Raw genomic sequence first — 56,861 nt, 5'->3', positions numbered from 1 at the left:
GCCCGAGCGTGGTGACCGCGCCGGCCGCGCGGGACCGGGCGCGGCAGTGGAAGGCCAGCTCGCAGGCGGACAGGCACTCCGGCGCGTAGGTCGCCGGGACCGCCTCGACGGCCGCCGCCAGCTCCTCGGCCGGCCGGTCGGGGGCGAAGCAGGTGCCCTCGGGCAGCGCGTCGGCGATCTCCTCGATACGGGTGAGCCGGTCGAGCTGGCGCCGGGTGACCGCGCGCTGCTTGCGCACGTCCACGGCGGACGCGGTGGGCAGGTTGGAGAAGTCCCTGGGGCAGACCAGCAGCACCCGGTCGCGCACCCGGGGCGCGGGGCTCAGCCGGGCTGCGACCTCCTCCAGCGCCAGCACGTACACCGCGGCCTGCCGGGCGGCGGCGCCGACCTTCGCCGGGTCCGCGGCGCCGTCCAGCATCGGGAAGGACTTGATCTCCACGACCGTCCAGCTCCCGTCCGGGTGCACCACCACCGCGTCCGGCTCCAGGAAGGCGGGCGAGCCGGCCACGTCCAGGGCGAGCATCGGATGGTCCAGCAGGGTCCAGGCGGCGGCCCCGGTCGCCTCGCGCAGCGCCAGCGCGGTCCGGGCCGCCCGCCCCTCGGGGCCGATGGCCGCGAGGTCGGGCACGGGCGCCTCGGCCGGGGGCTCGGCGCCCGGGTCGAGCCGGTCGTGCACCAGGCGCAGCAGCTCGGTGCCGCCGTCGCCCTTCACCCGGGCCTCGAACGCGTTGCCCCGCATGAACGCGAACTGGGACTGCCCGAAGGCCGACGGGGCGCCCAGCGCACCGGCCAGCGCCGTCTTGTCCACCCCGGCGCCGTCCAGGATCGCGCGCCGTCTGCACCCCGGGTTGGCGGCCAGCGCGGCCAGGGCGCGGGCGTCCAGCGCCTTCGCCGGTACCTCGGGACCGCGCAGCTCAGCGAGCCGGTGCCGGAGCCCCGTCGCCCGCGTCCGCGGGGGAGGCGTCCGGTCCGGCCGGGGCGGGGGACCGCTCTTCGCGCTGCCGTGGAAATCGCTCACCCGGGGAAGTCTGGCATCCCCCACTGACAACGGGGGCGCCCGCGCCGCCCGGGGCCCGCGTGACGGGTGCGGTCCGGGTGGCGAACCATGCCGCCACGGCCGTCCGTCCCCGGTCCGCGGCGCGCAGCACGTACGGCGTCAGCAGCAGCCCCGTACCCATCACCGCCGCGCCCGCCACCGCGTCCAGGAAGTAGTGGTTGGCGGTGCCCATCACCACGATGGTGGTCACCAGCGGGTAGAGCACGCCCGCCGCCTTCGCCGTACGCGTGCGGCCGTAGCGCCAGAGCAGCACCCCGCACCACAGCGACCAGCCCACGTGCAGGCTGGGCATCGCCGCGTACTGGTTGGTCATCCCGCCCAGGCCGCGCGGCGCGCTCGCCTCGCCGCCCCACCAGCCGTACGCGCTGTAGTACGCCATGGTGTCGACGAAGCCGTGGCCCGCGTCGAGCAGGCGCGGCGGGCAGGTCGGCAGCAGCGTGAAGCCGATCAGGCCGATGAACGTGGACGTCATCAGCCAGGTGCGGGCGGCCCGGTAGTGCACCGCCCGGGACCGGAAGATCCAGATCAGCACCAGGGGGGTGACCAGGTAGTGCAGCGAGGCGTACCAGAAGTCGGCGGGCACGCCGAGCCACGCCTCGCGGGTGAAGAGGCGGTTGAGCGGGTGCTCGGCGTTCAGGTGCAGCGCCTTCTCGACGCGCAGGATCGCCAGGCCGTGGCCGACGGCGTCGGTGACGTCGCCGCGCACCAGCAGCCGGCCGACGGAGTAGCAGGCGTACACCAGGACGATCAGCGGCAGCTCCGTCCACCAGCGCAACCGGGTACGCGGGGCCGCCCCGGTGCCTGGTGTCTCGGTGTGCGGCATCCGATCGCCCTCCCCCTTCGTCGCTCGCGTACCCCGCCGGTGCCGGGCGAGTCACTCTACGTCGTGCGCGGGCCCGGGGCGGGGAACGCCCCCGGCCCGGATAGACGTCGGTTCCGCCCCCCGGGTTGCCCGCGCGGGCGGTGCGCGATGATGGAGAGGTCAGCCGACATTCCTCCCGGAAAGGCCCCTCCATGGCACCGCGCATCCTGCTGGCCCGGCACGGACAGACGGAGTGGTCGCTGTCCGGCAGACACACCGGCAGGACCGATGTGCCGCTCCTGGAGGAGGGCCGGCGCGGCGCCAAGCTGCTGGGCGAGCGGCTGCACCGGCCGCCGTTCGACGGCGTGCCCGGCGTCGAGGTGCGCACCAGCCCGCTGGTCCGGGCGCGCGAGACCTGCGAACTGGCCGGGTTCGGCGACCGCGCCCGCACCTGGGACACGCTCATGGAGTGGGACTACGGGGCGTACGAGGGCCTGACGCCGGCGGAGATACAGGAGCTGCGGCCGGGCTGGCTGATCTGGCGCGACGGCGTCCCCGGCGGCGAGGGCGTCGCGGAGGTCACCGCACGCGCGGACGAGGTGGTCGCCTGGGCCCGCGAGGCCGACCGGGACGTGCTGATCTTCGCCCACGGCCACATCCTGCGCTCCATCGGCGCCCGCTGGCTCGGCCTCCCGCTGGACTTCGCCGCCCGCGTCCGCCTCAACCCGACCTCCCTGTCGGTCCTCGGCTGGGCCTACGGCGAACCGGCGATCGAACACTGGAACGACACCGGCCACCTGGCGGGCTGACGCCCGGGCGGGTCACGCCGCCTGGCCGTCCGGGAAGACCGCCGTCCCGGCCGGGTCACGCGGGCGGTCCGGAGCGGCGTGGCGGTCCGGGGCATTCGTGAAGTGCCATCCTTTGCGGCGCATTTATGCGTAGCCGTTGACGCTCCGGCGCGTTGAACCCTGTGGACCGGGAGGCCCGACTCCCGGCCGTTCGCCCGAGGAGGGGTTGCGTGGTGGAGGCCGAGGAGGAGACCAGCCGGTGCGGCGGGCCTCAGAGCGGCGGTGACGCCTGCGAGGTCGTCACCGTGCCGGCCCGGCAGGGACTGGAGGCCGTCGACATCCTCAGACGGGGGGCCGCCGGCGAGGCGGTGATGGGCCCCGTCCTGCACGACGACGACTGCGACACCCTGGGGTTCCTGGTGCCCCCGGGCACCGCCGCCGCCTGGGACGTGCCGGGCAGCACCTGTACGGAGACCGACGGCCGGGGCGTCGTCCTCGCCCCCCGCCCTCCGGTGGAGGGCGCCGAGTGGCTGCTGCCGCCCGAGGAGGCCGACCCGGCCACCGACCCGGCCGTGCTGCGGGCCGCGCTCGGCGAGGCGGCCCGGCTGATCGAGGCCGCGGACAACTGCCGCTGAGCCCGTCCCGGCGGGCGCCGGGATAATGACCGGATGGGAAAGTCCAGGAAGGACCGGCGCGGACGCGGCAGCGCCGGCACCGTGGCCGAGCGGGTCGACGGCGGGCTCGCCGAGCTGGTCCCCGACCGGGACCGGCCGCGCGCCCGGACCCTGCTGATCGACGGCGCCCCGCAGTCCCACGTCGACCTCGACGACCCGGCCCGGCTCACCTTCGAGTACCAGCGCCGCTTCGGCCACGTCGTGGACCTGGCCGCGCCGCCGGGCCGGCCGCTGCGGGCCGTGCACCTGGGCGGCGGCGCGTTCACCCTCGCCCGCTACGTGGCCGCCACCCGGCCCCGCTCCACCCAGCAGGTGGTGGAACGGGACGCCGCCCTGGTGGAACTGGTCCGCCGGGAACTGCCGCTCGACCCCGGCGCCCGGATCCGGGTCCGCTCCACCGACGCCCGCGCGGGGCTCGCCAAGGTGCCCGGCGAGTGGGCCGGACTGATCGTCGCCGATGTGTTCAGCGGGGCCCGTACCCCGGCCCACCTGACCTCGGTGGAGTTCCTGGACGAGGTCCGCCGGGCCCTCGCGCCGGGCGGCGTCTACACGGCCAACCTCGCCGACGGGCCGCCCCTGGCGCATCTGCGCGGCCAGATCGCCACCGCCGCCCACCGCTTCGCCCACCTCGCGCTGATCGCCGACCCGGCCGTGCTGCGCGGCAGACGCTTCGGCAACGCCGTCCTGGTCGCCTCCGACGCGCCCCTGCCGCTCGCCGAGCTGACCCGCCGCGCCGCCTCCGACCCGCACCCCGCGCGCGTGGCGCACGGCCGGGCGCTGACCGACTTCACCGGCGGGGCGGCCCCGGTCACCGACGCCGACGCGGTGGCCTCCCCCGCGCCCCCGGACTCGGTGTTCCGGTGAGCGGTCAGTAGGTGCCGACGTCCACCCGGGGCGGCCCGTCGTGCCAGGTGCAGAAGACCGACACCCGGTCCGCGCCCGAGGCGAACTCCACCCGGATCCACTTCTCCGTCTTCCACACCTGCATCGACCAGCCCGCGGCCGGCGTCGCCGACACCAGCGACGCCGAGGCCCCGCCCAGGTCGAACACCGCGCGACCGCCCTCGGTGTCGTACCCGCGCACCCCGTCCGAGGGGCCGGGGGAGGAGGGGGCCGGGGAGCGCGAGGGGGTCGCCGCGGCGCTGCGGGACGCGGTGGGGTCCGGGCCGCGGGACGGCACGGAGGGCGTCGGCGCCGGGCGGGGCGGCGGCGCCGGGCGGCTGGTCGAGGACGCCGCCGGCGTCGACTGCCGCGCGCTCGCCTCCACCGCCGTGACGGGCAGCGCGCGGGGCGGGTCGTACGCCGTGCCCGCCATGACCGTGTGCACGCCCCACCACGACAGCGTGACCGCCGCGCCGGTGGCGAGCAGCCAGGCCAGTACGTGTACGAGTCCTCTGCGCATCGCCGCCATCCTGCCGCACCCGTCGCACAGGTGTCGCCCACCGGGAGTTATCCACAGGCCAACACCCGCTCCCCGGCATGGCGTACGGTGCCGCCCATGGCAAGTGTGCTCGTGGTCGAGGACGACCAGTTCGTACGCTCCGCGCTCATCCGGCACCTGACCGACGCCACGCACACCGTGCGCAGTGTCGGCACCGCGCTGGAGGCGCTGCGCGAGGTCGCCCACTTCCGGTTCGACGTGGTGATCCTGGACCTCGGACTGCCCGATCTCGACGGGTCCGAGGCGCTGAAGATGCTGCGCGGCATCACCGACGTCCCGGTGATCGTCGCCACCGCCCGCGACGACGAGACGGAGATCGTCCGCCTGCTCAACGCGGGCGCGGACGACTACCTCACCAAGCCCTTCTCCGTGGCGCACCTCTCCGCGCGGATGGCCGCCGTGCTGCGCCGCGCCCGGTCCGGCTCCGCCGAGGCACCGCCGTCCACCGTGCTCCGGGTCGGCGGCCTCACCGTCGACCCGCTGCGCCGCCAGGCCGAGCTGGACGGCGTCCGACTCGACCTGACCCGCCGCGAGTTCGACCTGCTGGCCTTCCTCGCCGGACGGCCGGGCGTGGTCGTCCCCCGCAAGGAACTGCTCGCCGAGGTCTGGCAGCAGTCCTACGGCGACGACCAGACCATCGACGTCCACCTCTCCTGGCTGCGGCGCAAGCTCGGCGAGACCGCCGCCCGGCCGCGCTACCTGCACACCCTGCGCGGCGTCGGCGTGAAGCTGGAGCCGCCCGGCGGGGAGCCGCCGCGATGAGGTGGGCCCTGGTCAAGGTGTCGCTGGCGGTGACCGCGATGGTCGTGGTCGCCTTCGCGGTGCCGCTCGGCCTGGTCGTGCGCGAACTGGCCCGGGACCGGGCCTTCCAGGGCGCCGAGCGGGAGGCCGCGGCCGTCGCCCCGGCGCTGTCCATCACCACCGACCGGGCCCAGTTGGAGCGCGTGGTCGCCGCGGCCGGCTCCGACGACGCCGCGATGGCCGTGCACATCCCGGCCTCCGGTACCGCGCCGGACGGCGTCGACATCGGCCGCAGCCGGGCCGCCGACGAGGACATCGCCGCCGTACGGAAGCTGGGCCGCGCCTCCACCACCGAGGTGCCCGGCGGGTCCACGCTGCTCCAGCCCGTCGCGGTCGGCTCCGGCGAGATCGCCGTCGTCGAGGTCTACGTCCCCGAGTCCGAGGTGAGCAACGGCGTGGGCACGGCCTGGGCGGTGCTCGCCGCGGTCGGCGCCGCGCTGATCGTGGGCTCCGTCGCGGTCGCCGACCGGCTGGGCGTGCGGATGGTCGGGCCCGCGCGGCGCCTGGTCGAGGGGGCGCGCGAACTGGGCGAGGGCAAGCTGGGCGCCCGGGTGCCCGAGGAGGGCCCGACCGAACTGAAGCTGGCGGCGGTCGCGTTCAACTCCATGGCCGACCAGGTCGTCGGACTCCTCGCCAACGAGCGGGAGCTGGCCGCCGACCTCTCGCACCGGCTGCGCACCCCGCTCACCGTGCTCCGGCTCAACGCCGCCTCGCTCGGCGACGGCCCGGCCGCCGAGCAGACCCGGGCCGCGGTCGAGCAACTGGAGCGCGAGGTCGACACCATCATCCGCACGGCCCGCGAGGCCAAGCCGCGCACCGCCCCGGCCGGGCCCGGCGCCGGGTGCGACGCCGCCGAGGTGGTCCGCGAACGCATGCGGTTCTGGTCGGCGCTCGCCGAGGACGAGGGCCGCGCCTGGCGGGTGGCCGGCGCCGACCGGCCGGTGCGGATACCCGTGGCCCGCGCCGACCTGGCCGCCGCCCTCGACGCCCTGCTCGGCAACGTCTTCCGGCACACCCCGGAGGGCACCGCCTTCGCGGTCGACGTGCATCACGCCGAGGACGCGGTGATCGTCCTGGTCTCGGACGCGGGGCCCGGCATACCCGACCCCGGGGCCGCGATGGCGCGCGGCCGGGGCTCGGGCACCGACGGGTCGACCGGCCTCGGCCTGGACATCGCGCGCCGGCTCGCGGAGTCGACCGGCGGGGACGTGCGGATCGGCTCCTCGGTGCTCGGCGGCACCGAGGTGCGGCTCTGGCTCCAGCTCGACGGCCGCGCGGCCCCGGTCCGGCGCGGCCACCGCGAGGACGTGCGCCGCCGTAGGCAGCTCCGCCGGACCGGCACCTTTAACCGCTCCCGATCCCTTCCTTAAGCGCACCCTAAGATCGCCGATCACCGCCCGGATCAGGCCGTTTGCCCGTTTCCCCGTCGCTAGCGTGCTGCCGCACTCCCCCCTCGGGACCACCCGTGAACAGCGAAGGCAGGCACGCGATGAGTACGCACCGGCGCAGGATCAGTGGCAGGAACAAGGCGATCGGCGGCCTGCTGGCGGCGGCCGTCGCCGGCGGCGGCGCACTCCTGTTCACCAGCACGGCCCAGGCCGCGGGCGTCGGCGCCGCCTACACCAGAACCAGCACCTGGGAGACCGGGTACACCGCGCAGTACGTCGTCACCAACGGCGGCGGGCAGCCGAAGGCCGACTGGAAGCTGGAGTTCGACCTGCCCTCGGGGACCAAGCTCGGGTCCCTGTGGAACGGCGTGTCCGCGGTGAACGGGCAGCACGTCACCGTGACCGCGCCGAAGTGGGACACCGACGGCCTCGCGGCCGGCGAGTCGGTCACCGTCGGCTTCGTCGTCGACGGCACCGGCGACCCCGTCGGCTGCCGCGTCGACGGCGCCGCCTGCGGCACCGGCCAGGGCGCCACCCCCGAACCCACCGGCCGCCCCACCGACGACCCCGCCCCGACGGACACCCCGTCCAGCCCCCCCACCGCCACCGACAGCCCCGGCACCGGCACCACCGAGGGCGCCCGCTTCGCCCCGTACGTCGACACCTCCCTGTACCCCGCCTTCGACCTGGTCGCCCACGCCGAGGCGACCGGCGTACGGGAGTACCACCTCGCCTTCGTCACCGACGGCGGCGGCTGCACGCCCAAGTGGGGCGGCGTGACCGACCTCGCGAGCGACGCGGTGGCCGCCCAGATCGGCGCGCTGCGCGCCAAGGGCGGTGACGTCCGGGTCTCCTTCGGCGGCGCGGCCGGCTCCGAGCTGGCCACCACCTGCGGCTCGGCCGACGCGCTGGCGGCGGCGTACGAGAAGGTGGTGACCGCCTACCGGCTGACCAAGGTCGACTTCGACGTGGAGGGCGGCGCGCTGCCCGACACGGCCGCCAACGCCCGCCGCGCCCAGGCGATCGCCGCGCTCCAGAAGAAGCACCCCGGCCTCGACGTCTCCTTCACCCTCCCGGTGATGCCCGAGGGCCTCACCCAGCCCGGCGTGGACCTGCTCGCCGACGCCAGGAAGAACGGCGTCGGCATCGCGGCCGTCAACATCATGGCGATGGACTACGGCCCCGCCTACAGCGGCGACATGGGCACCTACGCCGAACAGGCCGCCACCGCCACCCAGGCCCAGATCAAGGGCGTCCTCGGGCTCTCCGACAGCCAGGCGTGGCGGACGGTCGCCGTCACCCCGATGATCGGCGTCAACGACGTCACCAGCGAGGTGTTCACGGTCCAGGACGCCACCCAGTTGGTCGACTTCGCCCGGCGCAAGGGCCTCGGCCGGCTCGCCATGTGGTCCGCCACCCGCGACAAGGCGTGCCCCGGCGGCCCCAAGCAGCAGGCCGACGCCACGTGCAGCTCCATCGACCAGGACAAGGACGCCTTCGCGCGGGCCTTCGCCGCCTACAAGTGACGAGCGCGGGGCGCGGCACCCCCGTCGGATGCCGCGCCCCGTTCCCCCGCTCCCCCGTTCCCCCCGGGTGAGATGGCTCTACTCGGCCGCGTCGTCCACCGGCGGAAGCGTTCCCGTCCGGGCGGCGCGGCTGTACCACAGGGCGCTGGACTTCGGGGTGCGCTCCATGGAGGCGTAGTCGACGTAGACCGCGCCGAACCGCTTCTCGTAGCCGTACGCCCACTCGAAGTTGTCCATCAGGGACCACAGGTAGTAGCCCCGCACGTCCGCGCCGTCGGCGATGGCCCGGCGGACCGCCGCCAGGTGCCCGCGCAGGTAGGAGACGCGCTCGGGGTCGTGGACCTGGCCGTCGGAGTCGGGCTTGTCGTTGTAGGCGGCGCCGTTCTCGGTGATGTAGAGCGGCAGTCCGGGCGCCTCCCGGGTGTAGCGCATGATCAGCTCGTGCAGACCGGTCGGGTCGACCGTCCAGCCCATCTCGGTCTGCTCGCCCGGCGTCTGGTGGAACGCCACGTCCTCCGCGGCCGGCCACGGCGAGAAGGCGCTGTCCCCGTGGCCGTCGGAACGCGGCCCGCGGGCGTCCGCGTCGGCCGCCGACACCAGGGTCGGGGTGTAGTAGTTCAGGCCGAGCGCGTCCAGCGGCTGGTTGATCGTGGCCAGGTCGCCGTCGTGCACGTACGACCAGTCGGTGACCGACGCCGTCGCCGAGAACAGGTGCTCCGGGTAGGCGCCGTGCAGGATCGGGCCGTGGAAGATCCCGCCGGACAGGTCGTCGATCTTGCGGGCGGCCGCCAGGTCCTCCGGGCGCCGCGACAGCGGCCGGACCACGGAGGTGTTCAGGCTCAGCGCCACCGAGTTGCGGGTCGGCATCGCCGAGCGCAGCGCGACCGTACCCAGCCCGTGCGCCAGGTTGAGGTGGTGGGCGGCGCGCAGCGCGGCGGCGTGGTCGGTGCGGCCCGGGGCGTGCACACCGGAGCCGTAGCCGAGGAAGGCGCTGCACCAGGGCTCGTTGAGCGTGATCCACTGCTCCACGCGGTCCCCGAGCGCCTCGCCGACGATCCGCGCGTACTCGGCGAAGCGGTACGCCGTGTCCCGCTCGGGCCAGCCGCCGGCGTCCTCCAGCTCCTGCGGCAGGTCCCAGTGGTACAGGGTGATGGCGGGCTTGATGCCCTTGGCCAGCAGCTCGTCGACCAGCTTGCGGTAGAAGTCCAGGCCGCGCTGGACGGCGGGGCCGCGTCCGGTGGGCTGCACCCGGGACCAGGAGACGGAGAAGCGGTAGGCGTTCAGCCCCAGGTCCGCCATGAGCGCCACGTCGTCGCGGTAGCGGTGGTAGTGGTCGACAGCGATGTCACCGGTGTCGCCGCCGGCCGTCTTGCCCGGCGTGTGGCTGAAGGTGTCCCAGATCGACGGGGTGCGGCCGTCCTCGCGCACCGCCCCCTCGATCTGGTACGCGGAGGTCGCGGCGCCCCAGAGGAAGGCGGGCGGGAAGGTCACCGGGGTGTCCGGCGTGGCGGAATCAGGCATGGAAGCGCTCCCATGAGAGGTCGTTGAAGACCGGCGAATTACAGAGGGGGGAGGGGAGGGAGAGAGGGGAGGGGGAAGTGGGGAAGGGAGGGAAGGGGCCGGGGCGACACTGGCCCGGCCCCGCGCGGCGGGCGTCAGCCCTTGACCGCGCCCTGCATGATGCCGCCCACGATCTGCTTGCCGAAGATCGCGAAGACGAGCAGCAGCGGCAGCGTACCGAGCAGCGCGCCGGCCATGATCAGGGACTGGTCGGGCGTGTAGCCGCGGCCGAGGCCGGCCACCGCGACCTGCACGGTCGGGTTGCCGTTCTGGGTGAGCACCAGGAACGGCCAGAGGAAGTCGTTCCAGGTCTGGACGAACATCAGCATGCCCAGCACGGCCATCGCGGGCCGCGCCGCCGGGAACACCACGTGCCAGACCACGCGCCAACTGCTCGCGCCGTCCACCCGGGCGGCCTCGATGATCTCGTCTGGCAGCGCCTGGAGCAGGTACTGCCGCATGAAGAACACGCCGAACGCGCTCACCAGCGACGGCAGGATCACCGCCTGGAGCTGGTCGGTCCAGTCCAGCTTGGCGACCATCATGTACAGCGGGATGATGCTGAGCTGCGGCGGCACCATCATCGTGCCGATCACGATCAGCATCAGCGCGTTGCGGCCCTTGAACCGCAGCTTGGCGAAGGCGAACCCGGCGATCGTCGACAGGAACACGATGGTGACCGCCGAGACGCCGGCCACGATCGTGGTGTTGAGGAACGCCTCGCCCAGGTTGGCGTCGGTCCAGGCCATCTCCAGCTTGTCGAACAGGTTCGCGCCGAACCAGAGCGGCGGCGGGGTCTGCGCGAGGCGCTGGTTGTCCCGGGAGGCGGCGATCGCCGTCCACACCAGCGGGGCCAGCGAGCCGAAGGTGAACAGCGCCAGGATGACGTAGGCGAGCGGACCGGCGTGCATCTGCCCGCCCGCGCGCGCCGCCTTGGAGCGCCGGCCGCGCTTCGGCGGCGGGGGCGGGGCCGGATCGGCCGGGGGTTTGGTCAGGGTCGTCGTCACGGCCGGTTCTCCTTAACTACTGGCGCGCAGCCGGCGCGAGATGACGGAGTTGATGACCCCGATCACGATCAGGATCAGGAACATCGTCCAGGCGATCGCGGAGGCGCGGCCCAGGTGCTGGTTGACCCAGCCCTGCTCGTACAGGTAGAGCCCGAGCGTCTGGAACTGGTGCTGGGAGCCGCCCGAGGCGCCCTTGTTGGCGTCGAACAGCAGCGGCTCGCCGAAGAGCTGGGAGGCGCCGATGGTCGAGACGATCACCGTGAACAGGATCGTCGGACGCAGCGAGGGCAGCGTCACGTGCAGGAACTGCCGCCACCGGCTGGCACCGTCCAGCGCCGCCGACTCGTACAGATCCTGCGGGATCGCCTGCATCGCGGCCAGGTAGATCAGCGCGTTGTAGCCGGTCCAGCGCCAGATGACGATGGAGGAGACGGCGAGCTGGGAGGCCCAGTGGTCGTTCTGCCAGTCGATGTTGTCGATGCCGACCAGGCCCAGCACCCAGTTGATCATGCCGTAGTCACGGCCGAACAGCAGCACGAACACCAGCGAGGCGGCGGCGATCGACGTCGCGTACGGGGCCAGCATGACCACGCGGTAGAACGTCGAGGCGCGCAGCTTGTAGTTGAGGATGTGGGCCAGGCCCATCGCCATCAGCAACTGCGGCACCGTGGAGATGATGCCGATGGTCAGCGTGTTCTTCGCCGCGTTCCAGAAGAAGTCGTCGTCGAAGATCCGGGTGTAGTTCTTCATGCCGACCCAGGTCATGTCGGTCGGCGCGGTCAGCTCCACCTGGTGCAGCGAGGCCCAGCCCGTGTAGATCAGCGGGAACAGACCGAAGGCCATGAACAGCAGGAAGAACGGCGAGACGAACGCGTACGGGCTCCAGCGCATGTCGCGCTGCCACCGGCGGGAGAGCCGGGCCCGCTTCTTCGCCGCCTCGGCACTCGCCCCGGCCGGGGGGCGGCCCGGGGCCGCGCCCCCCTTGACGGGGGGCGCGGCGGTGTCGTGCTCGGTCGTCATTCCGGTCACTGGTCCAGGTTGTTGTCGATGGTCTTCGTGGCCGTCTCCCAGGCGTCCTTGGCGGACTTGCCCTGGGTGACCAGGACGACGCCGTTGTCCGTCAGACCCTGCTGGATGATCTGGTCCTTCGGGCCGATCACCTGGGCCGGGATGTCCGCGGCGGCCTTGGCGAAGATGTCACCGATCGGCGCGTCACCCGTCATGCTGTTCTTGGCGCCCGTGACCTCCGGCAGCTTGTAGGCGCCCGGGGCGCTCGGGAAGCTGCCCTGCACCGCGAAGAGCTTGGCCTGCTGCTCCGGCGCGGTCAGCCAGGCGACCAGCTTCTGCGCCTCCTCGACGTGCTTGCCGCTCTTCGGCACGCCCAGGAAGGTGCCGCCCCAGTTGCCGGACTTCGGCGCCGCGGCCACGTCCCACTTGCCGGCGGCGTCCGGCTGGGACTTGCCCTTGAGGTAGCCGAGCATCCACGGCGGGCAGACGACGCTGGCGAACTTGCTGTTCGCGATCGTCTGGTCCCAGGCCGGCTGGAACTGGGTCTGGGACTGGACCAGGCCCTCCTCGGCGGCCTTCGCGGTCAGGTCGAACGCACCCTTGACGGCCGGGTTGTCCTTGTAGATGACCTTGCCGGAGGCGTCGTAGAACTTCTCCGACTCACTGCTGAGGATGGCGTTGAGCAGACCGCCGGGGGAGTCCATGAAGGTGGTGCCCGACGGGGCCTTCTTCTTGTAGTCCTCGCCCGCGTCGACCAGCTTCGACCAGTCGCCCGCCCAGAGCTTGCCGACTTCCTCGCGGTCGGTCGGCAGACCCGCCTTCTCGAAGAGGTCCTTGCGGTAACAGATGGCCATCGGGCCGATGTCGGTGCCCAGACCGACGGCCTGCCCGTCCTTGGTGGCGCCCTGCTGCCACTTCCAGTCGAGCCAGTTCTCCTTCTTCACACCCTCGACCTTGGACATGTCCACGAACTTGTCCGCCTGGGTGTTCACCACCTCGGCGATGTTGCCGACCTCGATGGCCTGCACGTCCTGCAGGCCGCTGTTGGTGGTGAGGTGGTTGACAAGAGCGGGGTAGTAGTTCTCGTTCCGCTCGGTGACGTTCTCTTCGATCTTGATATCGGGGTTGAGCTTCTCGTACTCCTTGTACAGGCCGGCTTCCTTGAAGCCCTGGGTGCCGAACAGGCCGAGGGTGATGGTCGTCTTGCCGCTGCTGTCACCGGACGACGAGCTGGAGTCGTCGCCGCCGTCGTCGGCACAGCCGGCCAGCAGCCCGGCGCCCAACGACGCGACGGCCGCGATGGCCAGCGCCCGGCGGGCGGTTGTCGTGCGTGCTGCTCGCATTGCGTCCTCCTGTTGCCCTGACGTGCCGACCCCCCGGCCAACTGCATTGTTGGGCCCGTTTGTTCATCGTCGTTCTTCGCTGCGGCTCGGGCGGGGAACGTGCGGGATGTGTATGTGCCAGGTACTGTGGGAGCGCTCCCACAAGTGATGTGTTGAAGAGTCGCGGGTCCGAGCGGGGGTGTCAAGGGAGTGGACGCGAGGAAGTGCGTTCAGTTATCGGCCTGTTAACTGGACGGTGATGTCCGTGTGCGATGACCGGCCCGGGTCGCCGACCCGGTCATCACACCGGACCGGCCTGTTAAATTCCAGGCCAGCCGCAGAGTGTGCGGGGTGTCGACGGGAGGCGGAGCCGATGGCAGGCCACGGGGCGCGTGGGCGGAGCGGTGGCCGGCCCACCCTCGAAGAAGTGGCGGCACGGGCCGGGGTCGGCCGGGGTACCGTCTCGCGGGTGATCAATGGCTCCCCCCGGGTGAGTGACGCGACGCGTGCGGCGGTGGAGGCGGCGGTCGCGGAACTCGGTTACGTTCCGAACACCGCGGCGCGTGCCCTCGCCGCCAACCGTACCGACGCCATCGCCCTGGTGGTCCCCGAGCCGGAGACCCGGTTCTTCGCCGAGCCCTACTTCTCGGACATCCTGCGGGGCGTCGGGGCGGAGCTGTCCGACACCGAGATGCAGTTGCTGCTGATCTTCGCGGGCAGCGACCGGGAGCGGCAGCGGCTCGCCCAGTACCTGGCCGCCCACCGGGTGGACGGGGTGCTGCTGGTCTCGGTGCACGCCGACGACCCGCTGCCGGACCTGCTGGCCCAACTGGAGATACCGGCGGTGATCAGCGGCCCCCGCTCGGCGGCGGAGCGGCTGGCCTCGGTCGACTCCGACAACTACGGCGGCGCCCGCTCGGCCGTCGAGCACCTGCTCTCCCGGGGCCGGCGCCGGATCGCCCACATCACCGGCCGCCTCGACGTGTACGGTGCCCAGCGCCGCGTGGACGGCTACCGGGACGCCCTGCTGGACGCGGGGCACGCCCCGGACGAGGGGCTGATCGAGGCGGGCGACTTCACCGAGGAGTCCGGCCGCAGCGCGATGGCGGCGCTGCTGGAGCGCCGTCCGGACCTGGACGCGGTGTTCGCCGCGTCGGACGTGACGGCGGCCGGCGCCCGCCAGGTGCTGCGCGAGGCGGGCCGGCGCATCCCGGAGGACGTGGCGCTGGTCGGCTACGACGACTCGGCGATCGCCCGGCACATGGAGCCGCCGCTGACCAGCGTGCGGCAGCCGATCGTGGAGATGGGCCGCGCGATGATCGACCTCCTCCTGACAGAGATCGCCGACCGCCGCCCGGCGGCCTCCCGGGGCCTGGAGCGGCAGCAGGTGGTACTGGCGACACAACTGATGGAACGGGCGTCGTCCTGAGGGGACGCCTCCGGCGGGGGAGCGGGTGCCTGAAGGGCTGGTGAGGGGGCGGGGGAGCGGAACCGGGTGGTGTGGGGTGGGCGCGTAGAGCGGCCAGGTGTGGGCGCGGGGACGAGCCCCGCCGGTCGGTGGTGAGCGCGTGCCGGGCCAGCGGTGAGCGTGTGGGACGGCCAGGGGCGGGCGCGTACGACAGCCTGCGGTGGGCGTGTGGGACGGTCGGTCGGGGACGGGCGCGCGGAAACGGCCGGATAGGGACGGGTACGCGAAACGGCCGGTGGTCTTCTTGCGAAGGCCACCGGCCGTTTCCTCAGGGTGAGTGACGGGACTTGAACCCGCGACTTCCTGGACCACAACCAGGTGCTCTACCAGCTGAGCTACACCCACCATGACCGGTACCGGGACTCCGTGGTGGTTTCCCCTACCGGCCGAGAAAAAGTGTACAGGGTCCGAAGGGGTGCTCGCGCCCGCCTTCCGGTGGGGGGCTACCGGGCGGGCAGGACGTGCTTGGCCGCGATGGCCTTGGCGGTCTCGGAGTCGGGGCCGGGCTGGGGGACGAAGACGGCCTCGCGGTAGTAGCGCAGCTCGGCGATGGACTCGCGGATGTCGGCGAGCGCGCGGTGGTTGCCGTTCTTCTCCGGACTGTTGAAGTACGCCCTCGGGTACCAGCGGCGGGCCAGTTCCTTGATCGAGGACACGTCGACGATCCGGTAGTGCAGGTAGTCCTCCAGGGTCGGCATGTCCCGCAGCAGGAAGCCGCGGTCGGTGCCGACGGAGTTGCCGCACAGCGGGGCCTTGCCGGGCTCCTTCACGTGCTCCCGCACATAGGCGAGGACGCGCTCCTCGGCGTCGGCCAGGGTGGTGCCGTGCTCCAGCTCGGCGAGGAGACCGGAGGCGGTGTGCATCTGGCGCACCACGTCCGGCATGGTCTCCAGGGCCTGGTCCGGCGGGCGGATGACGATGTCGACGCCCTCGCCGAGGATGTTCAGCTCGGAGTCGGTGACGAGGGCGGCCACCTCGATGAGCGCGTCGTCGGACAGCGAGAGGCCGGTCATCTCGCAGTCGATCCACACCATGCGATCGTTCATGCGAACACCCTACGGCCGGTGTTCCCCTTTCCGGTCCCCGGCGGTCGCGCGGGCCCCGACCCCGGGCCGCGGACGCCGGACGGGTCGGTCGGTCCCCGTCCGGCGTCCGGCGGACTCACGTCGCGCTGCGCTGCCCCGGCAGGCTGGGGCGGCTGCCCGCGTACGCCTCGCGGCCGGTGTCGGCGGAGGCCGCGGCCGGGAGGGCGGACGGGTGGCGGCGGGCCTGGAACGGCACCGCGTTCTCCGGGTGCAGCGCGGCGGGCTGCTGCCCGGCCGGCTCCGGCGGCGCCGGGGCGCGGCCGGAGCCCTCGCCCTGTTCCGCCGGGCGGTCGCCCTGCGGGCGGCGGGCCCGGTACGCGGCCCGGTACGCCGCCGGGGACGAGCCGAGCTGGCGGCGGAAGTGCCCGCGCAGCGCCACCGGCGAACGGAAGCCGCAGCGGCCGGCGACCTCGTCCACCGAGTAGTCGGACGTCTCCAGCAGCCGCTGCGCCTGGAGCACCCGCTGGGTGATCAGCCACTGCAGCGGGGCGCTCCCGGTCAGCGAGCGGAACCGGCGGTCGAACGTACGGCGGCTCATGTAGGCGCGCGCGGCGAGCGTCTCCACGTCGAACTGCTCGTGGAGGTGCTCCAGCGCCCAGGCGACGACCTCGGCGAGCGGGTCGGCGCCGATCTCCTCGGGTAAAGACCTGTCGAGGTAGCGCTCCTGTCCGCCGGACCGGCGCGGGGGGACCACCAGGCGCCGGGCGAGCGCGCCGGCCGCCTCGTTGCCGTGGTCCGTGCGCACGATGTGCAGACAGAGGTCGATCCCGGCCGCCGTGCCCGCCGAGGTGAGCACGTCGCCGTCGTCGACGAACAGCTCCCGCGGGTCGACGTGCACCGACGGGTAGCGCTTGGCCAGCGTCGGCGCGTACATCCAGTGCGTGGTGGCGGGGCGGCCGTCCAGCAGCCCGGCGGCGGCCAGCACGAAGGCGCCGGTGCACAGCCCGACGATGCGGGCCCCCTCCTCGTGCGCGCGGCGCAGCGCGTCGAGCGCCTCCTCCGGCGGCGGCGAGGTGATCGACCGCCACGCCGGCACCACCACGGTCCCGGCCCGGGAGATCGCCTCCAGGCCGTGCGGCGCGGTCAGTTCCAGGCCCCCCGTGGTCCGCAGCGGGCCCTCCTCGCCGGCCGCCACCAGCAGCCGGTAGCGCGGCACGCCGGCGTCCTGGCGGTCGATGCCGAACACCGACAGCGGTATGGAACTCTCGAAGATGGGGCCGCCGCTGAACAGCAGCACCGCGACGATCTCCTTGCGGCGTCGCCCGGAGAGCTTCCGGGCCGCGGCTTCCGGCGCGGCAGTGGAGTCGTGGCTCATCCTGCTAAGCCCCCCTCGGTGGTCGCGGCGCCCTGGTCCCTTCGGGTCTGTCGCTCCAACACGTTTCCCCTCGGTCCTGCACGAGTCCCCCGCCGTAGACAGTCAAGATCGAATCTACTGTGTCCCGTGGCGCCGAAGTGGCCGGTTCGGCACTTGGGACATTGTCGACATGGCAACTTGGCGTGAAGCATTCGATCACGAAGCGTTGCACTCCCGGGCGCCGCAGGGAAGTGCGCCTTGTGTCAGTGGCCAATCCCCGTAGGGCGCACAGTGCCTCGGAGACCCTTTCCGTGCAGGTGGAACGGGGGTTGGGGGGTGGTTCCGAGAGGTAATGCGCCATCGCCGGAAGTTGGCTGAAAAGATGCGGGCGAGGGTGTGGAAACCGGTCAGCCGACCGGTGTGTTTTTTCCGGAGTGCCGCCCGCCCCGGCGCCCGGCGGCACCGGACCGCGCGCACCGCTCCGAGCGGCGCAGCAGCAGTCGGCAGGCGGCGGTGACGGCCGCGAGGCCCAGGGCGGTGCCGGCGGCGCCGGCGAGCGAGCTGCCGCACCACAGCAGCACGACCGGGACCAGCAGGCAACTGAAGGCCGCCCAGCGGACCAGGTCGGTGACGCCGTCCCGGGGGCGCCCCGCGGGCCCGCGCGCGCCGCCGGGCCCGGGGCGCGGCTCGGCGGAGGCGTCGGTGCGGTGCCGTCCGAGTCTGCCTGTTCTCTGGGGGTGGTCCACACGGGTTCAACGCCCGGCCGCCCGGTCCGGTCACGTGGCAAACCGGCTGTGTGGCGCAGCGACCATTGCCATCCGGGCGCCCCCTCGTGCATGCTCCCTGGAACCCCGGCGCGGAGCGTGCCGGGCACTGGGCGAAGGAGGCGTGCCGCCGTACCCTTGGGGGTACGGGATCGGGAAGAGGATTCCCGGACACAGCTCCGCCGCACACTGTCGGTCCCATCCATAAAGGATCAAAACGCCGAGACAGCCATGGCCGGTCACGAATTCTTCGAACCCGCGGACCGCAAGCGGCCGGTCGCCGATCAGACGGCGGCCGATCCCCTGGCGGCGGAAGAGCCACGCCAGTCGTGCGACCCCGCCTTCAAGCACGGCGTCGTCGTCGGCTTCGACGGTTCCATGTCCAGCGAGCGCGCCCTGGCCTACGCCATCGGCATGGCGCGGCGGCTGGCGGCGGGCCTGATCATCGTCCATGTGGCCAACCGGCTGCCCACCACGGTGTGGGCGGGGTGCGAGCCGCCGGTCTTCGTGGACGTCCCCGACCACCGCACCGAGGTCCTCGGGCTGGAGCTGGCCTGCGCGGACTATCTCGCCGAGGTGCCCTGGATCCTGGTCGAGCGGGGCGGCGACATCTGCCACGAACTCGAGGAGGTCGGCCGGGAGTACGAGGCCGACGCGATCGTGGTGGGCTCCACCCACGGGCTGGTGGGCCGGCTCTTCGGGTCGGTCGCGGGGCGGCTGGCCAAGCGGGCGCAGCGGCCCGTGGTGGTCATTCCCTGACGGTTCCTCACCCGCGTCTTGAACCTACCGTCGCGTAGGGGTGTTTGTGCCCTTGTGAAGGGCATATAGGGGGCATCGTCCCGACGCGCGGCGGACCGGCGTGTGACGGCCGCCGGATCGCCGTGCGCGGCCGGGGGGTTGGGCGGCCTCCCGGCGCATCGACGGCCCCCCGCCTGACGGTGGCAGTGCGCGGGGGGCCGTTGAGGGGGTGTTCGGGTTACTCCGCGGTCACGGATTACTCCACGGTCACGGACTTCGCCAGGTTGCGCGGCTTGTCGATGTCCCGGCCCAGCGCCAGCGCCGTGTGGTAGGCGAGGAGTTGGAGCGGGATGCCCATGAGGATGGGGTCCAGCTCGTCCTCGTTCTTGGGGACGACGACGGTGTGGTCGGCCTTGGCCTCGTCCTGGTGGGCGACGGCGAGGATCCGGCCGCTGCGGGCCTTGATCTCCTCCATCGCGGCGCGGTTCTTCTCCAGCAGGTCGTCGTCGGGGACGATCGCGACCGTGGGCAGGGCCGGCTCGATCAGGGCGAGCGGGCCGTGCTTCAGCTCGGAGGCCGGGTACGCCTCGGCGTGGATGTAGGAGACCTCCTTGAGCTTCAGGGACGCCTCGCGGGCCACCGGGTAGCCCCGGACGCGGCCGATGAAGAGCATCGAGCGGGCCTCGGCGTACCGCGCGGCCAGCTCCTTGATCTCCTCCTCCCGGGCCAGGATCTCGGTGATCTGCGCGGGCAGCTTCCGCAGGCCCTCGATGATCCGCTTGCCGTCCCGGACGGAGAGGTCGCGGGTGCGGCCCAGGTGCAGGGCGAGCAGCGCGAAGGCGACGCAGGTGTTGGTGAAGCACTTGGTGGAGACGACGCAGACCTCGGGCCCGGCGTGCACGTACATGCCGCCGTCGGCCTCGCGGGCGATCGCCGAGCCCACCACGTTGACGATGCCGAGCACCCGGGCGCCCTTGCGCTTCAGTTCCTGCACGGCGGCCAGTACGTCGTACGTCTCACCGGACTGGGAGACGGCGACGTACAGGGTGTCGGGGTCGACCACGGCGTTGCGGTAGCGGAACTCGGAGGCCGGCTCGGCGTCGGCGGGGATGCGGGCCAGCTCCTCGATCATCTGGGCGCCGATCATGCCCGCGTGGTACGAGGTGCCGCAGCCGAGGATCTTCACCCGGCGGATCAGCCGGGCCTCGCGGGCGTCCAGGTTGAGGCCGCCCAGGTGCACGGTGGAGAAGCGGTCGTCGATCCGGCCGCGCAGCACGCGGTCCACGGCCTCGGCCTGCTCGTGGATCTCCTTGTGCATGTAGGTGTCGTGGCCGCCCATGTCGTAGGAGGCCGCCTCCCACTCCACGGTGGTGGGCTCGGAGGTGGTGCGGGTGCCCTCGGTGGTGTACGTGCGGAAGTCGTCGGCCTTGAGGGTGGCCATCTCGCCGTCGTCCAGGGTGACTATCTGCCGGGTGTGGGCGACCAGCGCGGCGATGTCGGAGGCGACGAACATCTCCTTCTCGCCGATGCCCAGGACCACCGGGGAGCCGTTGCGGGCGGCGACGATGCGGTCGGGGAAGTCGGCGTGCATCACGGCGATGCCGTAGGTCCCCTCGATCAGCCGGAGGGTCTCGCGGACCTTGTCCTCCAGCTTCTCGGCCGGGGAGCGGGCGATGAGGTGGGTGAGGACCTCGGTGTCGGTCTCGGAGAGGAACTCGACGCCCTCCGCCTCCAGCTTGCGGCGCAGCTCGGCGGCGTTGTCGATGATGCCGTTGTGCACGACGGCGACCTTGTGGTCGGCGGACAGGTGCGGGTGGGCGTTGACGTCGGAGGGGGCGCCGTGGGTGGCCCAGCGGGTGTGGGCGATGCCGGTGGTGCCCTTGAAGCGCGCCGGGACCCGGGCCTCCAGGTCACGGACCCGGCCCTTGGCCTTGACCATCTTCAGGCCGGCCGACTTCGGCGAGCTGACGACGATGCCCGCCGAGTCGTACCCCCGGTACTCCAGGCGCTGGAGGCCCTCCAGGAGCAGCGGCGCGACATCGCGCTTGCCGATGTATCCGACGATTCCGCACATGGATGCGTAGCCCTCTTGTCTCTCTGCGGCGGCTCAGCCGTAGACGATGCGGCGCAACTGGCGCAGCGACAGCTCCGGCGGTGCCACCGCCCGGTATTTCAGGTCCGCCCCGATCCGCTCGAAGATCGTCGCGTTCACCAGGCCCTGGGCCTGGAGTTCGCGGTGGCGGCGACGGACGTACTCCTCGGTCGTCTCGTCGAAGTAGGCGAGCACGTCCTGGATCACGCGCAGCGCCTCGCCCCGGCTGAGGGGGGTGGACCGCGTCAGATGATCAACGAGTTCGTCGTGCACCCGCTAGATCCTGGATCACCGGACGGGGTTTCGCAAGAAACCTGCCCGATTTCGGGCAGGAGGCTGTTGGAACTCTCATGAGCGGCTGTTTGTGCGCTGTCCACCCTCCGGCCGGGGTTTCGTTGCCCGAGGGGACGAGTTTCAGACGCCATGGACATTCCTCGTATGGGCGTTCCCGAGAAGCTGGCCGAGCGCATGAGCATGGCCGAGCAGCACGAGTACCTGCGGTCCCGGTTCTCCCGGCGCACGATGATCCGGGGCGGCGCGGTCACCCTGGGCGCCGTCGCCGGTGGCGCGTTCGTGCCGGGTGCCGTGGCCCGCGCCGCCACGCCGGCCGGACGCCCGGCCACCGAGACGGTCGACGGCGCCCTGGTCGCCCCCTTCGGCCGGCACCTCGCCTACGGCGACGACCCGCGCACCGAGATGACCGTCTCCTGGCAGGTCCCGGTCGCCGTCAGGAAGCCGTTCATCCGGATCGGCGCCCACCCCTGGGACCTCTCCCGGAAGATCGACGCCGAGGTCCGCGCCCTGCACACCCCGGCCGGGGTCGGCGCCAGCGGCGACCACACCCAGTACTACGTGCACGCCAGGCTCAGCCGCCTCAAGCCCGGCCGGACCTACTACTACGGCGTCGGCCACACCGGCTTCGACCCGGCCGAGCCGCACCTGGCCGGCACCCTGGGCACCTTCACCACCGCCCCCGCCAAGGCCGAGCCGTTCACCTTCACCGCCTTCGGCGACCAGGGCGTCAGCTACCACGGCCTGGCCAACGACGCCCTGATCCTCGCCCAGAACCCCGCCTTCCACCTGCACGCCGGCGACATCGCGTACGGCGACCCGGCCGGGCAGGGCAAGACCTCCGACACCGGCTTCGACAGCCGGGTGTGGGACCAGTTCCTGTACCAGACCGAGTCGGTCGCCAAGCAGGTCCCGTGGATGGTCGCGTACGGCAACCACGACATGGAGGCGTGGTACTCGCCCAACGGCTACGGCGGCGAGCAGGCCCGCTGGGAGCTGCCCACCGACGGCCCCGACCGGCACAACCTGCCCGGCGTCTACTCCTTCGTGCACGGCAACACCGCCGTGATCTCCCTGGACGCCAACGACGTCTCCTTCGAGATCCCCGCCAACCTCGGCATCTCCGGCGGCACCCAGACGACCTGGCTGGAGCGGAAGCTGAAGGCGTACCGGGCCGACCGGGACATCGACTTCATCGTCGTCTTCTTCCACCACTGCGCCTACTGCACCTCCACCGCCCACGCCTCCGAGGGCGGGGTGCGCGAGGAGTGGGTGCCGCTGTTCGAGAAGTACACCGTCGACCTGGTCATCAACGGCCACAACCACGTCTACGAGCGCACCGACGTCATCAAGGGCGGCGAGGTCGCCAAGGAGCTGCCCATCGGCGGCACCGCCTACCCCGAGACCGACGGCGTCGTCTACGTCACGGCGGGCGCGGCCGGCAAGAGCCTGTACGCGTTCAGCGCCGACCAGAGCTACGAGGGCCACGAGAAGGAGAACGACGCGGTGTCCTCGTTCCTCTGCGTCGAGGGCGGCCGGCAGGCCGAGACCGTCGCCTGGTCCCGGGTGCGCTACCTCGACTACTCCTTCCTGCGGGTGGACGTCACCCCGGCCGCCCGGGGCCGGCTCGCCACGCTGACCGTGCGGGGCATCGCCGAGACCGGCGAGCGGGTCGACCACTTCACGGTGGCCCGCCGGGCGAAGTGAGCGGCGGGGGCGTCACATCCGTTTGAGCACCGCCTGCTTGGCGAGGGCGAACTCCTCGTCGGTGAGCACCCCGTCGCGGTGCAGTTCGCCCAGCTCGCGCAGGCGGCGCAGCAGCGCGTCGTGGTCGTCCTCGACGGCGGCCGCGGCGGGCGGCGCGGCCGCCGGGCCCGGGGCGGCCCCGGCCACCTCGGCGGGGGCGGGCCGGGAGGGGTGCGGGAGCCGGGCCAGGACGGCCGCCGCGACCAGCGCCATCAGCGGGTCCTTCTTGAAGCCCCACAGGTCCACGGCGTGCGGGTCGTACTTGGGCGGCGCCTTGGGCCCGGCGCCGTGGACGGTGAACCGCAGGTAGCCGTTCTCCAGCCCGGCCGAGGGGTGCCACTCCACGGCCGCTATGTCGGCCAGCGCCAGGACCCGGGGGCCCGCGGCGGCCTTGGCGTCCTCCGTCTTCCAGTTCCACTCCAGGCGGACCCGCTCGCCGTCGAAGCCGACCGTGGCGTCCCCGGCGGAGACCGTCAGCGGCACGGCCGGCCCCGCCAGCAGATACCTGTCCACCGGGCCGGAGGGCACCTGGTCGAGCAGCAGCGCGGTGCGGACCTCCTCCACGAAGTACTCCGCGACCCCGAACCGGTCGCTCTCCACGAGCAACTGGTACGGGTCGTGCGGCTCGGTCAGCCGCCCGCCCGTGGCGTGCAGCAGCGGGTCGGCGCCGTCCCGCAGCCGCAGCTTCAGCCGCCCCGTCCGCCGGCCCTGCTCGAAGGAGATCCCCGCCAGCGCCCCGAGCGGCACCACCAGTTCACCCAGTTCCCTGCGGAGCAGGCTGACGCCCTTGTCCCGGCCGGGCGTCAGCCGCAGGGCGTCGCCGTCGAAGGCCCACGTGCCGTCCTTCTGGATGATTTCCGCCATGCACGGATTGTCTCCCGGCGCGCACCCCGTCAGAACCCGGCGAGCGGGTTCCTCAGCTCGCCGGCCAACTGCAGCGCGCCGGAGGGGTCGGCGAGGTCGACCATCTGCCGGTTGTCGCGCAGTTGCAGCCGGTTGAGGCAGGACAGCGCGAACCGGGGCGCGAAGATGTCGTACCGGGCGAACTTCTCCGCCAGCTCCGGCACCGACGCCTGGTACTCGCGGGTCACCTCGGCGACCGTGCGCCAGAAGTCGTCCTCGGTCAGGACGCCCTCGGTGGCGAGGTCGGCGGCGAGGAACCGGAAGAAGCAGTCGAAGACGTCCGTGAAGATCGACAGCAGCCTCTTGTCCTCGGGGACCTCCACCCGGATCCGGGACACCTGCGGCGGCAGCACCGCGTCGGGGTCCATCACCGCGATCTCCTCGGCGATGTCCTTGTAGACCGCCCGCCGCACCACACCGTCCTTCAGCACCAGGATGACGTTCTCGCCGTGCGGCATGTAGACCAGGTCGTAGGCGTAGAAGCTGTGCAGCAGCGGGGTGTAGTAGGCCCGCAGGTAGTGCCGCAGCCACTCCCGCGCGGGCAGCCCCGACCGCTCGATCAGCGCGCCCGCGAAGGAGGTGCCCTCGTGGTCGGTGTGCAGCAGCGAGGCCATGGTGGCGAGGGACTCGCCGTCCTTCAGCGCGGGCACCGGGCTCTCCCGCCACAGCGCCGCCAGCATCTTGCGGTACGGCGAGTAGCGGTCGGTGGCCCGCTCGTACTCCAGGTGCCGGTAGCCGACCGCGGCCCGCTCCCGGATGATGGTCAGGCCGGTGCCCTTGAGCACGGGGTCGTTCTCGACGAGCTGGGCGAGCCAGTCGTTGATGGCCGGGGTGGCCTCCATGTACGCCGCCGACAGGCCCCGCATGAAACCCATGTTGAGGACGGACAGGGCCGTCTTGACGTAGTGCTTCTCGGGGTGGGTGGTGTTGAAGAAGGTCCGGATGGACTGCTGGGCGAGGTACTCGTCGTCGCCCTCGCCGAGGCAGACCAGGTGGCGCCGGGCGACCTCGGCGGCGAAGGTCACGGAGAGCTTGTTCCACCACTGCCAGGGGTGGACCGGGATCAGCAGGTAGTCGGCCGGGTCCAGGCCCTGCTCGCGCAGGATGCCGTGGAAGCGGTCCACGGCCTCGGCGCCCAGCTCGCCGCGGATGAAGCTCTCGTACTCGATGCCGGCCCCGGCGGTGAAGGCCGCGCGGGAGCGGTGCGCGGCCAGCCAGACCAGCCGGATGGGGCTCGCGGTCTCCGGGGCGTAGCTGAGGTACTCGTGGATGCCGAAGCCCAGCCGTCCGTTGTTGGCGACGAAGCAGGGGTGGCCCTCGGTCATGCCGGTCTCGATCTGCTGGAACCCGGCGCGGGCCAGCTCGGCGGCGGTGACCTGCGGCTTGGTCAGCTTGTAGCAGGTGCCGGAGAGGGTGGAGGAGATCTCCTCCAGGTAGACCGGGAGGATCTCGTCGCTCAGCCCCAGGGTGTCCTTGAACTCGACGAAGAAGTCCAGCGCGGCCAGCGGCAGTTCGGCGCCGTCGCGGTGCCGGGTGACGGAGGCGGCGTCGACCTGCCAGTGGTCCAGGGCGCGGACGGTGGCGGTGAACCGGTAGCGGGTCAGCCCGTCGTCGCTGCGCACCACGTACGCCTCGCCGTCCCGCTCGGGGGCGAGGAGGCGCTCATGGGTGAACTCGGCGAGCGCCTTGCGGATCAGCAGGCGGTTGGCCTCGGCCCAGCGCTCGGGGGAGAGGTGGGCCACGGCGTCGGCGAGGCTCATGCGGCCACCCCCGTCGCGGCGCGGAACCGCTCCCGGGTGCAGAAGCTGAGCAGCGCCTTCTTCTCCGGCTTCTGGATCTCCCGCGCGGGTACGAAGCCGACGGCCTCGTTCAGCGCGTGCACGGCCTTGTTGGCGACGTCCGGCTCGACGACGACGCGGCGCACCGCCGGGTCCGCGAAAAGGTGCTCCATCACCGCGGTGATCACGGCCCGGGTGAAGCCGTGCACGGGCGTGTCGGTGGGCGGGGTGAGGAAGTGCATGCCGATGTCCCCGGGTTCGGGCTCGTACAGGCCGACCAGTTCGCGGTGGGCCGGGTCGTACTTCTCCATCAGGAAGGCGGGCTCGCCGTCCTTCAGCCCGAGCAGCGCGTGGTGGTGCTCGTCGGCGGCGATCTCCATGTAGGCCCGCTCGACCTCCTCCAGCCTGGCGCCCTGCATCATCCAGAACGCCGCCTTGGGGTGGGTGACCCAGGCGTGCAGCAGCTCGGCGTCCCGCAGCGGGTCGACGGGACGGAACGTGAACGTCATACGGAGAACTCCTGGAACGCGATGGTCTTCTCGACCGGGTAGTACTCGGTGCCGAGCAGCTCCCGGATGATGGTGCTGTTGCGGTACGCGCCCATGCCCAGGTCGGGGCTGGTGATGCTGTGCGTGTGCACGCCGGCGTTCTGCAGGAACACCCCCCGGCCGGTGACGTCCACGGCGTAGTTGCGGGCCACGTCGAAGTTGCCCCGCGAGTCGTAGCGCAGCCGGTCCCGGACGGGCTTGAGGAACTCCGGCTCGGTGTAGCGGTAGCCGGTGGCCAGGATCAGGCCGTCGGACTCGATCGTGAAGTCCTTGCCCTGCTCCTCCTGCCGGAAGCCGAGGGTGTACGTGCCGTCGGCGTACCGGGCGGTGGTGAGCGCGGAGTTGGTGAGCAGCCGGGTGGGGACCGGGCCGGCCACGCTCTTCTGGTAGAGCAGGTCGAAGATCTCGTTGATCAGATCGCCGTCGATCCCCTTGAACAGGCCCTTCTGCTCGGCGGTGAGCCGGTAGCGGGTCTCCTCGGGCAGCGCGTGGTAGTAGTCGATGTACTCCGGGGAGGTCATCTCCAGGGTGAGCTTGGTGTACTCCAGCGGGAAGAACCGCGGGGAGCGGGTGACCCAGTTCAGCCGGTAGCCGTGGGTGTCGATCTCGCCGAGCAGGTCGAGGTAGATCTCGGCGGCGGACTGCCCGCTGCCGACCAGCGTGATCGTCTTCTTCCGCTGCAGCTCCGCCTTGTGCTGGAGGTAGCGGGAGTTGTGGATGAAGTCGCCGGCCAGGCCCCGGCAGGGCTCGGGCAGGTACGGCGGGGTGCCGGTGCCCAGGACCAGGTGGCGGGCGCGGTAGGTGTCGCCGCCGGTGGTGCGCACCACGTACAGCTCGTTCTCGTACGTCACGTCCGTGACCGTGGTGGAGAAGCGGATGCTGCTGAGTTTGCCGGCCGCCCAGCGGCAGTAGTCGTCGTACTCCACGCGCAGCGGGTAGAAGTTCTCGCGGATGTAGAACGAGTACAGCCGCCCCTTCTCCTTCAGGTAGTTGAGGAAGGAGTACGGGGAGGTCGGATCGGCCAGCGTGACCAGGTCGGACATGAACGGGGTCTGGAGGTGGGCGCCCTCCAGGAACATCCCGGCGTGCCACTCGAAGTCGGGCTTGGACTCCAGGAAGACGCCGTTCAGTTCGGCGATGGGCTCGGTGAGGCAGGCCAGGCCGAGGTTGAAGGGGCCGAGGCCGATCCCCACGAAGTCGTACGGCGTGGCGGCTTCAGGAAGCGCGGTCAAGGGAGTCTCCCAGGTACTGCTCGGCGTGGCCGGCGATCAGGTCGAGGACGGCCGTGATGTCGGCCGTCGTGGTCTCGGGGTTGAGCAGGGTGAACTTCAGGTAGTGGCGGCCGGCCACCTTGGTGCCCGCGACCACGGCGTCGCCGGAGGCGAACAGGGCCTTGCGGGCGTAGAGGTTGGCGCGGTCGATCTCGGCGGGGTCGGTGACGGCCGCCGGGATGTAGCGGAAGACCAGGGTGGACAGGCTGGGCGCGACGACCACGTCGAAGCGGGGGTCGGCGGCGAGCAGCCTCCAGCCCTCGGCGGCCAGGTCGCACACCTCGTCGAAGAGCTGTCCGATGCCGTCGGCGCCCATCACGCGCAGGGTCATCCACAGCTTCAGCGCGTCGAAGCGGCGGGTGGTCTGGAGGGACTTGTCCACCTGGTTGGGGATACGTTCCTGCACCATCCGGCGCGGGTTGAGGTACTCGGCGTGGTAGGTGGCGTGCCGCAGGGTGGCGGCGTCGCGGACCAGCACGGCGGAGGAACTGACCGGCTGGAAGAAGGACTTGTGGTAGTCGACGGTGACCGAGTCGGCCCGCTCGATGCCGGTGATCCGGTCCCGGTACTTCAGGGAGGCCAGCAGTCCGCAGCCGTAGGCGGCGTCGACGTGCAGCCAGGTGTCGAACTGCTCGCACAGCTCCGCGATCTCCGGCAGCGGGTCGATGGAACCGAAGTCGGTGGTGCCGGCGGTGGCGACGACGGCCATGGGAACCAGGCCGTCCTGCCGGCAGCGCTCCAGTGCGCGGGCGAGGGCGACGGTCCGCATCCGCTTGTCCTGGTCGACGGGGACGGTGACCACGGCGCCGGGGCCGAGGCCGAGCAGTTTCGCGGACTTCTGCACGCTGAAGTGGCTGACCTCGGAGGCGAAGATCCGCAGTTTCGCCAGGTCGTCGGTCTTGGCCTCCTCGCGGGCCAGCAGCAGCGCCTGGAGGTTGGACTGGGTGCCGCCGGAGGTGAACACCCCGTCGGCGGCCGGGCCGAGGCCGATCCGGGCGGCGGTCCAGTCGATGAGCTTGCGCTCGATGAGGGTGCCGCCGGCCGACTGGTCCCAGGTGTCCAGGGAGGAGTTGACGGCGGAGAGCACGGCCTCGCCCAGCACCGCCGGGATGACCACGGGGCAGTTGAGGTGGGCGAGGTAGCGGGGGTGGTGGAAGTAGACCGCGTCGCGGAGGTAGACCTCCTCCAGTTCGTCCAGGGCCGCGGTGGTGTCGTGCAGCGGCTCGTCCAGGTCGATCGCGGTGATGCGGGGGGCGAGGGCGTCGACCGTGACGCCGGTGAACGGACGGTCGGTGGCGGCGAGTTTGGCGGCCACCCGCTCGACCCCTTCGGTCACGGAGCGGCGGTAGTGCTCCGCGGTGGTGTCGTTGAGCAGGTGCGAGCGCATGGGGAGGTTCCTCCGGTGGGGACGGTCCGCGGGGAACGGACGAGGGCGGAGCCCGGCTTCGACTTAGGTAAGCCTAACCTAATTAACCCTGGCGAAACGCGACCCACGCGTGACGACCGTCACTCGCACTCCGCCCGTACCGGACATACGGGTCAGCCCTCCTCCCGGAGCTGCTCCTCCGTCAGACCGCGCCGCCAGTACCCGGTGAAGGTGACCCGCCGCCGGTCCACCCCGCGCTCCCCGGTGAAGTGCCGGCGCAGCTCCTTCACGCACCCCGACTCGCCCGCGAGCCACACGTACGGGCGCTCGGCGGACGGCAGTTGGGCGGCGCGCACGGCGTCGAGCGAGGACCCCGGCGCCCCCTCCTCGCGGGCCAGCCAGGTCACCTCGGCGTCCGCCGGCGCCCGCAGCGGCGGTACGTCGCCGGCGTGCGGGACCTCCAGCCAGACCCGGGCGCGCAGACCGGGCGGCAGGGCCTCGACGATCGCGCAGGCGGCCGGTACGGCGGTCTCGTCGCCCCAGATCACCACCAGGTCGGTGTCCCCGGGCGGCCGGAAGCGGATCGCCCGGTTGTCGGCGACCGCCGGGCCGAGCAGCAGCACCCGGTCGCCCGGCGCGGCGCCGGCCGCCCAGCGGGAGGCGGGGCCCGCCGCGCCCGCGGCACCGGCCCCGATGCCGTGCAGCACGAAGTCGACGTCGATCTCGGCCGTGCGCCCCCGCGCGTCGCGGCGCAGCGCCCGCAGGGTGTACGAGCGCATCACCGCCCGTACGTCGTCCGGGAGTTCCCGCCACCCCTGCCACCAGCCGTCGCCCAGTTCGAGGGGGACCCGGGGCTCGTCCTGGCCGGGGTGCGGCAGGAACAGCGACAGCGACTGGTCGTGCCCGTCGGAGTGGAAGGCGTGCAGGTCGGGGCCGGTGAAGGTGACCCGGGCCAGGGACGGGCCGAGCCGCCGCGTCCGCGAGACCTGGAGGGAGAAGAAGCGGAACGGGGCGGCTACGGCGGTCGTCATGCGGGCCTTCCGGGAGGGAGTACGGGCCTGGCGGGACGGGGGGTGAGCCGGACGGGAGCGGTCAGCTCACCTTCTTGGCGTTCTCGATGGCCTCGGCGAGGTTGGTGAGCAGCGGCGTGCACTTGTCGTAGGACAGGATCGGCTCGGGGGAGCGGGCGATGACCTGGCCGGCCTTGACGGCGGGCAGCTTCTTCCAGGTGCCCTCGGTGATGTCGGCGGGCTGGATGGTGGAGGAGCGGTCGTCCATGATGATCACGTCGGCCGGGTACTTGTCGACGTTCTCCCAGCTCAGCGACTCGAACCAGCCGCCGGTGGCCTTCTTGGCCGCCTCCGAGGGCTCGACGAAGTTCACCCCGAGGGCCTTGAAGTACTCCAGGTCGACGGAGAGGTTGGTGCCGGAGACGTAGAACAGCTCGGCGCTCGCGGAGCCGGCCAGCACCTTGATTTCGGGCCGGGCCTTGGCGGCCTTGCGCAGCCGTGCGGCGGCGTCCTGGAACGCCTTCTTCGCCTGGACGGCCTTGTCCGCCTTCATGTCCGCGCCGAGCGACTCGGCCAGCTCCCACATCCGCTCCAGCGGCTGGGTGAGCTGGCGGTCGAAGACGGAGACGGCGACGCTCGGCGCCAGCTTGGCGATCTTGTCCTTGGAGTCCTCCGGGACCGACCACAGGGTGCCCGCGTCGTCGAAGGTGGTGGTGATCAGCACCTGGGGGGCGAGGGCGGCGTACTTCTCGACGTTGAGCTGGCCCCAGGCGTTGCCGAGGACCGTCACCTTGCTGACGTCCATGTCGCCGGCCTGGACATCGGGCTTGCCGTCCTTGGTGGTGGTCGGCCCGAAGACGCCCTTGACCTGGATGCCGTAGTCGTAGAGGGCGGCGGCGACGCCGGTGAAGGCGACGATGTTGGTGGGGACCTGGTCCAGCTTCACGGTGGTGCCCCGGTCGTCCTTGAACGACCAGGGGCCGGACTTCTTCGCGGCGGTGCCCTCGGCCGAGTCACCGCTTTTCTCGTCGTCCCCGCAGGCCGCGAGCACGGCACCGAGACCGAGGGCGCCGCCGGCCGCGAGGATTCCGCGACGGGTGAGGTGGGAAGACCGGGCGTTGGGCATGGTGGTGACTGCTTTCGAACGGGGCGGAGCGTCCGCTGGACAATTCGAACGTAGGTTAGCCTAACCTCAGATCTTGTCCAGAGGGCCCGTACCGGGTTCGTCACCTCCGGGCGCCCGCCCCCGGTCTCAGCTCACCAGGCCCAGCTCCCGGGCGATCAGCATCCGCTGCACCTCGCTGGTGCCCTCGCCGATCTCCAGGATCTTGGCGTCCCGCCACATCCGGGCCACCGGGTACTCGTTCATGAAGCCGTAGCCGCCGTGGATCTGGGTGGCGTCCCGGGCGTTGTCCACGGCCACCGTGGAGGAGTACAGCTTGGCCAGCGCCGCCTCCTTCTTGAACGGCTCGCCCGCCACCAGCTTCGAGGCCGCGTCCCGCCACGCCAGCCGCGCGGTGTGCGCCTTCATCTCCATGTCGGCGACCTTGAACTGGATCGCCTGGTTGGCGCCGATGGGCCGGCCGAAGGCGTGCCGCTCCTTGGCGTACTTCACCGACTCGTCCACACAGCCCTGCGCCAGGCCGGTCGCCAGCGCGGCGATGGCGACGCGGCCTTCGTCGAGGATGCGCAGGAACTGGGCGTAGCCGCGGCCCTCCGTGCCCAGCAGGTTGGCGGCGGGCACCCGCACGTCGGCGAAGGACAGCTCCCGGGTGTCCGAGGCGTTCCACCCGACCTTGGAGTAGGGCGCGGCGACGGTGAAACCGGGCGTGCCCGACGGCACCAGGATCGCCGAGATCAGCGGCGCGCCGTCCGGTTTGCGGCCGGTGACCGCGGTGACCGTGACCAGGCCGGTGATGTCGGTGCCGGAGTTGGTGATGAAGCACTTGGTGCCGTTGATCACCCACTCGCCGGTCGTCTCGTCCCGGCGGGCCGTCGTCCGGGTCGCGCCCGCGTCCGAGCCGCCGTCCGGCTCGGTCAGCCCGAAGGCGCCCAGGATCTCGCCGGAGCAGAGCCTGGGCAGCCAGGTCCGCTTCTGCTCCTCGGTGCCGAACAGGTGGATCGGCATCGCGCCCAGCGAGACGCCCGCCTCCAGGGTGATCGCCACCGAGGAGTCCACCCGGGCCAGCTCCTCCAGCGCGATGCCCAGCGCCAGGTAGTCGCCGCCCATCCCGCCGTACTCCTCGGGGAACGGCAGCCCGAACAGGCCCATGCGGCCCATCTCCCGGACGATCTCGTACGGGAACTCGTGCCGCTCGTAGAAGTCGCCGATCTTGGGCGCCACCACGTCGTGGGCGAACTCCTCGACGGTGCGGCGCAGTTCTTCCAGCTCGGGGGAGAGTCGGTGGTCCATGGCGTCACGGCTCCTGGTGGGAGAGGGCTCGTACGGTGCGGGACGGGCTGGGCCGGCCCAGGTGCGCGGCCATCCACTCGCTGGTGGCGACGAGACGGCCGAGGTCGACACCGGTGTCGATGCCGAGTCCGCGCAGCATCCACACGAGGTCCTCGGTGGCGAGGTTGCCGGTGGCGGACTTGGCGTACGGGCAGCCGCCGAGGCCGCCGGCGGAGGCGTCGACGGTGCTGACGCCGCGCTGGAGGGCGGCCAGGGTGTTGGCGAGGGCCTGCCCGTAGGTGTCGTGGAAGTGCACGCCGAGTACGTCGACGGGGACGCCCTCGGCGGTCAGGGCGTCGATCAGGGCGGTGACATGGCCGGGGGTGGCCACGCCGATGGTGTCGCCCAGGCTCAGTTCGTCGCAGCCCAGGTCGAGCAGGGCGCGGCAGACCCGGACGACCTGGGGGAGGGGGACCGCGCCCTCCCAGGGGTCGCCGAAGCACATCGACAGATAGCCGCGGACATGGACGCCGGCCGCCTTGGCGCGGGCCACCACCGGGGCGAACATGGCGAGCGCCTCGTCCACCGTGCGGTTGAGGTTGGCCTTGGCGAAGGACTCGGTGGCGCTGGCGAAGACGGCCACCCGGCGGGCGCCGAGGGCGAGGGCGCGGTCCAGCCCGCGCTCGTTGGGCACCAGCACCGGCAGGTCCACCGGCAACGCGGCGACCTGGGGGAACAGCTCCTCGGCGTCGGCCAGTTGGGGCACCCACCGGGGGTGCACGAAGCTGGTCGCCTCGACGGTGGTCAGGCCCGCCTCGGCGAGCCGCCGGACGAACTCGGCCTTCACGGCCGTCGGGACGGTCGCCTTCTCGTTCTGCAGCCCGTCGCGGGGGCCGACCTCGTGGATGCGGACCCGGGCGGGCAGACCGGCGGCCGGGACCTCCATGGGCAGGGTCATGCGGGTCCCTCCGGGGTGGTGGCGGGCTCCTCGGGGGTGGTGGCGGCGCCCTCCGGGGTGGTGGCGGGCTCCTCCGGGGTGGTGGCGGCGCCCTCCGGGGTGATGGCGGGCTCCTCCGGGGCGGTGGCGGCGCCTTCCGCGGCGGTGGCGGTCCCCTCCGGGGCGGCAGGGGTCTCGTCCGGGGCGATGACGGCCAGTACCTGGTCCATGGCGACGGACGTGCCGGGGGTGACGTCCAGTTCGGTGACGGTGCCGGCGTGCGGGGCGGAGATGACGTGTTCCATCTTCATCGCCTCCACGACCAGCAGGCTCTGCCCGGCGGCCACCTGGTCGCCGACGGTGACCTTGACCACCGTCACCGTGCCGGGCATGGGCGCGGTCAGCGAGTCGGCGCCCGCGTGCGCGGCGCGGGTGAGGGAGGCGGCGACCGGGTCGTGGTCGCGCACCAGCCAGGCGTCGCCGTCCCGGCCCAGCCAGTCGCCGGCCCGGTGGAAGGTGTGCCGGACGCCGTCCAGGGTGACGGTCACGGTGTCCTCGGTGACGGTGTGGGTGCCGCGCGGGGTGTACTCCACCGGTTCGGTCACCCGCAGGGGGAAGGCGACCGGCCGGGGCTCGCCGCCCAGCCGCCAGCCGCTGGGCACCGCGAACGGGTCGGTCCAGCCGTCGCCCTTCGGGGTCAGCGCGTCCAGCCGGACGGCCGCCGCCGCCTCGTACACCTCCTCCGGCACGCCGCTGCCGACCAGGGCGTCGACCTCGCGCTCCACCAGGCCGGTGTCCAGCTCGCCCGCCACCACCGCCGGGTGCGCCAGCAGCCTGCGCAGGAACCCGGCGTTGGTCGGCACGCCCAGCGTCACCGTCTCCGCGAGGGCCGCGCGCAGCCTGCGCAGGGCCGTCTCCCGGTCCGGGCCGTAGGCGATCACCTTGGACAGCATCGGGTCGTACAGGCTGCCCACCTCGGTGCCCTCGCTGAGCCCGGAGTCGGTGCGCACACCGTCGCCCGCCGGTTCGCGCAGCCTCAGCACGGTGCCGCCGGACGGCAGGAAGCCGCGGGCCGGGTCCTCGGCGCACAGCCGGGCCTCGACCGCGTGCCCGGTGAGCCGGACCTCCTCCTGGGTGAAGCCCAGCCTCTCGCCCGCCGCCACCCGGATCTGCCACTCCACCAGGTCCAGGCCGGTGACCAGTTCGGTCACCGGGTGCTCGACCTGGAGGCGGGTGTTCATCTCCATGAAGCAGTACGCCGACGGGTCGTCGCCGGGGACGATGAACTCCACCGTGCCCGCGCCCCGGTAGCCGCAGGACCGGGCCGCCTGCACGGCCGCCTCGCCCATCGCCGCCCGGGTCGCCTCGTCCAGGAGCACGCTGGGCGCCTCCTCGACCACCTTCTGGTGCCGGCGCTGCAGCGAGCACTCCCGCTCGCCCAGGTGCACCACCTGGCCGTGGCCGTCGGCCAGCACCTGGATCTCGATGTGCCGGGGCCGGTCGATCCACCGCTCGACCAGCAGGGTGTCGTCGCCGAAGGAGGCGCGGGCCTCGCGGCGGGCGGCGGCGATCTCCTCGTCCAGCACGCCCAGGTCCCGCACCAGCCGCATGCCCTTGCCGCCGCCGCCCGCCGACGGCTTCAGCAGCACCGGCGCGCCCAGCGCGCGGGCCGCCTCGGCGAGGCCGGGGTCGCGGCCGCCGGGCACCACCGGCACCCCGGCCGCCGCCACCGTCTCCTTGGCGCGGATCTTGTCGCCCATCAGGGCGATGGCGTCGGCCGGCGGTCCGATGAAGACCAGCCCCGCCGCCTCGCAGGCCCGCGCGAACCCGGCGTTCTCCGCGAGGAATCCGTACCCCGGGTGCACCGCCCGGGCGCCGGTCCGCGCGGCGGCGTCCAGCAGCCGCTCCACCGACAGATAGCTCTGCGCGGCCGGCGCCGGGCCGATCCGCACCGCGGTGTCGGCCTCCCGGACGTGCCGGGCGTCGGCGTCGGCGTCGGAGAAGACGGCCACCGAGCGGATGCCCATCGTCCGCAGCGTCCGGATGACGCGGACGGCGATCTCGCCCCGGTTGGCCACGAGCACGGTGTCGAACATCTCGGGTATCCCCCTCACATCCGGAAGACGCCGAACTGGGGCTCGCCCAGCGGCGCGTGGGCGCACGCGGTCAGGGCCAGGCCCAGCACTTGCCGGGTCTGAAGCGGGTCGATGACGCCGTCGTCCCAGAGCCGGGCGGTGGCGTAGTAGGCGTTGCCCTGGCGCTCGTACTGGGCGCGGACCGGGGCCTTGAAGGCTTCCTCCGCCTCGGCCGGCCACTGCTCGCCGCGCGCCTCCATCTGGTCCCGCTTGACCGTGGCCAGCACCGACGCGGCCTGCTCGCCGCCCATCACGGAGATCTTGGCGTTCGGCCACATCCACAGGAACCGGGGGGAGTAGGCCCGCCCGCACATCGAGTAGTTCCCCGCCCCGTACGACCCGCCGACGACCACCGTCAGCTTCGGCACGCGGGTGCAGGCCACCGCGGTGACCATCTTGGCGCCGTGCTTGGCGATGCCGCCCGCCTCGTAGTCCTTGCCGACCATGAACCCCGAGATGTTCTGCAGGAAGACCAGGGGGATGCCGCGCTGGTCGCACAGCTCGATGAAGTGGGCGCCCTTCTGGGCGGACTCCGAGAACAGGATGCCGTTGTTGGCGACGATGCCGACCGGGTGGCCGTGGATCCGGGCGAAGCCGGTGACCAGGGTCTGCCCGAACTCGGCCTTGAACTCGGCGAACCGGGAGCCGTCCACCACCCGGGCGACGATCTCCCGGACGTCGTAGGGGGTGCGCGGGTCGGCCGGCACCGCGCCGTACAGCCCGTACGGGTCCACCTTGGGCTCGACGCTGGGCCGCACCTCCCAGGGCGGGGTGCCGCGCGCCGGGAGGGTGTCGACGATGGTCCGCACGATCCGCAGCGCGTGCGCGTCGTCCTCGGCGAGGTGGTCGGTGACGCCCGACACGCGTGCGTGGACCTCGCCGCCGCCCAGCTCCTCGGCGGTCACCACCTCGCCGGTGGCCGCCTTCACCAGCGGCGGGCCGCCCAGGAAGATCGTGCCCTGGCCGCGCACGATGACCGCCTCGTCGCTCATCGCCGGCACGTACGCCCCGCCCGCCGTGCAGGAGCCCAGCACCGCGGCGATCTGCGGGATGCCCGCGCCGGACATCCGGGCCTGGTTGTAGAAGATCCGCCCGAAGTGCTCCCGGTCGGGGAAGACCTCGTCCTGCATCGGCAGGAACGCCCCGCCCGAGTCCACCAGGTACAGGCACGGCAGCCGGTTCTCCAGGGCCACCTCCTGCGCGCGCAGGTGCTTCTTCACGGTCATCGGGTAGTACGTGCCGCCCTTGACGGTGGCGTCGTTGGCGACGATCACGCACTCCCGGCCGCTGACCCGGCCGATCCCGGCGATCACCCCGGCGGCCGGGGCCTGCCCGTCGTACATCCCGTCCGCCGCCAGCGGGGCCAGCTCCAGGAACGGCGAGCCCGGGTCGAGCAGCCGGTCCACCCGCTCGCGCGGGAGCAGCTTGCCGCGCGCGGTGTGCCGGGCCCTGGCCCGCTCGCCGCCGCCGAGCCGGGCCGCGGCGAGCTTGCCGCGCAGCTCCTCCACGAGGGCGCGGTGCGCCTCCTCGTTGGCCCGAAAGGCCGCCGACGCGGGGTCGGCCGCGCTGGTCAGCTCCGGTGCCTCGTGCATCTGGCGCTCCCCTTGTTAATGAGCGTTAACGCATGTGTCCCTCAGGTTAACGACCGCTAACCGTCCTGTCTAGAATCGTTCCCATGGCCACCAGAACCGACGCCCCCACCCGCCGCGAGCAGATCCTCAAGGAGGCGGCCCGGCTCTTCGCCGAGCGCGGCTTCCACGGCGTGGGCGTGGACGAGATAGGGGCGGCCGTCGGCATCAGCGGTCCTGGTCTGTACCGGCACTTCGCCGGCAAGGACGCGATGCTCGCCGAACTGCTGGTCGGCATCAGCGGTCAGCTCCTGAGGGGGGCGAAGCGGCGTCTGGCGGAGGCGGACGGCGAGGCCCCCGGGGCGGTCCTCGACTCGCTGATCGAGGGGCACATCGACTTCGCGCTCGACGACCGTCCGCTCATCACCCTGCACGACCGGGAGCTGGACCGCCTCCGGGACAGCGACCGCAAGCTGGTGCGGCAGTTGCAGCGGCAGTACGTGGAGCTGTGGGTGGGCGTGGTGCGCGAGGTGTACCCGGCGGTCGGCGAGCCCGCCGCGCGGTCGGCGGTGCACGCGGTGTTCGGGCTGCTGAACTCGACGCCGCACCTGGGGCGGCCCTCGCGGGCGGCGACGGCGGGGCTGCTGCACCGGATGGCGCGGGGGGCGTTCGACGCGGTGGGGGGTGCCGGCTGAGGGCGGGTGCGGGGCGTATGGGGCTGGGCGCGCAGTTCCCCGCGCCCCTGACGGACGCCCCGCGTGATGGACGTTACTGGGTGCCCTCTCTGGACTCGCGTCCCTACCCGCCGGTACCGTTGGTCTGAGCAAGCGCTTAGATACGTACCCGTGGAGGTGGGCGCCCGTGCGCCGTACGGTGTTCAACGAGGATCACGAGGCGTTCCGGGAGACCCTGCGCGCCTTCATCGAGGCCGAGGTCGTACCGGAGTACGACAAGTGGTTCACCGAGGGCATCGTGCCCCGCGAGTTCTACTACAAGCTCGCCGAACTGGGCCTCTTCGGCATCAACGTGCCCGAGGAGTACGGCGGCGCCGGCCTGGAGTCGCACAAGTTCGAGGCGATCCAGTACGAGGAGACCGCCCGCGCGGGCGTCACCTTCGGCGGCTCCGGCGTGCACGTGCTGCTCGCCCTGCCGTACATCAAGATGCTCGCCACCGAGGAGCAGAAGAAGCGCTTCCTGCCCAAGTTCGTCTCCGCCGAGGAGATGTGGGCGATCGCGATGACCGAGCCGGGCACCGGCTCCGACCTCGCGGGCATGAAGTCCACCGCCAAGCTCTCCGAGGACGGCACCCACTACGTCCTCAACGGCGCCAAGACCTTCATCACCGGCGGCGTGCACGCCGACCGCGTCATCGTCTGCGCCCGCACCGCCCCGCCCACCGCCGAGGACCGCCGCTACGGCATCTCGCTGTTCGCCGTGGACACCAAGTCCGAGGGCTACTCGGTCGGCCGCAAGCTCGACAAGCTCGGCCTGCGCACCTCCGACACCGCCGAGCTGGCCTTCGTCGACGTCAAGGTGCCCGCCGAGGACCTGCTCGGCGAGGAGAACAAGGGCTTCTCCTACCTCGGCGCCAACCTGCCCTCCGAGCGCTGGGGCATCGCCTTCGGCGCCTACGCGCAGGCCAAGGCCGCCGTCCGGTTCGCCCAGCAGTACGTGCAGGACCGCACCGTCTTCGGCAAGCCCGTCGCCAGCTTCCAGAACACCAAGTTCGAGCTGGCCGCCTGCCAGGCCGAGGTGGACGCCGCCGAGGCCGTCGCCGACCGCGCCCTCGAAGCCCTGGACGCCGGGGAGCTGACCGCCGCCGAGGCCGCCAGCGCCAAGCTGTTCTGCACCGAGGTCGCCCACCGGGTCATCGACCGCTGCCTGCAGTTGCACGGCGGCTACGGCTACATGAACGAGTACCCGATCGCCCGCCTGTACGCCGACAACCGCGTCAACCGCATCTACGGCGGCACCAGCGAGGTCATGAAGATGATCATCGCGAAGAACATGGGCCTGTAAGCGGCCCGCGACGAAGGCCGGATACAACGGACCTCATGAGCGAGGAACTCCAGTCCCTCCTCGATCTGCTCGACCTGGAGCGGATCGAGGAGGACATCTTCCGCGGCCGGTCCCGGTCCGCCGTCGTCCCCCGGGTCTTCGGCGGACAGGTGGCGGCCCAGGCCCTGGTCGCCGCCGGGCGCACGGTCCCCCAGGAACGCCTCCCGCACTCCCTGCACGCCTACTTCCTGCGCCCCGGCGACCCCGGCGCGCCCATCGTCTACGAGGTCGACCGGCTCCGCGACGGGCGCTCCTTCACCACCCGCCGGGTGGTCGCCGTCCAGCACGGCAAGCCGATCTTCGGCCTGTCGGCGTCCTTCCAGACGTACGAGGAGGGGCTCGACCACCAGGCGCCGATGCCGGCCGCCCCGGACCCGGCGACCCTGCCCACCGGCGAGGAGCGGCTGCGGAGCTACCCGCACCTGCCCGCCGAGACGGTGGAGCGGTTCATCGAGGCCCGTGCCGCGGTCGACCTGCGCTACGTCGACGACCCGCCGTTCGGCCGGTTCGGCGAGCCGCGCGAGGCGCACTCCCAGGTCTGGTTCCGCACCAACGGCAAGCTGGCCGACGACCCCCTGCTGCACGTCGTCCTCGCCACCTACGTCTCCGACATGACCCTGCTGGACTCGGTGCTGCTCGCGCACGGCCGGGGCGGCTGGGCCGTCGGCGACGTCGTCGGGGCCTCGCTGGACCACGCCATGTGGTTCCACCGCCCGTTCCGCGCCGACGAGTGGCTGCTGTACGACCAGCACTCCCCGTCGGCCTCCGGCGGCCGGGGCCTGGGCCAGGCCCGGATCTACACGCAGGACGGCCGGCTCGCCATATCGGTGATCCAGGAAGGCGTGATCCGGGTCCCTCGGGAACACTGAGAGGCATGGCGCACGAGGCGGTCGACGAGCAGCCGGGCGGCGGCGAGAGCACCTCCACGGTGATCGTCGCCGCCCTCGCCAACCTGGGCATCGCGCTGGCCAAGGCGGTCGCCGGGGCGATCAGCGGCTCCAGCGCGATGCTGTCGGAGGCCGCGCACTCGGTCGCCGACACCGTCACCGAGGTGCTGCTGCTGACCTCGCTGAAGCGCAGCGTCCGCCCCGCCGACGAGGACCACCCCCTCGGCCACGGCCCCGAGCGCTACATCTGGGCGCTGCTCGCCGCCGTCGCCACCTTCGTCGGCGGCGCCGTCTTCTCGGTCTACGACGGCGTGCACACCCTGGTCGAGGGCGAGGACCTCGGCGACCCCCTGGTGTCGTACCTGGTGCTCGCGGTCGCCTTCCTGCTGGAGGGCTACTCGCTGCGGACCGGGCTGCGGCAGGCGCGCGGCGAGGCGGCCCGCGCCCGGGTGCCGTTCGGGCGGTATCTGCGGCGGACCCCCGACACCGCGGTGAAGGCCGTCGTCCTGGAGGACTCCGCCGCCCTGGTCGGCCTGCTCCTGGCCGCGGGCGGGCTGCTCGGCGGGCAGCTCACCGGCTCCGGCGTCTGGGACGGCGCCGCCGCCCTGTGCATCGGCGCCCTGCTGCTGTACGTCGCCTGGGTGCTCGGCCGGTCCAACGCCGAGTTCCTCATCGGCCGCCCGCTGCCCCGGGGCGTGCGCGACCGGATCCGCGCCGAACTGCTGGCGGTGGAGCACATCGAGGCCGTCCTGGAGCTGACCACCCTGGTGCAGGGGCCCCGGGAGGCGCTGGTCGCCGCCAAGGTCGACTTCCGGGACGTGGCGACCGCCGCCCAGATCGAGTGGGCCTGCGAACAGGCCGAGCAGAAGCTGCGGGAGACGGTCCCGGCGGTGCGCCGGGTCTACCTGGACCCGACGCCCGGGTTCGCGCAGCGCCGCTCGGAGGGCCTCAACCCCTGGCCGTGACCGGCTGCCGGGACCGTCGCGCCGGTCCCGCTACGCCAGTCCCGCCTCGGCGAGCAGGTACGCCGTCATCGGGTCGTAGAAGCGGGGGCTGACCACGTGGTCGTCGAGCGGGACCGTCACCTGGACGGTGCCCTCGGCCTCGGCCAGGAACAGCGCCGGGTCGTTGCAGTCGGCGTACCCGCAGGAGTCCACGCCGTGCTGGCCCGCGTACCCCGCCCAGCCGTGGTCGGCGACGACCAGGTCGGGCAGCGGGCGGCCCTCGCGCTCCAGGCCGGTCAGGATGGCCTTCATCGGCTCGCCCGAGTGGGTGTGCCAGAGCGTGGCCCCGTGCTCCAGCACCGCCACGTCCGCGAACTGCATGACGTACCCCTCGTCCGTCTGCAGCCCCTCCGGGATCACCACGATCTCGCAGCCCGCGGCGCGCAGCGCGGCGGCCGTGGCCCGGTGCACGTCCAGCAGCCCGCCCGGGTGGCCGGTCGCGAACAGCACCCGCTGCCCGCCGTCGGCCGCCTTGCGCAGCCGCCCGGCCAGCTTCTCCAGCGCGGCCACGGTCAGTTCGGGGTCGATGGTGTCCTGGCCGTGCCGGTGCTCGGCGTCGTCGCTGACACCGGCCCGCTCCGCCATCACCGCGAGGACGTCCTGCTCGTCGGTCCAGCGGTCGCCCAGCTCCAGGCCGAGCCAGTAGTGGCGGTCGCCGTTCGCCAGTTTGCGGTAGTGGGAGAGGTTGTTCTCACGGGGCGTGGCGACGTCGCCCGCGATACGGGTCCTGACGAGGTGTTCGACGAGTTCGGCGCGGCTGGGTGTCCCGGATATCGGCATGTCTCCATTGTGGGGCAGCCCCCCGGTCACCGGTGCCGCAGCGCGAACCACAGCTCCATCCGTACGTCCGGGTCGTCCAGGTCGGTCCCGAGCAGGGCGGCGCAGCGGGCGACGCGCTGGCGGACGGTGTTGCGGTGCACGGACAGGGCGACGGCGGTGCGGTCCCAGTTGCCGTGCAGGGAGAGCCAGGTCAGCAGCGTCTCGGTGAGTGCGGGGCGGGCGGCGAGCGGGGCCAGGACCGCGCGGGCGTGGGCGGCGGCCTGCCCGGCCGGGACCAGGTCGGCCAGGACGGGCCGGGCGCCGTGCCGGACCAGCGGGGTGCGCGTCGCCCGCGCGCGGGCCAGGGCGCGGGCCGCCTGGGCGTCGGCGGCGGGCCACTCGGCGGGGCCGGCGGGGGCGCTGACGCCCAGCGTCCAGTGGGGGCGCGGGGCCGGTTCCGGGCCGTCCGGCACGATCACCCGGACCACCTCCCCGGCCACGTCGACCAGATCCGACCCCAGCGCGGCCCCGAGCGCGGCAGCGGCGGCGGCGTCGGGGCCCGGGGCCCGTCCGGCGGGCCGGGCGTGCACCACGTACCCGGGGCCCTCGCCGGCCAGCAGCGGCGCGACCTCCGCCGGGGCCGCGCCGAGCAGCAGCCGGACCAGGGCCGAGGTGCGGGCGGCGGCCGGCCCGGGGTCCGCGGCGCGGTGGCGTTCGCCGGTGAGCAGGGCGAGCAGCACCGCGGCGAGGGAGGCGACGGTGTGGTCGCCCGGCTCCCGGTCCGGCCCGGCGACCCCGAGGACCAGGCCCTGCGGGCCGGCGCCCAGCGCGTACACCGCGAGCCGGGTCCCGCCGACGGTCTCCGTGGCGGTGCTGGAGGCGCGGTCGGTCACGAACCGGGCCAGCTTCGCCAGCGCCGCGTCCGCCCCCTCGGCCGGCTCACGGCCCGCCGCCGACGCCTCGGCGCCGCCCGGCCCGTACAGCACCGCCCGGCCGCCGAGCAGCGCGGCCAGCTTGCGCAGCACCGACGGCACCGGGTCCGGCCGGGAGGCCGCGGCGGCCAGGCTCCGCTGGGCCTCGGCGACCCGGCGCAGCTCGGCCGTGCGCGCCTCGGCCATCAGCCGCCACACCGCGCGGGCCACCGCCGCGAACGTGGTCCGCGGCGGCACCTCCACCAGCGGCAGCCCGTACGCCTCGCAGGCCGCGACCAGCGCCCGCGGCACCGTGTCGTGCACCGGCGCCACCCCGAACCCCAGGGCCGCGCCGCCCGCCGCCACGATCCGCGCCACGTAGTCGTCGAAGTACGTCCCCGACCCCGCCGCCTCCGGGATGTGCACGCCCGCCGTCAGCAGCAGCTCGCCGCCCAGCAGATACGGGTACGGGTCGGACATCTCCGAGGTCTGCGCCCAGTGCACCGCCACCTGATCCGCCGGCGGCCCGGCGATCTGCCGCAGCGCCAGCTCCTCCCGGGTCAGCAGCGCGGCCAGCGGCACCGGCGGCGTGGGCGGAACGGCCGGTTCCTGCACCATGGACGTTTCCTCCAGCACGACCCCCGCCAATGGAGGAAACGTACACTTCGCAGTCGCTTTTCGGCCACCTAGGGTCGGTGCGACGTACCGAAGGAGGGGCCCATGGCCGTCGACTACACCGTGATCGTCGTCTACCTGGCCGGCATGCTGGCCATGGGCTGGTGGGGCATGCGCCGCGCCAAGTCCAAGAGCGAGTTCCTGGTCGCCGGGCGCCGCCTCGGCCCGGCCATGTACTCCGGCACCATGGCGGCGATCGTGCTCGGCGGCGCGTCCACCATCGGCGGCGTCGGCCTCGGCTACCAGTACGGCCTGTCCGGCGCCTGGATGGTCGTCACCATCGGCCTGGGCATCCTCGCCCTGTCGGTGTTCTTCTCGGCCCGCATCGCCCGGCTGAAGGTCTACACCGTCTCCGAGATGCTCGACCTGCGCTACGGCGGCAAGGCCGGTGTCATCTCCGGCGTGGTCATGTGGGCGTACACCCTGATGCTCGCGGTCACCTCGACCATCGCCTACGCCACCATCTTCGACGTGCTGTTCGACGTGAACCGCACCCTCGCCATCGTCCTGGGCGGCTCGATCGTCGTCGCCTACTCCACGCTCGGCGGGATGTGGTCGATCACCCTCACCGACATGGTGCAGTTCGTGGTGAAGACCATCGGCGTGCTGCTCCTGCTGCTGCCCATCGCCGTGGTGCGGGCCGGCGGCTTCGGCGAGATGAGCGACCGGCTGCCCACCTCGTACTTCGACCCGCTGGGCATCGGCGGCGAGACCATCTTCACGTACGTGCTGATCTACACCTTCGGCATGCTCATCGGGCAGGACATCTGGCAGCGCGTCTTCACCGCCCGCAGCGACCGCACCGCCCGGTGGGGCGGGACCGTGGCCGGCACCTACTGCCTCGTCTACGCCGTCGCCGGCGCGGTCATCGGCACCGCCGCCCGGGTGCTCTACCCCGAGCTCGGCAGCCCCGACGACGCCTTCGCCACCATCGTCAAGGACGAACTGCCCGTCGGCGTCCGGGGCCTGGTGCTGGCCGCCGCCCTCGCCGCCGTGATGTCCACCTCCTCCGGCGCCCTGATCGCCTGCGCCACCGTCGCCAACAACGACATCTGGTCCCGGCTGCGCGGCGCCGCCCGGCCCTCCGGCGACGCGCACGACGAGGTCAAGGGCAACCGCCTGTTCATCCTCGTCATGGGCGTCGCCGTCATCTGCGCCGCCATCGCCCTCAACGACGTGGTCGAGGCGCTCACCGTCGCCTACAACCTCCTGGTCGGCGGCCTGCTGGTGCCGATCCTCGGCGGCCTGCTGTGGAAGCGCGGCACCGTGCGGGGCGCCCTCGCCGCCGTCACCGTCGGCGGCCTGGCGGTGATCGGCCTGATGGCCGGGTACGGCATTCTCGCCAACGAGCCGGTCTACTACGGCCTGCTCGCCTCCCTCGCCGCCTACGTCGTGGTCTCCCTGGCCACCCGGCCCACCGACGCCGCCGTCCTGGCCGCCTGGCGGGACCGCCTCGCCGGCCAGGCCCCCGAATCCGTGTCCGAACCGGTCCCCGCCCACCAGTAGAGTCGGGACCCGAGCAGCACATACGCGACGAAGCGTACGAAGGAAGGCAGTTCATGAGCAGCAACGAGACGCCCCGCGGCCCCGTCGACTCCTCCCGCGTCCCGCGCTACGCCGGACCCGCGACCTTCGCCCGGCTGCCCCGCCTGGACGAGGTCGGCGCCGCCGACGTGGCCGTGGTCGGCGTGCCCTTCGACTCCGGGGTCTCCTACCGGCCCGGCGCCCGCTTCGGCGGCAACGCCATCCGCGAGGCGTCCCGGCTGCTGCGCCCGTACAACCCGGCGCAGGACGCCGCCCCGTTCGCCCTCGCCCAGGTCGCCGACGGCGGGGACATCGCGGTCAACCCCTTCAACATCAACGAGGCCGTCGACACCATCGAGGCCGCCGCCGACGACCTGCTCGGCACCGGCGCCCGGCTGATGACCCTCGGCGGCGACCACACCATCGCCCTGCCGCTGCTGCGCTCGGTGGCGAAGAAGCACGGCCCCGTCGCCCTGCTCCATTTCGACGCCCACCTGGACACCTGGGACACCTACTTCGGCGCCGAGTACACCCACGGCACCCCGTTCCGCCGCGCCGTGGAGGAGGGCATCCTCGACACCTCCGCCCTCTCCCACGTCGGCACCCGCGGCCCGCTGTACGGCAAGAAGGACCTGGACGACGACGCCAAGATGGGCTTCGGCATCGTCACCTCGGCCGACGTCATGCGGCGCGGCGTCGACGAGGTCGCCGACCAGCTCCGCCAGCGCATCGGCGACCGCCCGCTGTACATCTCCATCGACATCGACTGCCTCGACCCCGCCCACGCGCCCGGCACCGGCACCCCCGAGGCCGGCGGCATGACCTCCCGCGAACTGCTGGAGATCCTGCGCGGCCTGGCCTCCTGCCACCTGGTCTCCGCCGACGTGGTCGAGGTGGCGCCCGCCTACGACCACGCCGAGATCACCTCGGTGGCCGCCTCCCACACCGCCTACGAACTGACCACGATCATGGCCCGACAGATCGCCGAGGCACGCGCCAAGTGACCCACGACCACGACCTGGAACTCCGTCCGACGCCCGCCCAGACGGAGGCGGCACTCGACCCTCCCCCCGGCCGCACCGGCGGAGACCTGGTCGTGGAGACCCTCGCCGGGCTCGGCGCGACCACCGTCTTCGGCCTGCCCGGCCAGCACGCCCTCGGCGTCTTCGACGCACTGCGCCGCTCCGACCTGCGCTACATCGGCCTGCGGGTGGAGAACAACGCCGGGTTCGCCGCCGACGCCTACGGCCGGATCACCGGCGAGGCCGCCCCGCTGCTGCTCTCCACCGGGCCCGGCGCGCTGACCTCGCTCGCCGCGCTCCAGGAGGCCCGCGCCGCCTCCGCGCCGGTGCTGGCGATCAGCAGCCAGGTCCCCACCGCGGGCCTGGGCGGCGGCCGGCACGGCTATCTGCACGAACTGCCCGACCAGGCCGCCTCGTTCCGGGGCGTGGTGAAGTCGGTGCACACCGTGCGGGCCGCCTCCCAGATCCCGTCCGCGATCGCCGAGGCGTGGCGGTCGGCGCTGACCGCCCCGCACGGCCCCGTCTGGGTCGAGATCCCGCAGGACGTCCTGCTCGCCGAGACCCTCCTGCCGGTGGTGACCGGCGTCGACGCCACCCCCGAGGAGCCCGCGCCCCGGGTGGAGCTCACCGCCGTCGCCGCCGACTGGCTCTCCCGCGCCGCCCGCCCCGCGATCATCGCCGGCGGCGGCGTGGTCCGCGCGGACGCCGCCGGCAAGCTGCGGCAGCTCGCCGAAGCGCTCCAGGCCCCGGTCGTCACCACCTTCGGCGGCAAGGGCGCCTTCCCCTGGCGGCACCCGCTCTCCCTGCAGTCCTGGCTGGAGGACCGGCACACCACCGACTTCCTGGAGGACGCCGACGTCCTGCTGGTCGTCGGCTCCGGGCTCGGCGAACTCTCCTCCAACTACCACACGTTCACACCCCGCGGCCGGGTCGTCCAGATCGAGGCCGACCTCGGCAAGCTGGAGGCCAACCACCCCGCCCTCGGCATCCACGCCGACGCCCGCCTCGCCCTCCAGGCCCTGCTGGAGACGGTCCGCCCCCGCGAGGACGCCGGCGCACCCGCCCGGGTCCGCGCCCTGCTGGACCGGGTCCGCGCCCGCATCGACGCCCAGGGCCTCGACCTGGAGCAGCGGGTCCTCGCCGCCGTCCGCCGGGCGCTGCCCGCCGACGCCCCGTCCTTCTGGGACATGACCATCCTGGCCTACTGGGCCTGGTCGGCCTTCGACGCCGGACGCCCCAACACCATGCACTCCGCCCAGGGCGCCGGCGGCCTCGGCTACGGCTTCCCCGCCGCCCTCGGCGCCGCCGCGGCCGACCCCACCCGCCCGGTCCTCGCCGTCTCCGGCGACGGCGGCGCCCTGTACTCGATCGCCGAGCTGGCCACCGCCCGCCAGTACGACCTCAACGTCACCTGGCTGATCGTCGACGACGGCGGCTACGGCATCCTCCGCGAGTACATGACCGACGCTTTCGGCCAGGCCACCGCCACCGAACTGACCCGCCCCGACTTCGTGGCCCTCGCCGAATCCTTCGGCGTCCCCGGCGTCCGCACCACCCCCGAGAACCTGACCGCCGACCTCACCGCGGCCCTCGCCGCCCCCGGCCCCTCCGTCGTCGTCCTCCCCGCCGTCCTGCGCATGTTCGCCCCCACCCACCGCACCTGACACCCGGAGGCGGCCCGCCCTCTCCCCCGAGACGAGGACGGGCCGCCGGTACCGCGCCGCGGCTACTTCAGCCGCAGCTCCGCCCAGGTCTTCTTGCCGACGATCCCGTCGTACGGCTTGACCTTGTACGTCTTCTGGAACCAGACCACGGCCTTCTTGGTCTTGCTGCCGAAGTCCCCGTCCACGCTCAGCTTCGGCTTGTAGGTGGTGGTCTGGTTGATCAGGGCCTGCACCTCGCGGACCGCGTTGCCCTTGCTGCCGGTGCGGACGGTCGCGTTGCCCTTGTAGTAGCCGCAGTACCAGCCGTACTTGCTGGTGTACTCGCACGTCTTCGCCGCGGCGGACGCGTCGTCCGCGTGCGCCCGCACGGCGACGGTGCCGGCGCCGCCGGTCTGGGCGGTGGCGACTCCGCTCGCCGCCCCGCCCAGCAGGGCGAGGGTGGCGACGCCGATCCCGACGGTCCTGCGCGTTGCGCTGATGGCCATGAAGGCTTCCCCCATTTCGGTCTTCCGTGTACCTCCCCGGCCGGTCGCCCGGGGACGTCACCGACCATGCCCGCCCGCCGCCGCCCTCCGCCACCGCCGCCCGGCAGATGCCGCCCACCCGGGACGTCCCACGCGCTGACCTGCGGGGACGCCCCCCGGGACGAGGCAGCGACGGGACGCCGGACCGCTCCGGCGCGATGACCGAAAAGCTACGGCCGCCGCGCCGGGCGCGGGAACCGGAGGCCCCGCGTGCGGCATCCTCGGTGACGACCTGGGAGTCGGACATGGGGGGGACATGTCTCGATGGAAGCAGTTGCCCGGCGCGCTCGACCCACGCGTCCGGCAGCTCGTCGTCCACCTGCGCAGAGTGAAGGACCACAGCGGCCTCAGCCTTCAGGCCCTGGCCGCGCGGACCGGCTACAGCCGTTCCTCGTGGGACCGCTACCTCAACGGCCGGGCCCTGCCGCCGCAGCGGGCCGTCGAGGCGCTCGCCCGCGCCTGCGGCACCGACCCGGCCCGGCTGCTGGCCCTGCACGAGATCGCCGTGCAGGCGGGCGGCGTCCCGGAGAGCACCGGGGACACCGCGCCGGCCGGCCCGGACGGCGAGGGCACCCCACCGCCGGGACGGCGGCGCCGGGTCGTCGCGCTGGTGGTGGCGGCCGTGGTGGTCCTCGCCGCCCTCGCCACGCTGGCCCTGACCACGCCCTGGGACAGCGGCCGCGGCACGGACGACGGGCCCCCGGCCGCCGTCGGCGCCGCGTCGGCGGCAGGCCCGGCCGCGAGCAGGGAACCGGACGCCGTACCACCGGACCCGTTCGTCTTCCGCACCGGCCAGGACCACCCCTGCCGGGTGCGGCGCGCGGACGACGGCCTGCTCTACGCCGGATACAGCCGCACCCGCACCGCGCTGCTCGGCAAGGGGTCCGCCCTGTGGGCCGTGGTCGAGGCCCAGTGCCTGCTGCGGCACCACGGCTTCCCGGCCGGCATCGCCGACGGCCTGTTCGGCAACCAGACCGAACGCGCCGTCAAACGCCTCCAGGACCAGGCCCGTATCGTCGTCGACGGCGTCATCGGCGAGGACACCTGGGGAGTGCTGCGGAGATGACGTCCGACCGGCCCGTGGAGTGCGAGCGGCTGGCCGCCGCGCTGCGGGAGCTGCGCGCCGGGACCGGGCTGAGCCTCGCCGCGCTGGCGACCAAGACGCCGTACAGCAAGTCGTCGTGGGAGCGTTATCTCAACGGCAAGACGCTGCCGCCGCGCGCGGCCGTGGTGGCGCTGTGCGAGCTGGCGGGCGAGGACCCGGCCCGCCCGGTCGCCCTGTGGGAACTGGCCGACGCCGCCTGGAGCGGCCGCGCCGCCGCGCCGCCGCCCGCACCGGCCGCCCCGCCCGCCCCCGAGGAGCCCCCGGCCCGCCGCCGTCCGCGCCGGGGCCCGCTCGCCGGGGCGGTGGGCGTCCTGGCCGCCGCCGCGATCGCCGTGCCCCTGATGGCCGGCGGCGGCTCCGGTGAGGACACCGCCCGTCCCACCCCGTCGCCGACGCCCTCGTTGCAGGGCTGCCACGGCAGCACCTGCACCGGCAAGGACCCCGAGCGGTACGGCTGCGGCGCCGAACCGCCGCCGCTCACCCTGAACCGGCACGTCTTCGCCGGCCGGACCGCGATCAAGATCCGGTACGGCGCGGTCTGCGGCGCGGTCTGGGCCCGGATCGACCTCGGCGAGGTCGGCGACCGCGTCGAGATCGTCGTCCCGCACCGGCCGCCGCTCCACTCCGAGGTGCGCGACGAGTACGACGCCCAGGGCTCCTTGTCCACCCCCATGGTCGCCGCCGGACGCCGCGACCTGGCGGGGGTGACGGCCTGCCTGGTGCGGGACGGGGTACGGCAGTGCTTCGGCACCGACGGTGCGCGGGGCGGGTAGCCGTCCCGCCGTCCGCCGGTGTGCGGGGCCGGTAGCCGTCCCGCCGGCCGCCGGTGTGCGGGGCCGGTAGCCGTCCCGCCGGCCGACGGTGCGCGGGGCCGGTAGCCGTCCGCCCAGCGGGAGAACCGGTTCTGCCGACTTCACCGGACGGCCCACCCCGCGTCACCGCCCCGCCCTACCGTGCCGCCATGCATCCGCATCCCAGAACCCCGCGCACCGCACTCGCCGCCCTCACCGCCGCTCTGGCGGCCGCCGCCTGCCTCACGGCCACCGGACCCGCCTCCGCCGCCCCGTCCGCGACCGCGCCCGGCGGCCCGGCACGGCACGCCTGCTCGCCGTCCGTCTCCCTCACCGGCTTCTCCGACGCCCTGGACAAGACGGTCTTCGAGGGGACCTACGCCGGCAACTTCTCCGCACTGGCCGCGGACGGCCGCCGCACCGTCGCCGCCCTCTCCGACCGGTCGGCCCTCTTCGAGCTGGACGCGGACACCCTGGCGCCGAGGTCCGTCGTCCCGCTCGCCGACGAGAGCGGGGCCGCGCTGGACGCGGAGGGCCTGGCCGTCGACCGCGACGGCACCTACCTGGTCTCCTCGGAGACCGAGCCCTCCGTACGCCGCTACTCCCGCACCGGCGCGATCCTGGACCGACTGCCGGTGCCGGAGGCGCTGCGCACCGCGCCGGCGGGCCGCGCCCGGGCCAACGGCAGCTTCGAGGGGCTGACCCTGCTGCCCGGCGGCCGGACCCTGATCGCCGCCATGGAGTACGCCCTGACCGGCGACGACCAGCGCCTCGTCCGGTTCCCGACCTGGCAGCGCGCCGGGAACGGCACCTGGCGGCCCGGCGCGCAGTACGCCTACCCGGTCGACGCCGGTCTCGGCGTGCCCGAGGTCACCGCGCTGCCCGACGGCCGTCTGCTGGTCCTGGAGCGCGGCTTCACCTCCGGCACCGGCAACACCGTCCGCCTCTACCTGGCCGACGCGCGCCGGGCCACCGACGTCAGCGGCACCGCCGCCCTCACCCCGGACGGCGTCCGGACGGTGTCCAAGCGCCTGCTCGCCGACCTGGTCGACTGCCCCTCCCTCGGGGCGACGGCCAAGCAGCCGCAGCCCAACCCGCTGCTGGACAACATCGAGGGCATGGCGGTCACCGGTCACGGCCCGGGCGGTCTGCGGGTCCTGCTGGTCAGCGACGACAACCAGAGTGCCGCCCAGACCACCCGCTTCCTGCGCCTGCGGGTGCGCCCCTGACCGCCGCCGATTGTTGCGGCGGGATGAAATCCGCTCGTCAGCGCGTTGGTGCCTGGCGGCAGACCAGGACGAGCGGAGGGCACCGGCGTGGACGCGCAACGGGGATGGGTACGACGACTGGCGGGCTATGCCTGGCGCCACCCCCGGGACGTCGTCCTGGCCCTCGGCTCCTCGCTGGCCGGCATGGCCGTGCTGGCGCTGGTCCCGCTGATCACCAAAGTCATCATCGACGACGTGATCGGGGCGAAGACCCGGTCGATGGCCCTCTGGGCGGGCCTCCTGATCGGCGCGGCCGTCGTCGTGTACGTCCTGACCTACATCCGCCGCTATTACGGCGGCCGGCTCGCCCTGGACGTCCAGCACGACCTGCGGACCGAGATGTACGGCACGATCACCCGGCTGGACGGGCGGCGCCAGGACGAGCTGTCCACCGGGCAGGTCGTGGGGCGGGCGACGAGCGACCTCCAGTTGATCCAGGGCCTGCTGTTCATGCTGCCGATGACCATCGGCAATCTGCTGCTGTTCCTGCTCTCCCTGGTCATCATGGCGTGGCTGTCGCCGCCGCTCACCCTGGTCGCGCTGGCGGTGGCGCCCGCCCTGGGGATCATCGCCCGCCGCAGCCGCACCCGGCTGCACCCCGCCACCTGGTACGCGCAGGCCCAGGCCGCCGCCGTCGCGGGCGTCGTGGACGGCGCCGTCAGCGGGGTCCGGGTGGTGAAGGGCTTCGGGCAGGAGGAGCAGGAGACCGGGAAGCTGCGCGAGGTCGGCCGCAAGCTGTTCGCGGGCCGGCTGCGCACCATCCGGCTCAACTCCCGCTACACCCCCGCCCTGCAGGCCGTACCCGCCCTCGGGCAGGTCGCGATGCTGGCGCTCGGCGGCTGGCTGGCGGTGCGCGGGCACATCACGCTCGGCACGTTCGTCGCGTTCTCCACCTATCTCGCGCAGCTCGTCGGCCCGGTCCGGATGCTCGCCATGGTCCTCACCGTCGGCCAGCAGGCCCGGGCCGGCACCGAGCGCGTCCTGGAGCTGATCGACACCGAGCCGACGATGGCCGACGGCACCAAGGTGCTCCCCGCGGACGCGCCCGCGGCCGTCGAGTTCGACGACGTGGCCTTCGGCTACGACCCGGAGCGCCCGGTGCTGCGCGGGCTCACCTTCCGGATCTGCCCGGGGGAGACCCTCGCCGTGGTCGGCTCCTCCGGTTCCGGCAAGTCCACCGTCTCCCTGCTGCTGCCGCGCTTCTACGACGTGACCCACGGCGCCGTCCTGATCGGCGGGCACGATGTGCGCGAGCTGACCCTGGACTCGCTGCGGTCCGCGATCGGCCTGGTCCCGGAGGACTCCTTCCTCTTCTCCGACACCGTCCGCGCCAACATCGCCTACGGCCGCCCGGACGCCACCGACGAGGAGATCGAGGCCGCCGCCCGCGCCGCGCAGGCGCACGGCTTCATCAGCGAGCTGCCCGACGGGTACGGCACCACCGTCGGCGAGCACGGCCTGACCCTCTCCGGCGGGCAGCGGCAGCGGATCGCGCTGGCCCGCGCGCTGCTCACCGACCCCCGGCTGCTGGTCCTGGACGACGCCACCTCCGCCGTGGACGCCCGGGTCGAGCACGAGATCCACGAGGCGCTGCGGGAGGTCATGCGGGACCGGACCACGTTGCTGATCGCCCACCGCCGCTCCACCCTGAACCTCGCCGACCGCATCGCCGTCCTGGACGGCGGCCGGCTCGCCGACCTCGGCACCCACGAGGAACTCCAGGAGCGGTGCGCGCTGTACCGCAAGCTGCTCACCGACCCGGACGAGCTGGGCGGCGTCTCGCCCGGCCACGCCCGCCCCGCCGAGCTCCCGGACGACACCTCCGTACGGGATGAGCTGGACGCCGAGTATGACGCCGAGCGGGGGATCACGCCCCGGCTGTGGGCGGGGGAGCGCACCCCCCGGGACGCGGCCCTGGCCGGCACCCCGGCCACGCCCGAGCTGCTCGCGCGGGTCGAGGCGCTGCCCCCGGCCACCGACGTCCCCGACGTGGACGAGGAGCGGGCGGTCCAGCCCGAGGAGTCCTACGGGCTGCGCCGCCTGCTGCGCGGCTTCGGCCGCCCGCTGCTGGTCAGCCTCGCCCTGGTCGCCGCCGACGCCGGTCTCGGCCTGCTGCTGCCGGTGCTGATCCGGCACGGCATCGACGACGGCGTGGAACGGCTCGCGCTCGGCGCGGTCTGGACGGCGTCGCTGCTGGCGCTGTGCGCCGTGCTCGCCCAGTGGGCGGCGCAGACCGGCGAGATCCGCAAGACCGGCCGGACCGGCGAACGGGTGCTGTACGCGCTGCGCCTGAAGATCTTCGCCCAGCTCCAGCGGCTCGGCCTGGACTACTACGAGCGCGAGCTGACCGGCCGGATCATGACCCGGATGACCACGGACGTCGACGCGCTCTCCACGTTCCTGCAGACCGGCCTGGTCACCGCGTTCGTGTCGGTCGTCACCTTCTTCGGCATCATGGCCGCCCTGCTGGTCATCGACCTCCAGCTCGCCCTGGTGGTGTTCGCGACCCTCCCGCCGCTGATCGTCGCCACCTGGTTCTTCCGCCGGGCCAGCGTGAAGGCGTACGAACTGGCCCGCGAGCGGGTCTCGGCGGTCAACGCCGACCTCCAGGAGTCGGTGGCGGGCCTGCGGATCGTGCAGGCGTTCCGGCGCGAGGCGGACGGCGGGCGGCGGTTCGCCGAGCGCAGCGAGAGCTACCGGCGGGCCCGCATCCGCGGCCAGTGGCTGATCTCGGTCTACTTCCCGTTCGTGCAGTTCCTGTCCTCCGTCGCCGCCGCGGCCGTCATGATCGTGGGCGGTGCCCGGATCGACGACGCGACGCTGACCACCGGCGCGCTGGTGGCGTACCTGCTCTACATCGACCTGTTCTTCGCGCCGGTGCAGCAGCTCTCCCAGGTCTTCGACGGCTACCAGCAGGCCGCCGTCTCGCTCGGCCGGATCCAGGAACTGCTGCGCGAACCGGCCTCCACCCGGCTCGCCGCCAAGCCGCTGGACGTGCCCTCGCTGCGGGGCGAGATCGCCTTCGAGGACGTCCGCTTCCGGTACGGCGACGAGGAGGAGGCGCTGGCCGGGGTGAGCCTGCGCATCCCGGCCGGGCAGACGGTGGCGTTCGTCGGCGAGACCGGCGCGGGCAAGTCCACGCTGGTGAAGCTGGTCGCCCGGTTCTACGACCCGACCGGCGGCCGGGTCACCGTCGACGGCCGGGACCTGAGGGACCTCGACCTGACCGCCTACCGGCACCGGCTCGGGGTCGTCCCGCAGGAGGCGTACCTCTTCCCCGGCACCGTCCGGGACGCCATCGCCTACGGCCGCCCGGACGCCACCGACGCCGAGGTGGAGGCGGCGGCCCGGGCGGTCGGCGCCCACGAGATGATCGCCACCCTGGAGGGCGGCTACCTCCACGAGGTCGCCGAGCGCGGCCGCAACCTCTCCGCCGGGCAGCGCCAGTTGATCGCGCTGGCCCGCGCCGAACTGGTCGACCCGGACGTGCTGCTCCTGGACGAGGCGACCGCCGCCCTGGACCTGGCCACCGAGGCGCAGGTCAACCAGGCCGCCGACCGGCTGGCGGGCCGGCGCACCACCCTGGTGGTCGCGCACCGGCTGACCACCGCCGCCCGCGCCGACCGGGTCGTGGTGATGGACCACGGCCGGGTCGCCGAGGACGGCACCCACGAGGAACTCCTCGCCCGCGGCGGCCGGTACGCGGAGCTGTGGCGGACGTTCGTCGGGGCGGACGAGCCCGGGGAGCCGGTCGGCGCCACCCGATGACCCTCGCGCAACCGTGCGACCGGTGCCGTGCGTCCGTACAGCCGTACGCCCGTGACCGCCGAACGGAGGAGGGGTCCCCGTGACCCGGAGCGCCGTGATCCGCCGGCGACTGGCGCTCGGCGCGGCCCTGCTGGCCGCCGCCGGGCTGCTCGTCGTCGCCGCGCCGCGAGACGCGCTGGCCGCGTCGTCCTGTCCGGGCCGCAAGGTGCGCACCCTGCCGTTCTCCACCGGCTCCGTCGTGGTGCACAAGCGCGGCGGGTACCTCTGCGCCGTCACCCTGCCCAAGAAGCCCGGCACCAAGCGGACCATGTCGGTCAGCCTCCGGGCGCGCGGCGGCCGGCCGGTCGTCGACGAGGGCCGGTACGCCTACCGGGCCGGGCCGGTGACCGTGCACGCCGGCCGGCGCTGCGTCTGGGTCGAGGGCCGGGTCGGCCGGGGCTCGGTCACCTCCGGCTGGATCCTGTGCTGAACCACAGGTTTCTCCCAGCGATTCGCGCGCTCCCCTGGTGCGTGGCCGAGAAGCTCCGATAGCTTCCGGCGGACGTCAGATACCCAGGGGAGGGTGCATGCGCAAGGCGCTCAGATGGCTGCTGGCGCTGGCCGTGCTCATAGGCACCGTCAGCACGGCCGGGGCGGCCACCGCCGCCCAGCCGGAGGCCACCGACATCAAGGACAGGCTGCTCTCCGTGCCGGGGATGAGCCTGATCGAGGAGAAGCCGTACCCCGGCTACCGCTTCTTCGTGCTCAACTACACCCAGCCGGTCGACCACCGGCACCCGTCCAAGGGCACCTTCCAGCAGCGGATCACCGTGCTGCACAAGGACACCGCCCGCCCGACGGTCTTCTACACCGGCGGCTACAGCGTCTCCACCACACCGAGCCGCCGCGAGCCGACCCAGATCGTGGACGGCAACCAGGTGTCCATGGAGTACCGCTACTTCACCCCGTCCCGGCCCGAGCCGGCCGACTGGTCGAAGCTGGACATCTGGCAGGCCGCCAGCGACCAGCACCGCATCTTCACCGCCCTGAAGAAGATCTACTCCCAGAACTGGATCTCCACGGGCGGCTCCAAGGGCGGCATGACGGCCACCTACTACGAGCGGTTCTACCCGCGTGACATGGACGGCGTGGTCGCCTACGTCGCCCCCAACGACGTGGTGAACAAGGAGGACTCGGCCTACGACCGGTTCTTCGCGACCGTCGGCACCAAGGAGTGCCGCGACCGGCTGAACGGGGTGCAGCGCGAGGCGCTGGTGCGCCGGGCCGCGCTGGAGGAGCGGTACCGGGCGTACGCCGCCGAGAACGGCTACACCTTCACCACCATCGGCAGCCTGGACCGCGCCTACGAGGCCGTCGTCCTGGACTACGTGTGGGGCTTCTGGCAGTACAGCACCCTGAAGGACTGCGACACGATCCCGGCGGACGCCAAGAACGCCACCGACGGCGAGATCTGGGACTCCGTCGACACGATCTCCGGCTTCGCGGCCTACACCGACCAGGGCCTGACCCCGTACACGCCGTACTACTACCAGGCCGGCACCCAGCTCGGCGCGCCGACCATCCACTTCCCGCACATCGAGAAGAAGTACATCCGCTACGGCTACCAGCCGCCGCGCAACTTCGTGCCCCGGGAGATCCCGATGCGGTTCCAGCCGTTCGTGATGGACGACGTGGACGCGTGGGTCAAGCGCAACGCCCGGCAGATGCTGTTCGTGTACGGGCAGAACGACCCGTGGGGCGCCGAACCGTTCCGCCTGGGCAAGGGGGCCCGTGACTCCTACGTGTTCACCGCGCCCGGCATGAACCACGGCGCCAACGTCGCCGGTCTGGTCCCGGAGCAGAAGGCGCTCGCCACCGCCCGCATCCTCGACTGGGCGGGCGTCGCGTCCGCCGCCGTCCAGGAGAACCCGTCGGCGGCCAAGCCGCTGGCCCGCTTCGACGCCAAGCTGGACCAGCGGAACATCGAGCGGGAGCCCGCCCTGCGCCCGTGACCGGCGCCGCGCGGCGGCCCACCGCGACACCGGGCGGCCCCGCCGGGACGGAGCTTTCCGTCCCGGCGGGGCACGGCCCTCACCTCCGGTACGTCAGCCCGTACCCGACCGGGTACAGCACCGTCGCCGGATCGTCCGCCCGCACCACCG

49 protein-coding genes and 1 tRNA gene (2 of these 50 running past the window's edge) are annotated in these 56,861 nt (G+C 73.1%); 22 read left to right on the top strand and 28 right to left on the bottom strand.

All coding sequences use genetic code 11. The features are described 5' to 3' along the window. Positions 1–1,018: the 5' portion of a hypothetical protein gene (locus tag IE316_RS03275; RefSeq protein WP_373311047.1), read on the bottom strand. It extends 164 nt beyond the left edge of the window; 1,018 of the gene's 1,182 nt are visible here — the first part of the coding sequence; it begins with the start codon at positions 1,016–1,018; its stop codon lies off the left edge, out of view. Further along, positions 915–1,880: a phosphatase PAP2 family protein gene (locus IE316_RS03270; protein ID WP_190202540.1), complete on the bottom strand. Its 966-nt coding sequence runs from the start codon at positions 1,878–1,880 to the stop codon at positions 915–917. The genes IE316_RS03275 and IE316_RS03270 overlap by 104 nt, the downstream gene beginning before the upstream one ends. A gap of 191 nt (positions 1,881–2,071) precedes the next feature. Between IE316_RS03270 and IE316_RS03265 the strand changes: the two genes are divergently transcribed. The 3 genes from IE316_RS03265 to IE316_RS03255 all read left to right on the top strand — a co-directional run bounded on the left by IE316_RS03265 (position 2,072) and on the right by IE316_RS03255 (position 4,185). After that, positions 2,072–2,668 (top strand): histidine phosphatase family protein, encoded by a 597-nt coding sequence (locus IE316_RS03265; RefSeq protein WP_190202539.1) that lies wholly within the window; start codon positions 2,072–2,074, stop codon positions 2,666–2,668. 209 nt (positions 2,669–2,877) lie between these two features. Continuing rightward, entirely contained in the window at positions 2,878–3,282 is a 405-nt protein-coding gene (locus tag IE316_RS03260) for a hypothetical protein (RefSeq protein WP_229910165.1), read from the top strand. Positions 3,283–3,315: 33 nt separating this feature from the next. Beyond that, positions 3,316–4,185, top strand: a complete 870-nt coding sequence (locus tag IE316_RS03255; RefSeq protein ID WP_190202538.1) for a spermidine synthase — start codon at positions 3,316–3,318, stop codon at positions 4,183–4,185. A 4-nt stretch (positions 4,186–4,189) separates the two neighbouring features. Here the strand turns inward: IE316_RS03255 and IE316_RS03250 are convergent, their stop codons facing one another. Beyond that, positions 4,190–4,723, bottom strand: a complete 534-nt coding sequence (locus tag IE316_RS03250) for a hypothetical protein (protein ID WP_190202537.1) — start codon at positions 4,721–4,723, stop codon at positions 4,190–4,192. 96 nt (positions 4,724–4,819) lie between these two features. On the opposite strand from IE316_RS03250, the gene IE316_RS03245 reads away from it, so the two are divergent. The 3 genes from IE316_RS03245 to IE316_RS03235 all read left to right on the top strand — a co-directional run bounded on the left by IE316_RS03245 (position 4,820) and on the right by IE316_RS03235 (position 8,477). Then, positions 4,820–5,524: a response regulator transcription factor gene (locus IE316_RS03245; protein WP_190202536.1), complete on the top strand. Its 705-nt coding sequence runs from the start codon at positions 4,820–4,822 to the stop codon at positions 5,522–5,524. Next, positions 5,521–6,933 carry a HAMP domain-containing sensor histidine kinase gene (locus IE316_RS03240; RefSeq protein ID WP_190202535.1) on the top strand — a complete coding sequence of 471 codons (1,413 nt, stop codon included), beginning with the start codon at positions 5,521–5,523 and terminating at the stop codon, positions 6,931–6,933. Before IE316_RS03245 ends, IE316_RS03240 begins: the two co-directional genes overlap by 4 nt. 119 nt (positions 6,934–7,052) lie before the next feature. Beyond that, entirely contained in the window at positions 7,053–8,477 is a 1,425-nt protein-coding gene (locus tag IE316_RS03235) for a glycoside hydrolase family 18 protein (RefSeq protein WP_190202534.1), read from the top strand. Between the two features lie 78 nt (positions 8,478–8,555). On the opposite strand, the gene IE316_RS03230 is transcribed toward IE316_RS03235, so the two are convergent. The 4 genes from IE316_RS03230 to IE316_RS03215 form a co-directional block, all read right to left on the bottom strand. Beyond that, positions 8,556–9,998 carry a GH1 family beta-glucosidase gene (locus IE316_RS03230; protein WP_190202533.1) on the bottom strand — a complete coding sequence of 481 codons (1,443 nt, stop codon included), beginning with the start codon at positions 9,996–9,998 and terminating at the stop codon, positions 8,556–8,558. A gap of 134 nt (positions 9,999–10,132) precedes the next feature. Further along, positions 10,133–11,044 (bottom strand): carbohydrate ABC transporter permease, encoded by a 912-nt coding sequence (locus tag IE316_RS03225; RefSeq protein ID WP_190202532.1) that lies wholly within the window; start codon positions 11,042–11,044, stop codon positions 10,133–10,135. Positions 11,045–11,056: 12 nt separating this feature from the next. Next, positions 11,057–12,064, bottom strand: coding sequence for a carbohydrate ABC transporter permease (locus IE316_RS03220; protein ID WP_190202743.1), 1,008 nt, complete (start codon positions 12,062–12,064; stop codon positions 11,057–11,059). Between the two features lie 5 nt (positions 12,065–12,069). After that, positions 12,070–13,395, bottom strand: a complete 1,326-nt coding sequence (locus tag IE316_RS03215) for an ABC transporter substrate-binding protein (RefSeq protein ID WP_190202531.1) — start codon at positions 13,393–13,395, stop codon at positions 12,070–12,072. A gap of 352 nt (positions 13,396–13,747) precedes the next feature. Here IE316_RS03215 and IE316_RS03210 point away from each other — a divergent pair, with 352 nt between their 5' ends. Next, entirely contained in the window at positions 13,748–14,803 is a 1,056-nt protein-coding gene (locus tag IE316_RS03210; RefSeq protein ID WP_190202530.1) for a LacI family DNA-binding transcriptional regulator, read from the top strand. A gap of 311 nt (positions 14,804–15,114) precedes the next feature. Here IE316_RS03210 and IE316_RS03205 read toward each other — a convergent pair. From IE316_RS03205 to IE316_RS03190, 4 genes are all read right to left on the bottom strand, one after another. Continuing rightward, positions 15,115–15,187, bottom strand: a tRNA-His gene (locus IE316_RS03205). 98 nt (positions 15,188–15,285) lie between these two features. Further along, entirely contained in the window at positions 15,286–15,888 is a 603-nt protein-coding gene (gene orn / locus IE316_RS03200; RefSeq protein WP_190202529.1) for an oligoribonuclease, read from the bottom strand. 115 nt (positions 15,889–16,003) lie between these two features. Further along, a complete protein-coding gene (locus IE316_RS03195; RefSeq protein ID WP_190202528.1) occupies positions 16,004–17,242 on the bottom strand; it encodes a helix-turn-helix domain-containing protein in 1,239 nt (412 codons plus the stop codon). A gap of 386 nt (positions 17,243–17,628) precedes the next feature. Then, positions 17,629–17,844, bottom strand: coding sequence for a hypothetical protein (locus IE316_RS03190; RefSeq protein WP_190202742.1), 216 nt, complete (start codon positions 17,842–17,844; stop codon positions 17,629–17,631). A gap of 372 nt (positions 17,845–18,216) precedes the next feature. Between IE316_RS03190 and IE316_RS03185 the strand changes: the two genes are divergently transcribed. After that, the gene (locus IE316_RS03185) at positions 18,217–18,744 is read left to right on the top strand and encodes a universal stress protein (protein WP_190202527.1); all 528 of its coding nucleotides are present in this window, start codon (positions 18,217–18,219) and stop codon (positions 18,742–18,744) included. A 235-nt stretch (positions 18,745–18,979) separates the two neighbouring features. Here IE316_RS03185 and glmS read toward each other — a convergent pair whose 3' ends face one another. Together glmS and IE316_RS03175 are read right to left on the bottom strand one after the other, a co-directional pair. Further along, positions 18,980–20,797 (bottom strand): glutamine--fructose-6-phosphate transaminase (isomerizing), encoded by a 1,818-nt coding sequence (glmS, locus tag IE316_RS03180; RefSeq protein WP_190202526.1) that lies wholly within the window; start codon positions 20,795–20,797, stop codon positions 18,980–18,982. A 33-nt stretch (positions 20,798–20,830) separates the two neighbouring features. Next, positions 20,831–21,088 (bottom strand): hypothetical protein, encoded by a 258-nt coding sequence (locus IE316_RS03175; protein ID WP_190202525.1) that lies wholly within the window; start codon positions 21,086–21,088, stop codon positions 20,831–20,833. A 165-nt stretch (positions 21,089–21,253) separates the two neighbouring features. Here IE316_RS03175 and IE316_RS03170 point away from each other — a divergent pair, with 165 nt between their 5' ends. Further along, positions 21,254–22,813 carry a purple acid phosphatase family protein gene (locus IE316_RS03170; protein WP_190202524.1) on the top strand — a complete coding sequence of 520 codons (1,560 nt, stop codon included), beginning with the start codon at positions 21,254–21,256 and terminating at the stop codon, positions 22,811–22,813. 12 nt (positions 22,814–22,825) lie between these two features. Here the strand turns inward: IE316_RS03170 and IE316_RS03165 are convergent, their stop codons facing one another. The 11 genes from IE316_RS03165 to IE316_RS03115 form a co-directional block, all read right to left on the bottom strand. Further along, positions 22,826–23,716: a DUF4429 domain-containing protein gene (locus IE316_RS03165; RefSeq protein WP_190202523.1), complete on the bottom strand. Its 891-nt coding sequence runs from the start codon at positions 23,714–23,716 to the stop codon at positions 22,826–22,828. A 29-nt stretch (positions 23,717–23,745) separates the two neighbouring features. Beyond that, the gene (locus IE316_RS03160) at positions 23,746–25,515 is read right to left on the bottom strand and encodes an IucA/IucC family protein (protein WP_190202522.1); all 1,770 of its coding nucleotides are present in this window, start codon (positions 25,513–25,515) and stop codon (positions 23,746–23,748) included. Continuing rightward, positions 25,512–26,042 (bottom strand): GNAT family N-acetyltransferase, encoded by a 531-nt coding sequence (locus tag IE316_RS03155; protein WP_190202521.1) that lies wholly within the window; start codon positions 26,040–26,042, stop codon positions 25,512–25,514. The genes IE316_RS03160 and IE316_RS03155 overlap by 4 nt, the downstream gene beginning before the upstream one ends. Beyond that, a complete protein-coding gene (locus IE316_RS03150) occupies positions 26,039–27,313 on the bottom strand; it encodes a lysine N(6)-hydroxylase/L-ornithine N(5)-oxygenase family protein (RefSeq protein ID WP_190202520.1) in 1,275 nt (424 codons plus the stop codon). Before IE316_RS03150 ends, IE316_RS03155 begins: the two co-directional genes overlap by 4 nt. Further along, positions 27,297–28,739, bottom strand: coding sequence for a lysine decarboxylase DesA (gene desA / locus IE316_RS03145; protein ID WP_190202519.1), 1,443 nt, complete (start codon positions 28,737–28,739; stop codon positions 27,297–27,299). The genes IE316_RS03150 and desA overlap by 17 nt, the downstream gene beginning before the upstream one ends. 152 nt (positions 28,740–28,891) lie before the next feature. After that, entirely contained in the window at positions 28,892–29,749 is an 858-nt protein-coding gene (locus IE316_RS03140; protein WP_190202518.1) for a siderophore-interacting protein, read from the bottom strand. A 61-nt stretch (positions 29,750–29,810) separates the two neighbouring features. Then, on the bottom strand, positions 29,811–30,854 hold the full coding sequence (locus IE316_RS03135; protein WP_190202517.1) for an ABC transporter substrate-binding protein: 1,044 nt from the start codon (positions 30,852–30,854) through the stop codon (positions 29,811–29,813). 126 nt (positions 30,855–30,980) lie between these two features. Then, positions 30,981–32,141, bottom strand: a complete 1,161-nt coding sequence (locus IE316_RS03130) for an acyl-CoA dehydrogenase family protein (RefSeq protein ID WP_190202516.1) — start codon at positions 32,139–32,141, stop codon at positions 30,981–30,983. A 4-nt stretch (positions 32,142–32,145) separates the two neighbouring features. Beyond that, a complete protein-coding gene (locus IE316_RS03125) occupies positions 32,146–33,078 on the bottom strand; it encodes a hydroxymethylglutaryl-CoA lyase (protein ID WP_190202515.1) in 933 nt (310 codons plus the stop codon). Then, entirely contained in the window at positions 33,075–35,153 is a 2,079-nt protein-coding gene (locus tag IE316_RS03120; protein ID WP_229910164.1) for an ATP-binding protein, read from the bottom strand. The genes IE316_RS03125 and IE316_RS03120 overlap by 4 nt, the downstream gene beginning before the upstream one ends. A gap of 14 nt (positions 35,154–35,167) precedes the next feature. Continuing rightward, complete coding sequence (locus IE316_RS03115) at positions 35,168–36,784, bottom strand: carboxyl transferase domain-containing protein (protein WP_190202514.1); 1,617 nt, start codon at positions 36,782–36,784, stop codon at positions 35,168–35,170. An 83-nt stretch (positions 36,785–36,867) separates the two neighbouring features. Between IE316_RS03115 and IE316_RS03110 the strand changes: the two genes are divergently transcribed. The 4 genes from IE316_RS03110 (at position 36,868) to IE316_RS03095 (ending at position 40,670) form a co-directional block, all read left to right on the top strand. Next, positions 36,868–37,455, top strand: a complete 588-nt coding sequence (locus IE316_RS03110; protein WP_190202513.1) for an SACE_7040 family transcriptional regulator — start codon at positions 36,868–36,870, stop codon at positions 37,453–37,455. Between the two features lie 166 nt (positions 37,456–37,621). After that, complete coding sequence (locus IE316_RS03105) at positions 37,622–38,779, top strand: acyl-CoA dehydrogenase family protein (RefSeq protein ID WP_190202512.1); 1,158 nt, start codon at positions 37,622–37,624, stop codon at positions 38,777–38,779. 35 nt (positions 38,780–38,814) lie between these two features. Then, positions 38,815–39,687, top strand: coding sequence for an acyl-CoA thioesterase (locus IE316_RS03100; RefSeq protein ID WP_190202511.1), 873 nt, complete (start codon positions 38,815–38,817; stop codon positions 39,685–39,687). A 5-nt stretch (positions 39,688–39,692) separates the two neighbouring features. Further along, complete coding sequence (locus IE316_RS03095; protein WP_190202510.1) at positions 39,693–40,670, top strand: cation diffusion facilitator family transporter; 978 nt, start codon at positions 39,693–39,695, stop codon at positions 40,668–40,670. A 30-nt stretch (positions 40,671–40,700) separates the two neighbouring features. Here the strand turns inward: IE316_RS03095 and IE316_RS03090 are convergent, their stop codons facing one another. Both IE316_RS03090 and IE316_RS03085 read right to left on the bottom strand, forming a co-directional pair. Then, positions 40,701–41,489: a phosphatase gene (locus tag IE316_RS03090; protein ID WP_190202509.1), complete on the bottom strand. Its 789-nt coding sequence runs from the start codon at positions 41,487–41,489 to the stop codon at positions 40,701–40,703. 26 nt (positions 41,490–41,515) lie between these two features. Then, positions 41,516–42,997, bottom strand: a complete 1,482-nt coding sequence (locus tag IE316_RS03085; RefSeq protein ID WP_190202508.1) for a PucR family transcriptional regulator — start codon at positions 42,995–42,997, stop codon at positions 41,516–41,518. 102 nt (positions 42,998–43,099) lie between these two features. Here IE316_RS03085 and IE316_RS03080 point away from each other — a divergent pair, with 102 nt between their 5' ends. From IE316_RS03080 to IE316_RS03070, 3 genes are read left to right on the top strand one after another with little or no spacing between them, the layout of a single operon-like run. After that, positions 43,100–44,560, top strand: coding sequence for a sodium:solute symporter family protein (locus IE316_RS03080; RefSeq protein ID WP_190202507.1), 1,461 nt, complete (start codon positions 43,100–43,102; stop codon positions 44,558–44,560). Between the two features lie 53 nt (positions 44,561–44,613). Further along, positions 44,614–45,582: an agmatinase gene (speB, locus tag IE316_RS03075; RefSeq protein ID WP_190202506.1), complete on the top strand. Its 969-nt coding sequence runs from the start codon at positions 44,614–44,616 to the stop codon at positions 45,580–45,582. Next, a complete protein-coding gene (locus IE316_RS03070) occupies positions 45,579–47,264 on the top strand; it encodes a thiamine pyrophosphate-binding protein (protein ID WP_190202505.1) in 1,686 nt (561 codons plus the stop codon). Before speB ends, IE316_RS03070 begins: the two co-directional genes overlap by 4 nt. Positions 47,265–47,326: 62 nt before the next feature. Here the strand turns inward: IE316_RS03070 and IE316_RS03065 are convergent, their stop codons facing one another. Next, positions 47,327–47,749 (bottom strand): peptidoglycan-binding domain-containing protein, encoded by a 423-nt coding sequence (locus IE316_RS03065; RefSeq protein WP_190202504.1) that lies wholly within the window; start codon positions 47,747–47,749, stop codon positions 47,327–47,329. Between the two features lie 295 nt (positions 47,750–48,044). Here IE316_RS03065 and IE316_RS03060 point away from each other — a divergent pair, with 295 nt between their 5' ends. The 6 genes from IE316_RS03060 (at position 48,045) to IE316_RS03035 (ending at position 56,711) form a co-directional block, all read left to right on the top strand. Further along, positions 48,045–48,854, top strand: a complete 810-nt coding sequence (locus tag IE316_RS03060) for a helix-turn-helix domain-containing protein (RefSeq protein WP_190202503.1) — start codon at positions 48,045–48,047, stop codon at positions 48,852–48,854. Further along, positions 48,851–49,666 carry a helix-turn-helix domain-containing protein gene (locus tag IE316_RS03055; RefSeq protein ID WP_190202502.1) on the top strand — a complete coding sequence of 272 codons (816 nt, stop codon included), beginning with the start codon at positions 48,851–48,853 and terminating at the stop codon, positions 49,664–49,666. Before IE316_RS03060 ends, IE316_RS03055 begins: the two co-directional genes overlap by 4 nt. A 188-nt stretch (positions 49,667–49,854) precedes the next feature. Next, complete coding sequence (locus tag IE316_RS03050; protein ID WP_190202501.1) at positions 49,855–50,913, top strand: esterase-like activity of phytase family protein; 1,059 nt, start codon at positions 49,855–49,857, stop codon at positions 50,911–50,913. A gap of 87 nt (positions 50,914–51,000) precedes the next feature. Continuing rightward, the gene (locus tag IE316_RS03045) at positions 51,001–54,720 is read left to right on the top strand and encodes an ABC transporter ATP-binding protein (RefSeq protein ID WP_190202500.1); all 3,720 of its coding nucleotides are present in this window, start codon (positions 51,001–51,003) and stop codon (positions 54,718–54,720) included. Between the two features lie 79 nt (positions 54,721–54,799). Then, positions 54,800–55,189, top strand: a complete 390-nt coding sequence (locus IE316_RS03040) for a hypothetical protein (RefSeq protein WP_190202499.1) — start codon at positions 54,800–54,802, stop codon at positions 55,187–55,189. Positions 55,190–55,286: 97 nt separating this feature from the next. Next, complete coding sequence (locus tag IE316_RS03035) at positions 55,287–56,711, top strand: S28 family serine protease (RefSeq protein WP_190202498.1); 1,425 nt, start codon at positions 55,287–55,289, stop codon at positions 56,709–56,711. Positions 56,712–56,790: 79 nt separating this feature from the next. Here the strand turns inward: IE316_RS03035 and IE316_RS03030 are convergent, their stop codons facing one another. Beyond that, positions 56,791–56,861 carry the 3' portion of a glycoside hydrolase family 3 protein gene (locus IE316_RS03030; RefSeq protein ID WP_190202497.1) on the bottom strand. The gene runs 1,777 nt beyond the window's last position, so the window shows 71 of its 1,848 coding nt (coding positions 1,778–1,848); the start codon falls outside the window, past its right edge; its stop codon occupies positions 56,791–56,793.

Origin of the sequence: Streptomyces fumanus (assembly GCF_014655295.1) — a bacterium.
Classification (GTDB): domain Bacteria; phylum Actinomycetota; class Actinomycetes; order Streptomycetales; family Streptomycetaceae; genus Streptomyces; species Streptomyces fumanus.
This window is presented reverse-complemented; position numbering and strand designations above follow the sequence as displayed.

Excerpts from the sequence above, each read along its gene's own strand:
- IE316_RS03270 (WP_190202540.1), bottom strand. The coding sequence starts at position 1,880 with ATGCCGCACACCGAGACACCAGGCACCGGGGCGGCCCCGCGTACCCGG.
- IE316_RS03265 (WP_190202539.1), top strand. The coding sequence starts at position 2,072 with ATGGCACCGCGCATCCTGCTGGCCCGGCACGGACAGACGGAGTGGTCG.
- IE316_RS03255 (WP_190202538.1), top strand. The coding sequence starts at position 3,316 with ATGGGAAAGTCCAGGAAGGACCGGCGCGGACGCGGCAGCGCCGGCACC.
- IE316_RS03250 (WP_190202537.1), bottom strand. The coding sequence starts at position 4,723 with ATGCGCAGAGGACTCGTACACGTACTGGCCTGGCTGCTCGCCACCGGC.
- IE316_RS03245 (WP_190202536.1), top strand. The coding sequence starts at position 4,820 with ATGGCAAGTGTGCTCGTGGTCGAGGACGACCAGTTCGTACGCTCCGCG.
- IE316_RS03240 (WP_190202535.1), top strand. The coding sequence starts at position 5,521 with ATGAGGTGGGCCCTGGTCAAGGTGTCGCTGGCGGTGACCGCGATGGTC.
- IE316_RS03235 (WP_190202534.1), top strand. The coding sequence starts at position 7,053 with ATGAGTACGCACCGGCGCAGGATCAGTGGCAGGAACAAGGCGATCGGC.
- IE316_RS03230 (WP_190202533.1), bottom strand. The coding sequence starts at position 9,998 with ATGCCTGATTCCGCCACGCCGGACACCCCGGTGACCTTCCCGCCCGCC.
- IE316_RS03220 (WP_190202743.1), bottom strand. The coding sequence starts at position 12,064 with ATGACGACCGAGCACGACACCGCCGCGCCCCCCGTCAAGGGGGGCGCG.
- IE316_RS03215 (WP_190202531.1), bottom strand. The coding sequence starts at position 13,395 with ATGCGAGCAGCACGCACGACAACCGCCCGCCGGGCGCTGGCCATCGCG.
- IE316_RS03210 (WP_190202530.1), top strand. The coding sequence starts at position 13,748 with ATGGCAGGCCACGGGGCGCGTGGGCGGAGCGGTGGCCGGCCCACCCTC.
- orn (WP_190202529.1), bottom strand. The coding sequence starts at position 15,888 with ATGAACGATCGCATGGTGTGGATCGACTGCGAGATGACCGGCCTCTCG.
- IE316_RS03195 (WP_190202528.1), bottom strand. The coding sequence starts at position 17,242 with ATGAGCCACGACTCCACTGCCGCGCCGGAAGCCGCGGCCCGGAAGCTC.
- IE316_RS03185 (WP_190202527.1), top strand. The coding sequence starts at position 18,217 with ATGGCCGGTCACGAATTCTTCGAACCCGCGGACCGCAAGCGGCCGGTC.
- glmS (WP_190202526.1), bottom strand. The coding sequence starts at position 20,797 with ATGTGCGGAATCGTCGGATACATCGGCAAGCGCGATGTCGCGCCGCTG.
- IE316_RS03170 (WP_190202524.1), top strand. The coding sequence starts at position 21,254 with ATGGGCGTTCCCGAGAAGCTGGCCGAGCGCATGAGCATGGCCGAGCAG.
- IE316_RS03165 (WP_190202523.1), bottom strand. The coding sequence starts at position 23,716 with ATGGCGGAAATCATCCAGAAGGACGGCACGTGGGCCTTCGACGGCGAC.
- IE316_RS03160 (WP_190202522.1), bottom strand. The coding sequence starts at position 25,515 with ATGAGCCTCGCCGACGCCGTGGCCCACCTCTCCCCCGAGCGCTGGGCC.
- IE316_RS03155 (WP_190202521.1), bottom strand. The coding sequence starts at position 26,042 with ATGACGTTCACGTTCCGTCCCGTCGACCCGCTGCGGGACGCCGAGCTG.
- desA (WP_190202519.1), bottom strand. The coding sequence starts at position 28,739 with ATGCGCTCGCACCTGCTCAACGACACCACCGCGGAGCACTACCGCCGC.
- IE316_RS03140 (WP_190202518.1), bottom strand. The coding sequence starts at position 29,749 with ATGACGACCGCCGTAGCCGCCCCGTTCCGCTTCTTCTCCCTCCAGGTC.
- IE316_RS03135 (WP_190202517.1), bottom strand. The coding sequence starts at position 30,854 with ATGCCCAACGCCCGGTCTTCCCACCTCACCCGTCGCGGAATCCTCGCG.
- IE316_RS03130 (WP_190202516.1), bottom strand. The coding sequence starts at position 32,141 with ATGGACCACCGACTCTCCCCCGAGCTGGAAGAACTGCGCCGCACCGTC.
- IE316_RS03125 (WP_190202515.1), bottom strand. The coding sequence starts at position 33,078 with ATGACCCTGCCCATGGAGGTCCCGGCCGCCGGTCTGCCCGCCCGGGTC.
- IE316_RS03120 (WP_229910164.1), bottom strand. The coding sequence starts at position 35,153 with ATGTTCGACACCGTGCTCGTGGCCAACCGGGGCGAGATCGCCGTCCGC.
- IE316_RS03115 (WP_190202514.1), bottom strand. The coding sequence starts at position 36,784 with ATGCACGAGGCACCGGAGCTGACCAGCGCGGCCGACCCCGCGTCGGCG.
- IE316_RS03110 (WP_190202513.1), top strand. The coding sequence starts at position 36,868 with ATGGCCACCAGAACCGACGCCCCCACCCGCCGCGAGCAGATCCTCAAG.
- IE316_RS03100 (WP_190202511.1), top strand. The coding sequence starts at position 38,815 with ATGAGCGAGGAACTCCAGTCCCTCCTCGATCTGCTCGACCTGGAGCGG.
- IE316_RS03095 (WP_190202510.1), top strand. The coding sequence starts at position 39,693 with ATGGCGCACGAGGCGGTCGACGAGCAGCCGGGCGGCGGCGAGAGCACC.
- IE316_RS03090 (WP_190202509.1), bottom strand. The coding sequence starts at position 41,489 with ATGCCGATATCCGGGACACCCAGCCGCGCCGAACTCGTCGAACACCTC.
- IE316_RS03085 (WP_190202508.1), bottom strand. The coding sequence starts at position 42,997 with ATGGTGCAGGAACCGGCCGTTCCGCCCACGCCGCCGGTGCCGCTGGCC.
- IE316_RS03080 (WP_190202507.1), top strand. The coding sequence starts at position 43,100 with ATGGCCGTCGACTACACCGTGATCGTCGTCTACCTGGCCGGCATGCTG.
- speB (WP_190202506.1), top strand. The coding sequence starts at position 44,614 with ATGAGCAGCAACGAGACGCCCCGCGGCCCCGTCGACTCCTCCCGCGTC.
- IE316_RS03065 (WP_190202504.1), bottom strand. The coding sequence starts at position 47,749 with ATGGCCATCAGCGCAACGCGCAGGACCGTCGGGATCGGCGTCGCCACC.
- IE316_RS03060 (WP_190202503.1), top strand. The coding sequence starts at position 48,045 with ATGTCTCGATGGAAGCAGTTGCCCGGCGCGCTCGACCCACGCGTCCGG.
- IE316_RS03055 (WP_190202502.1), top strand. The coding sequence starts at position 48,851 with ATGACGTCCGACCGGCCCGTGGAGTGCGAGCGGCTGGCCGCCGCGCTG.
- IE316_RS03050 (WP_190202501.1), top strand. The coding sequence starts at position 49,855 with ATGCATCCGCATCCCAGAACCCCGCGCACCGCACTCGCCGCCCTCACC.
- IE316_RS03035 (WP_190202498.1), top strand. The coding sequence starts at position 55,287 with ATGCGCAAGGCGCTCAGATGGCTGCTGGCGCTGGCCGTGCTCATAGGC.